At 74.4% G+C, this 57671-nt stretch carries 46 protein-coding genes and 2 riboswitches (1 of these 48 running past the window's edge); of the genes, 20 read left to right on the top strand and 26 right to left on the bottom strand.

Annotated features, from left to right (window positions below; translation table 11 throughout):
* Window positions 1-699 carry the 3' portion of an elongation factor G gene (locus CGE01nite_RS07055; RefSeq protein WP_141369873.1) on the top strand. The gene continues 1359 nt to the left of window position 1, outside the view, so the window shows 699 of its 2058 coding nt (coding positions 1360-2058); the start codon falls outside the window, past its left edge; the stop codon is at window positions 697-699.
* Window positions 700-790: 91 nt separating this feature from the next.
* Here the strand turns inward: CGE01nite_RS07055 and CGE01nite_RS07050 are convergent, their stop codons facing one another.
* Together CGE01nite_RS07050 and CGE01nite_RS07045 are read right to left on the bottom strand one after the other, a co-directional pair.
* Window positions 791-3361, bottom strand: a complete 2571-nt coding sequence (locus CGE01nite_RS07050) for an ABC transporter permease (RefSeq protein ID WP_141369871.1) — start codon at window positions 3359-3361, stop codon at window positions 791-793.
* The gene (locus CGE01nite_RS07045) at window positions 3361-4182 is read right to left on the bottom strand and encodes an ABC transporter ATP-binding protein (RefSeq protein WP_048343325.1); all 822 of its coding nucleotides are present in this window, start codon (window positions 4180-4182) and stop codon (window positions 3361-3363) included. Before CGE01nite_RS07045 ends, CGE01nite_RS07050 begins: the two co-directional genes overlap by 1 nt.
* A gap of 244 nt (window positions 4183-4426) precedes the next feature.
* Here CGE01nite_RS07045 and CGE01nite_RS07040 point away from each other — a divergent pair, with 244 nt between their 5' ends.
* The 3 genes from CGE01nite_RS07040 to CGE01nite_RS07030 all read left to right on the top strand — a co-directional run bounded on the left by CGE01nite_RS07040 (window position 4427) and on the right by CGE01nite_RS07030 (window position 6413).
* Window positions 4427-5047 carry an L-threonylcarbamoyladenylate synthase gene (locus CGE01nite_RS07040; RefSeq protein WP_048343326.1) on the top strand — a complete coding sequence of 207 codons (621 nt, stop codon included), beginning with the start codon at window positions 4427-4429 and terminating at the stop codon, window positions 5045-5047.
* Complete coding sequence (locus tag CGE01nite_RS07035; protein ID WP_371857575.1) at window positions 5044-5853, top strand: uracil-DNA glycosylase; 810 nt, start codon at window positions 5044-5046, stop codon at window positions 5851-5853. Before CGE01nite_RS07040 ends, CGE01nite_RS07035 begins: the two co-directional genes overlap by 4 nt.
* Window positions 5854-5951: 98 nt before the next feature.
* Complete coding sequence (locus CGE01nite_RS07030) at window positions 5952-6413, top strand: VOC family protein (protein ID WP_141369869.1); 462 nt, start codon at window positions 5952-5954, stop codon at window positions 6411-6413.
* A 120-nt stretch (window positions 6414-6533) separates the two neighbouring features.
* Here CGE01nite_RS07030 and CGE01nite_RS07025 read toward each other — a convergent pair whose 3' ends face one another.
* Entirely contained in the window at window positions 6534-7040 is a 507-nt protein-coding gene (locus tag CGE01nite_RS07025) for an FBP domain-containing protein (RefSeq protein ID WP_048343328.1), read from the bottom strand.
* A gap of 639 nt (window positions 7041-7679) precedes the next feature.
* Between CGE01nite_RS07025 and CGE01nite_RS07020 the strand changes: the two genes are divergently transcribed.
* Window positions 7680-8117, top strand: coding sequence for a nitroreductase family deazaflavin-dependent oxidoreductase (locus CGE01nite_RS07020; RefSeq protein WP_141369867.1), 438 nt, complete (start codon window positions 7680-7682; stop codon window positions 8115-8117).
* Between the two features lie 183 nt (window positions 8118-8300).
* Here CGE01nite_RS07020 and CGE01nite_RS07015 read toward each other — a convergent pair whose 3' ends face one another.
* Window positions 8301-9038, bottom strand: coding sequence for an MIP/aquaporin family protein (locus tag CGE01nite_RS07015; RefSeq protein WP_048343330.1), 738 nt, complete (start codon window positions 9036-9038; stop codon window positions 8301-8303).
* Window positions 9039-9678: 640 nt separating this feature from the next.
* On the opposite strand from CGE01nite_RS07015, the gene CGE01nite_RS07010 reads away from it, so the two are divergent.
* Window positions 9679-10401: an HNH endonuclease family protein gene (locus CGE01nite_RS07010; RefSeq protein WP_141369865.1), complete on the top strand. Its 723-nt coding sequence runs from the start codon at window positions 9679-9681 to the stop codon at window positions 10399-10401.
* Window positions 10402-10518: 117 nt separating this feature from the next.
* Here CGE01nite_RS07010 and CGE01nite_RS07005 read toward each other — a convergent pair whose 3' ends face one another.
* Window positions 10519-11226 (bottom strand): LmeA family phospholipid-binding protein, encoded by a 708-nt coding sequence (locus CGE01nite_RS07005; protein ID WP_141369863.1) that lies wholly within the window; start codon window positions 11224-11226, stop codon window positions 10519-10521.
* Window positions 11227-11465: 239 nt separating this feature from the next.
* Between CGE01nite_RS07005 and CGE01nite_RS07000 the strand changes: the two genes are divergently transcribed.
* Window positions 11466-11885, top strand: coding sequence for a hypothetical protein (locus tag CGE01nite_RS07000; RefSeq protein ID WP_048343331.1), 420 nt, complete (start codon window positions 11466-11468; stop codon window positions 11883-11885).
* A 61-nt stretch (window positions 11886-11946) separates the two neighbouring features.
* On the opposite strand, the gene CGE01nite_RS06995 is transcribed toward CGE01nite_RS07000, so the two are convergent.
* Together CGE01nite_RS06995 and CGE01nite_RS06990 are read right to left on the bottom strand one after the other, a co-directional pair.
* Window positions 11947-15102: an AAA family ATPase gene (locus CGE01nite_RS06995; protein ID WP_141369861.1), complete on the bottom strand. Its 3156-nt coding sequence runs from the start codon at window positions 15100-15102 to the stop codon at window positions 11947-11949.
* Window positions 15102-16271, bottom strand: a complete 1170-nt coding sequence (locus CGE01nite_RS06990; protein ID WP_141369859.1) for an exonuclease SbcCD subunit D — start codon at window positions 16269-16271, stop codon at window positions 15102-15104. Before CGE01nite_RS06990 ends, CGE01nite_RS06995 begins: the two co-directional genes overlap by 1 nt.
* 209 nt (window positions 16272-16480) lie before the next feature.
* On the opposite strand from CGE01nite_RS06990, the gene CGE01nite_RS06985 reads away from it, so the two are divergent.
* Window positions 16481-18301, top strand: a complete 1821-nt coding sequence (locus tag CGE01nite_RS06985; protein ID WP_048344413.1) for an alpha/beta hydrolase — start codon at window positions 16481-16483, stop codon at window positions 18299-18301.
* Between the two features lie 171 nt (window positions 18302-18472).
* Here the strand turns inward: CGE01nite_RS06985 and CGE01nite_RS06980 are convergent, their stop codons facing one another.
* Entirely contained in the window at window positions 18473-18958 is a 486-nt protein-coding gene (locus CGE01nite_RS06980) for an aminoacyl-tRNA deacylase (RefSeq protein WP_141369857.1), read from the bottom strand.
* Window positions 18959-19048: 90 nt separating this feature from the next.
* Between CGE01nite_RS06980 and CGE01nite_RS06975 the strand changes: the two genes are divergently transcribed.
* From CGE01nite_RS06975 to metE, 5 genes are all read left to right on the top strand, one after another.
* The gene (locus CGE01nite_RS06975; RefSeq protein ID WP_141369855.1) at window positions 19049-23773 is read left to right on the top strand and encodes a DUF3418 domain-containing protein; all 4725 of its coding nucleotides are present in this window, start codon (window positions 19049-19051) and stop codon (window positions 23771-23773) included.
* A gap of 392 nt (window positions 23774-24165) precedes the next feature.
* Window positions 24166-24849 (top strand): DNA-3-methyladenine glycosylase I, encoded by a 684-nt coding sequence (locus CGE01nite_RS06970; RefSeq protein WP_141369853.1) that lies wholly within the window; start codon window positions 24166-24168, stop codon window positions 24847-24849.
* Between the two features lie 125 nt (window positions 24850-24974).
* Complete coding sequence (locus tag CGE01nite_RS06965) at window positions 24975-25160, top strand: hypothetical protein (RefSeq protein ID WP_048344409.1); 186 nt, start codon at window positions 24975-24977, stop codon at window positions 25158-25160.
* A 154-nt stretch (window positions 25161-25314) separates the two neighbouring features.
* Window positions 25315-25411, top strand: a riboswitch (SAM riboswitch).
* Window positions 25412-25450: 39 nt separating this feature from the next.
* The gene (locus CGE01nite_RS06960; protein ID WP_082156551.1) at window positions 25451-26500 is read left to right on the top strand and encodes a methylenetetrahydrofolate reductase; all 1050 of its coding nucleotides are present in this window, start codon (window positions 25451-25453) and stop codon (window positions 26498-26500) included.
* 114 nt (window positions 26501-26614) lie between these two features.
* The gene (gene metE, locus CGE01nite_RS06955) at window positions 26615-28945 is read left to right on the top strand and encodes a 5-methyltetrahydropteroyltriglutamate--homocysteine S-methyltransferase (protein WP_048344408.1); all 2331 of its coding nucleotides are present in this window, start codon (window positions 26615-26617) and stop codon (window positions 28943-28945) included.
* Window positions 28946-29051: 106 nt separating this feature from the next.
* Here metE and CGE01nite_RS06950 read toward each other — a convergent pair whose 3' ends face one another.
* Window positions 29052-29255 carry a hypothetical protein gene (locus CGE01nite_RS06950; protein WP_048344407.1) on the bottom strand — a complete coding sequence of 68 codons (204 nt, stop codon included), beginning with the start codon at window positions 29253-29255 and terminating at the stop codon, window positions 29052-29054.
* 235 nt (window positions 29256-29490) lie between these two features.
* Here CGE01nite_RS06950 and CGE01nite_RS06945 point away from each other — a divergent pair, with 235 nt between their 5' ends.
* On the top strand, window positions 29491-30639 hold the full coding sequence (locus CGE01nite_RS06945; RefSeq protein ID WP_218022606.1) for a MalY/PatB family protein: 1149 nt from the start codon (window positions 29491-29493) through the stop codon (window positions 30637-30639).
* Between the two features lie 27 nt (window positions 30640-30666).
* On the opposite strand, the gene CGE01nite_RS06940 is transcribed toward CGE01nite_RS06945, so the two are convergent.
* The 5 genes from CGE01nite_RS06940 to gcvP all read right to left on the bottom strand — a co-directional run bounded on the left by CGE01nite_RS06940 (window position 30667) and on the right by gcvP (window position 36326).
* Complete coding sequence (locus tag CGE01nite_RS06940; protein ID WP_048344405.1) at window positions 30667-31074, bottom strand: (deoxy)nucleoside triphosphate pyrophosphohydrolase; 408 nt, start codon at window positions 31072-31074, stop codon at window positions 30667-30669.
* A gap of 156 nt (window positions 31075-31230) precedes the next feature.
* Complete coding sequence (locus tag CGE01nite_RS06935) at window positions 31231-31461, bottom strand: helix-turn-helix domain-containing protein (protein ID WP_048344404.1); 231 nt, start codon at window positions 31459-31461, stop codon at window positions 31231-31233.
* 291 nt (window positions 31462-31752) lie between these two features.
* Complete coding sequence (gcvH, locus tag CGE01nite_RS06930) at window positions 31753-32124, bottom strand: glycine cleavage system protein GcvH (RefSeq protein ID WP_048344403.1); 372 nt, start codon at window positions 32122-32124, stop codon at window positions 31753-31755.
* 39 nt (window positions 32125-32163) lie between these two features.
* Window positions 32164-33333, bottom strand: a complete 1170-nt coding sequence (gene gcvT / locus CGE01nite_RS06925; RefSeq protein WP_141369851.1) for a glycine cleavage system aminomethyltransferase GcvT — start codon at window positions 33331-33333, stop codon at window positions 32164-32166.
* 35 nt (window positions 33334-33368) lie between these two features.
* Window positions 33369-36326 (bottom strand): aminomethyl-transferring glycine dehydrogenase, encoded by a 2958-nt coding sequence (gene gcvP, locus CGE01nite_RS06920; RefSeq protein ID WP_371857578.1) that lies wholly within the window; start codon window positions 36324-36326, stop codon window positions 33369-33371.
* A gap of 193 nt (window positions 36327-36519) precedes the next feature.
* Window positions 36520-36609: riboswitch (glycine riboswitch) on the bottom strand.
* Between the two features lie 157 nt (window positions 36610-36766).
* Here gcvP and CGE01nite_RS06915 point away from each other — a divergent pair.
* Genes CGE01nite_RS06915 through moaA form a run of 3 tightly spaced genes read left to right on the top strand, consistent with a single transcriptional unit; the run spans window position 36767 to window position 38711 of the window.
* On the top strand, window positions 36767-37246 hold the full coding sequence (locus CGE01nite_RS06915) for a MogA/MoaB family molybdenum cofactor biosynthesis protein (RefSeq protein WP_170210915.1): 480 nt from the start codon (window positions 36767-36769) through the stop codon (window positions 37244-37246).
* A 50-nt stretch (window positions 37247-37296) separates the two neighbouring features.
* Complete coding sequence (locus CGE01nite_RS06910) at window positions 37297-37656, top strand: molybdenum cofactor biosynthesis protein MoaE (protein WP_371857574.1); 360 nt, start codon at window positions 37297-37299, stop codon at window positions 37654-37656.
* Window positions 37653-38711 carry a GTP 3',8-cyclase MoaA gene (gene moaA, locus CGE01nite_RS06905; protein ID WP_229747317.1) on the top strand — a complete coding sequence of 353 codons (1059 nt, stop codon included), beginning with the start codon at window positions 37653-37655 and terminating at the stop codon, window positions 38709-38711. The genes CGE01nite_RS06910 and moaA overlap by 4 nt, the downstream gene beginning before the upstream one ends.
* A gap of 48 nt (window positions 38712-38759) precedes the next feature.
* On the opposite strand, the gene CGE01nite_RS06900 is transcribed toward moaA, so the two are convergent.
* From CGE01nite_RS06900 to CGE01nite_RS06860, 9 genes are all read right to left on the bottom strand, one after another.
* On the bottom strand, window positions 38760-38993 hold the full coding sequence (locus CGE01nite_RS06900; protein ID WP_048344398.1) for a MoaD/ThiS family protein: 234 nt from the start codon (window positions 38991-38993) through the stop codon (window positions 38760-38762).
* Window positions 38990-39259 carry a DUF6457 domain-containing protein gene (locus CGE01nite_RS06895; protein ID WP_141369845.1) on the bottom strand — a complete coding sequence of 90 codons (270 nt, stop codon included), beginning with the start codon at window positions 39257-39259 and terminating at the stop codon, window positions 38990-38992. The genes CGE01nite_RS06900 and CGE01nite_RS06895 overlap by 4 nt, the downstream gene beginning before the upstream one ends.
* Window positions 39252-40025: a molybdenum cofactor guanylyltransferase gene (gene mobA / locus CGE01nite_RS06890; RefSeq protein ID WP_141369843.1), complete on the bottom strand. Its 774-nt coding sequence runs from the start codon at window positions 40023-40025 to the stop codon at window positions 39252-39254. The genes CGE01nite_RS06895 and mobA overlap by 8 nt, the downstream gene beginning before the upstream one ends.
* 1 nt (window position 40026) lies before the next feature.
* Complete coding sequence (moaC, locus tag CGE01nite_RS06885; RefSeq protein WP_048344396.1) at window positions 40027-40500, bottom strand: cyclic pyranopterin monophosphate synthase MoaC; 474 nt, start codon at window positions 40498-40500, stop codon at window positions 40027-40029.
* Window positions 40497-41837, bottom strand: coding sequence for a molybdopterin molybdotransferase MoeA (locus CGE01nite_RS06880; protein WP_141369841.1), 1341 nt, complete (start codon window positions 41835-41837; stop codon window positions 40497-40499). The genes moaC and CGE01nite_RS06880 overlap by 4 nt, the downstream gene beginning before the upstream one ends.
* A gap of 178 nt (window positions 41838-42015) precedes the next feature.
* Window positions 42016-43185: a ThiF family adenylyltransferase gene (locus CGE01nite_RS06875; RefSeq protein ID WP_141369934.1), complete on the bottom strand. Its 1170-nt coding sequence runs from the start codon at window positions 43183-43185 to the stop codon at window positions 42016-42018.
* 231 nt (window positions 43186-43416) lie between these two features.
* Window positions 43417-43845, bottom strand: coding sequence for a TFIIB-type zinc ribbon-containing protein (locus tag CGE01nite_RS06870; protein ID WP_141369839.1), 429 nt, complete (start codon window positions 43843-43845; stop codon window positions 43417-43419).
* Window positions 43846-43924: 79 nt separating this feature from the next.
* Window positions 43925-45100, bottom strand: a complete 1176-nt coding sequence (locus tag CGE01nite_RS06865; protein WP_141369837.1) for a pyridoxal phosphate-dependent aminotransferase — start codon at window positions 45098-45100, stop codon at window positions 43925-43927.
* A gap of 267 nt (window positions 45101-45367) precedes the next feature.
* A complete protein-coding gene (locus CGE01nite_RS06860; protein WP_229747319.1) occupies window positions 45368-45886 on the bottom strand; it encodes a low molecular weight protein-tyrosine-phosphatase in 519 nt (172 codons plus the stop codon).
* Between the two features lie 346 nt (window positions 45887-46232).
* On the opposite strand from CGE01nite_RS06860, the gene CGE01nite_RS06855 reads away from it, so the two are divergent.
* Window positions 46233-49145 (top strand): glycosyl hydrolase, encoded by a 2913-nt coding sequence (locus CGE01nite_RS06855; protein ID WP_141369835.1) that lies wholly within the window; start codon window positions 46233-46235, stop codon window positions 49143-49145.
* 110 nt (window positions 49146-49255) lie between these two features.
* Here CGE01nite_RS06855 and CGE01nite_RS06850 read toward each other — a convergent pair whose 3' ends face one another.
* Together CGE01nite_RS06850 and CGE01nite_RS06845 are read right to left on the bottom strand one after the other, a co-directional pair.
* Window positions 49256-50239, bottom strand: a complete 984-nt coding sequence (locus CGE01nite_RS06850; RefSeq protein WP_141369833.1) for a LacI family DNA-binding transcriptional regulator — start codon at window positions 50237-50239, stop codon at window positions 49256-49258.
* A gap of 153 nt (window positions 50240-50392) precedes the next feature.
* Window positions 50393-53659 (bottom strand): esterase-like activity of phytase family protein, encoded by a 3267-nt coding sequence (locus tag CGE01nite_RS06845; protein ID WP_141369831.1) that lies wholly within the window; start codon window positions 53657-53659, stop codon window positions 50393-50395.
* A 704-nt stretch (window positions 53660-54363) separates the two neighbouring features.
* Between CGE01nite_RS06845 and CGE01nite_RS06840 the strand changes: the two genes are divergently transcribed.
* Window positions 54364-54567 carry a cold-shock protein gene (locus CGE01nite_RS06840; RefSeq protein WP_048343508.1) on the top strand — a complete coding sequence of 68 codons (204 nt, stop codon included), beginning with the start codon at window positions 54364-54366 and terminating at the stop codon, window positions 54565-54567.
* Between the two features lie 186 nt (window positions 54568-54753).
* Here CGE01nite_RS06840 and CGE01nite_RS06835 read toward each other — a convergent pair whose 3' ends face one another.
* Complete coding sequence (locus tag CGE01nite_RS06835; RefSeq protein ID WP_229747320.1) at window positions 54754-55851, bottom strand: fatty acid desaturase family protein; 1098 nt, start codon at window positions 55849-55851, stop codon at window positions 54754-54756.
* 172 nt (window positions 55852-56023) lie between these two features.
* On the opposite strand from CGE01nite_RS06835, the gene CGE01nite_RS06830 reads away from it, so the two are divergent.
* The gene (locus CGE01nite_RS06830) at window positions 56024-57124 is read left to right on the top strand and encodes a winged helix DNA-binding domain-containing protein (RefSeq protein ID WP_141369827.1); all 1101 of its coding nucleotides are present in this window, start codon (window positions 56024-56026) and stop codon (window positions 57122-57124) included.
* Window positions 57125-57671: the final 547 nt, after the last annotated feature.

The raw sequence follows: 57671 nt of genomic DNA, 5'->3' as shown, positions 1-57671 counted from the left end.
GACACCCACCTGGCCGTCGCGCTCGAGCGCCTCTCGCGCGTGTTCGGCGTCAACGTCACCACCTCGCCCGTGCCCGTCGCCTACCGGGAGACGATCCGGCGCAAGGTCGAGGCCGAAGGGAAGATCAAGAAGCAGTCGGGCGGGCACGGGCAGTTCGCGGTCGCGAACCTGCGGGTCGGGCCCGCACCGCACGGCGCCGGGCTCGAGTTCGTGGACTCCGTGGTGGGCGGCGCGATCCCGCGCAACTACCTGTCCGCGGTCGAGAAGGGCGTCGTCGAGGCGATGGCGCACGGCGGTCCGCACGGGCACCCGGTGGTGGATCTGCGCGTGGAGGTCTACGACGGCAAGTCGCACTCGGTGGACTCGTCCGACATGGCGTTCCGCACCGCGGCCGCCAACGGAGTGCGTGAGGCGCTGGCCGCGGCGGGGACCGTGGTGCTCGAGCCCATCGACCACGTCGCGGTGACCGTGCCGTCGTCGGTGCAGGGCGACGTGATGGGCGACCTGTCCGGGCGTCGGGGGCGGATCACCGCCTCGACCGCGCTCGACGACGGGACGGTCGTGATCGAGGCGGACGTGCCGCAGTCCGAGCTCACGCGGTACGTGCTCGACCTGCGCTCACTCACGGGCGGCCGCGCCGAGCTCGTGGTCTCGCCGAGCACCTACGAGATCTGCCCCGACCACCTCGTGACGAGCTGACGCCCCCGCAGGCACCCGCGGGGGCGTCGGTGGGACGGTTCGCGGGCCGGGCGTGCGGGTCCCCTCCGACCCGCGCGCCCGGCCCGACGCCTTACTCGCTCGCGATCGCGTCGAGCGCACGCATCCGCGCCGCCCGGATCGCGGGCCACAGGGCCGCGACGACGCCCACGACGACGGCCAGCGCCACCATCGTCCCGAGCCCGCCCCACGGCACGACGAGCTGGTCGAGCCCCTCGTCGGCGTAGACGGTCGGCAGTGCGGACGCGAGCCCCACGCCGACGACGAGCCCCAGGACCGTCCCGAACAGCGCCGTCAGCACCGACTCGACGGTGACGGTCCCCGCGAGCTGCGTCCGCCCGAGCCCGACGGCTCGCAGCAGCCCGATCTCACGGGTCCGCTCGATCACCGACAGCGCGAGCGTGTTGACGATGCCCAGCACCGCGATCACGAGCGACAGCCCGAGCAGCGCGTACAGGATCACCAGGAGCTGGTCGACCTGGCCGGCCATCTCGTCGACGAACTCGTCGCGGTCCTGGACCGAGACGACCACGTACGGCGCGACGGCCGACGTGACCGCGGCGCGCAGGTCCGCCTGCGAGACGCCCGATGCCGCGTCCAGGGTCACCGTGTCGATGACCTGGGCCTCGCCCGGCGCGAGCTCGTCGAGCACCGCGGGCGTGACGACCACCGACGAGCCGATGATCTGGCTCTCGAACAAGGCCCCGACCCGCAGGTCGCGCGTGCCCGTCGCGGTGGTCACGGTGACCGTGTCGCCCACCGCCCAGTCGTCACCGGCGAAGTCGGTGTTGAGCAGCGCGGTGTCGTCGGCGAGGTCGTCGGTCGAGCCTGCCGTGACGTCGACCAGGAGCGTCGAACCCAGCACCCCGGGCTCGAGCGACACGACGCCGCCGGAGTCCTGCGGCGTGGGCGCGACACCCGGCGAGGGCGAGACGCCCGCGTAGCTGAACGCGAGCTCGGCGACCTTGCCCACCTCGGGCAGGTCCCGGACGTCGTCGACCGCGCCCTGCGGGATCGCGAACGTCGCGGACTGCAGGATCAGGTCGGCGTTGGTCGAGCTCTCCACGACGCTCGACAGTGACGCGGTCGCCGACGCCGCGATCACCGAGACCGCCCCGACCAGCGCCATGCCGATCGTCAGCGCACCCGCGGTGTTGGCGGTGCGGCGCGGGTTGCGGACCACGTTGCCGCGCGCGAGCCGGCCGACCGGCTTGAGCAGCGCCACGAACGGCGCGGCCAGGAAGCGCATCGCGGACCGCGCGAGCATCGGCGAGGCGACCAGCACCCCGACGAGCACGAGCGTCGCCCCGAGGCCGAGCAGCGCGTCGGCGAAGTCCGCCTCCGCCTTGATCGCCGCGGCGACCACGCTCGCAGCGCCGGCCGCCGCGACCGCGACACCGAGCACGCCGCGCAGCCGCAGCGAGCGCTCGTGCACCGTGATGTCGCCGCGCATCGCCTCGACGGGTGCGACGAGCGCCGCGGTGCGCGCCGGGAACGCGGCCGCCACGGCCGAGACCAGGGTGCCGAGCACGAGGCAGCCGACGACCGTCGTCGTGCTGAGCGGGATGTCCTTCGCGAGGTCCATGCCCATGCCCGAGAGCGCGACGCGCACGAGCTGCACGAGCCCCAGCCCGCCGAGCACACCGAGCGCGGAGCCGACGAGCCCGACGACCGCCGCCTGCCCGACGACGACCGAGAACACCTGCGTCGGCGACGCCCCCACGGCGCGCAGCAGGGCGAACTCGCGCACCCGCTGGCGGACCGACATCGCGAACGTGTTCGCGATGATGAACGCGCCGACGAACAGCGCGATCACCGCGAAGATCAGCAGGAACGTCGTGACGAAGCCGAGCATCTCGCCGATGTCCGACTGCAGCGCCTCGCGCATCTGCGAGCCCTCGACCGCCGACGCGTCGCTGCCCCCGTCAAGCCCGGGCAGCGCCGCGGCCAGCGTCTGGGTGAGCGCGGACTCGGTCACGCCCTCGTCGCCGAAGACGGCGATCTGCGCGACGTTCCCGTCCGGCGCGAACGCGGCCTGCGCGGTGGCGGGGTCGAGGAGCACGATCGTCGCGCCGGCCATGGGGCCACCCGCGTCGACCTCGCCGACGACCGTCACCTGTCGGACCTCGCCACCGATCACGAGGTTCGTCTCGTCGCCCAGGGCGAGCCCGGACGACTCGAGCGTCGCGATCTCGAGCGCGACCTCGTCGGGCCCGGACGGCATCGCGCCGTCGACGAGCGTCAGGCCGGGGTCGCGCTCGTCGTAGCTCAGACCGAACGACGGCGCCTGCGTGGACTGGACGGCGGTGCCGTCGGCACCGACGAGGACGACCATGCCCGACACGTCCGGCAGCGCGATCTGCACGCCGTCCAGGTCGTCGAGCTCGTCGGCCAGCGCGATCGGGACCGGGTTGCGGGTCTCGCCGACGCTGAAGCCGGCGTCGCCGCCCGCGACCTGCGTCGCGCCGCGCACGTACGCGTCGGCGGGAGCGGACGCGTCGACGATCCCGTCGAACGTGCTGGACATCATGGTGCGCAGGCTGAACGTGCCCGCGACGAACGCGACCCCCAGCGCCACGGCGAGGATCGACAGCAGGAACCGGACCGCGTGCGCCCGGACCCCGCGGAGCGTGACGCGCAGCATCAGCGCACCTGCGCGGGCGTGGCGTCCAGCAGGGCGGACGGGGCCGAGTCGGCGCCGGCCTCGACGCGACGCGTCAGGGCACCGAGGCGCTCGAGGACCGTGTCGGGCGTCGGGTCGCGCAGCTCGTCGACGATCCGGCCGTCGGCCAAGAACAGGACGCGGTCGGCGTAGGACGCCGCGGTCGGGTCGTGCGTGACCATGACGACCGACTGCCCGAGCTCGTCGACGCTGCGACGCAGGAAGCCGAGCACGTCGCGCGCGGACGTCGAGTCGAGGTTGCCGGTCGGCTCGTCGGCGAAGACCACCGCGGGCCGCGTGACGAGCGCACGGGCGCACGCGACGCGCTGCTGCTGCCCGCCGGACAGCTCCGCGGGCTTGTGCGACAGGCGGTCCTGCAGGCCCACCGCGCGCACCACGGCGTCGAGGTGGTCCTTGTCGACCGAGCGCCGCGCGATGTCGAGCGGCAGCAGGATGTTCTCGAGCGCGGTGAGCGTGGGGACCAGGTTGAAGGCCTGGAAGACGAAGCCGAGACGGTCGCGGCGCAGCTTGGTCAGGCCGCGCTCGGACATGGCGGAGACGGTCTCGCCGTCGACGGTCACGGTGCCGGCGGTCGGGCGGTCGAGGCCCGCCATGCAGTGCATGAGGGTCGACTTGCCGGAGCCCGAGGGGCCCATCGTCGCGGTCAGGCGACCGCGCTCGAAGTCGACGTCGATGCCCGCGAGGGCGTGGACTGCGGTGTCTCCGCGGCCGTAGGTCTTGACGAGGCCGCGCGCGGAGGCGATCACGGCAGCAGGGTCCGGGGTAGTGGTCGGCGTGTTCACGTGACTGATCCTTGCCCTCCCCGCCCACAGAAGCGATCGGGTTTCCCCCCGGATCCGACCCTGAGAGTCGTGGGGGTGGCCTCAGGGTGCCCCTCATGGACGAACGTCCTGGTCAGCGCGTTCCGGGCACGTCCGAGCGCTCGCGGCGGCGCTCGCCGGCGGCATCCCGCGGCGGCGCTTCGGGACGACCCGGGCACCCCCGTGCGGCCAGGCAGCCGCCGGTGCCGCGCACTACGGTGGCGGCATGGCCCGCTACCTCGACGTGCACCCGCACGACCCGCAGCCGCGTCTCGTCGCCCAGGCGGTCGCGGTGCTGCGGGACGGCGGCGTCATCGCGTACCCCACGGACTCGTGCTACGCGCTGGGTACGACGATGGGCTCGCACGACGGCGCGGACCGCATCCGCCGCCTGCGCCACCTGGACGACAAGCACCACTTCACGCTCGTGTGCGCCGACTTCGCCCAGCTCGGTCAGCTCGTGCACCTCGACAACGCGGCGTTCCGCGCGATCAAGGCCGCGACCCCGGGCCCGTACACGTTCATCCTGCAGGCGACCCCCGAGGTGCCGCGCCGCCTCGCGCACGCCAAGAAGCGCTCGGTCGGGGTGCGCATCCCCGACCACCCCGTCGCGGCCGCGATCGTGCGCGAGCTCGGCGAACCCCTCCTGTCGTCGTCCCTGCTCATGCCGGGCCACGACTGGCCGCTGACCGAGGGTTGGCAGATCCGCGAGGAGCTCGACCACGAGCTCGACGCGGTCGTCGACGCGGGCGACTGCGGGACGACGCCGACCACGGTGGTCGACTGGACCTCGGGCGCGCCCGAGGTGGTCCGCGTGGGTGCGGGAGACCCCGACCGGTTCCAGTGAGCGGCCCGCGTCACCGGTCCGACGAGCCCGCCCCGCCCCCGGGTGCGCGGGGCCCGGCTGCGCGCGGTCCTGGTGCGCCGACGACGATCCCGCCCGGCGACCCCGACGCCGCGCACTCACCGGCACTGGCCTCGCTCGACGCCGACGTCGTGGAGTGCCGGCGCTGCCCGCGGCTCGTCGCGTGGCGCGAGCAGGTGGGGCGGGAGCGCCGCGCCGCGTTCCGCGACGAGACCTACTGGGCGCGTCCGGTCCCGGGCTTCGGTGACGCGGCCGCGCGCATCCTCGTCGTCGGGCTCGCGCCCGCCGCGCACGGCGCCAACCGGACCGGCCGCATGTTCACCGGCGACCGCTCGGGCGACTTCCTGTTCGCCGCGATGCACCGCGTCGGGCTCGCGAACCAGCCCACGTCCGTCTCCGCCGACGACGGGCTGCGCCTGACCGGCATCCGCGCGACCGCGCCCGTGCGGTGCGCGCCGCCCGCGAACAAGCCCACGCCCGACGAGCGCCGCGCGTGCGCGCCGTTCCTCGCACGCGAGCTCGAGATCGTCGACCCGCGCGTCGCCGTGGTGCTCGGCGCGTTCGGCTGGGCCGCGCTGCTCGACACCTTGCGCGACCTGGGATGGGCCGTGCCGCGGCCCGCACCCCGGTTCGGGCACGGCGCCGAGGTCGTGGTGCACCGCGGGCCACGCACGCTCACCCTGCTCGGGTGCTTCCACGTGAGCCAGCAGAACACCTTCACCGGCCGCCTCACGCCGGACATGCTCGACGACGTGCTGCGCCGCGCGCAGGACCTCGCGCGCGACTGACACCGGGGGCCGCGGGCGTCGGCGGGTGTCGGCGGGCGCGGATGCCGGGGGCGGGTGCGGGCGGTGCGGGTGTCGGTGGCCTGGTGCAGGGTGGCCGCATGGAGATCTCCTTCGTCGCAGGCTTCGGCCCGATCACGCGCGACGCCGACGCCGCCCGCACGTTCTGGTCCGAGGGCGGGCTGGGCATCCCGCTCGAGGAGCCCGCGCCCGGGTACCTGACCAACGACACGCTCCAGGGCGTCAAGGCCTTCGCGCTGTGGCCGCTCGCGCAGGCGGCCGAGTCGACGTTCGGCACGCCGCAGTGGCCCGAGTCGCACCCCGTCCCGCAGGCGTGGCTCGAGCTCGACGTGGCCACGCACGAGGCAGTGGCCGAGGCCGCCGCCGAGCTCGTCGGGCTCGGGCACCGGCTCCTGCGCGAGGCCCACCTCGAGCCGTGGGGCCAGACCACCGCGCGCCTGCAGAGCCCCGAGGGCCTGCTCGTCGGGATCTCCCACACCCCGTGGATGCACGTCGACGGCGCCGAGGACGCCGCGGCGGAGGAGTACACGGGCCACGCCTGACGCCGGGCCGCCGGTGCCGGGGCGGATGCCGGCCCGTCGGAGACGGGCGCTCGACCACGGCTCCGTGCGGGTCCGGCGGGTGCGGTGCCCGCCCTCGTCGGACGGGCACCGCACCGCTCGTCAGTGCTCGCGCAGGACCTCGGCGACGAACGCGGCCGAGCGCGTGCGCAGACCCTCGATGCGGTTCGCGACCATCTGCGCCCGCACCTCCTCGATCGCCGAGCCTGCCTCGGTCCGCGTCGGAGGACGGCGCACGTTGGCCGAGCACAGGAAGTGCGTGCAGATGAGCGTGCCGATGGTGTTGCCGCGGCGGCCGGACGCGCCCGCTCGTCGTGCGACGTAGAGGCTCACGTCGTCGGTCACGACGACGTCCTCGCACCACGCGCACACCGCGCGGCGTCGGATGCGCTCCTTGGCGTCGGTCGAGCGGAGCAGCACGCCCGTGGGCGTGCCGTCCACGGGGACGACCGCGTACGCCACGAGCGGCGCCTTGCGGTCACGCCACCCGAGGTAGTCGAGGCGCTCCCAGTCGAGCGTGTCGAGCACGGGGAGCACCGCCTGCGCGGCCTCGCGTCGGCTCGCGTTCACGAAGGACGCGCGGATCTGCTTGTCGGTCAGGGGTTCCATGAGTCGTGGTTCTCCGGGGTTCGAGGTCTCCGCCGGGCGCGCGTGGACGGCGACGGTCGTCCGTCGTCGATCGTGCGGCGCGCGTGGGCTGGTCGCGACGGCGCGGCCCGCGGGCCTGGCCGGTGCGTCCCGCCCGTCGGCGGAGGAGGGCGGTGAAGTGGTCGATCGCGTCGTCGGACCGGTCCTCGCGCTCGTGGCGCACCGGATCAGGTGCGGCCCCGCCCGGCGGGCGGTGCGCGGGACGTCGCTCACCCGTCCGGGACGTGCCCGGTCATGCCTCGCGCAGCGGCGGGGCGGTGTGTCCGGGGGGCGGTGTGTGCGGTGGACTCAGACGCGGCGCGCGGCGCGGCCTGAGCAGGCCGCAACGGCCACCCCACAACCTGCGATGCGATGCATCCGCGCTCTCCTCGTCCGTCTCTGATCCGTGCACCCCGGTGCCCGGTCGCGCTCTGCCGCGCCCGGCTGCCTCGAGCAGCCACCGTCCATTGTGCCTCAGCCTCCCGCCTTCGCCCTCGGGACCGTCCGCGAGGTCGACGATCCCGCGCTCACGCCGCGCGCGCCGCGGCTGCGTGGACGGCACCTGTGGGCTCCCCTGCCGAGGGCGGGAATCGACGACGCGGCGCGGTCGTTCCCCTGTGCATGACGTTGACTGGCGAGTACGTCCCGAGCACGTCGGCCCAGACCCGCAACCAGGTCGAGCTGTACGAGGCCAGCGGGGGAACCCAGGGCACCACCATGCGGGGCCGGCCCGTCGTGATCCTCACGACCGTCGGGGCCTCGTCGGGCAAGCTGCGCAAGACCGCGCTGATGCGGGTCGAGCACGAGGGCCGGTACGCGATCGTCGCCTCGCTGGGCGGTGCTCCGCAGCACCCGTCCTGGTACCACAACGTCGTCGCGCACCCGCTCGTCGACCTCCAGGACGGCCCGACGGTGCGCAGCTACGTAGCCCACGAGGCCACCGGAGCGGAGCGCGACGAGTGGTGGGCGCGCGCGGTCGCGACCTGGCCGGACTACGACGAGTACGTCACGCGCACCACCCGCACGATCCCGCTCTTCGTCCTCACCCCCACCCCCTGACCCCCGACCCAGCGCCTGCTCAGGCATCTCGACCTCATACCCGGAGCAGCCACTGGCTCACCGCCACGAGACGACGCGACGCAGCGGTTGCTCAGGCATTCAGCCGGGGAGGCCGGAGCGAAGGCTGGGTGGTGGTCTCGGGCGCCGCGTGCGGTCTGCCCAGGAGCGGTCAGCCGAGGAGGGTCAGCCCAGGAGGAGGTGCCAGCCGCCGACGCCGATGACGCCCGCGACGAGCGGTGCGGCGACCGGCACCCAGCCGTACCGCCAGTCCGAGCTCCCCTTGTGCTTGAGCGGCAGCAGGGCGTGCACGATGCGCGGCCCGAGGTCACGCGCGGGGTTGAGCGCCGGACCGGTCGGCCCGCCGAGGCCCGCGACCAGGCCCCAGACCAAGAACCCGAGCGCCAGGTGCGCGGTGCCGGGCTCGTTCGCGGTCAGCGGCGAGTGCGTGATGGCCAGCGCGCACGAGAACAGGACCACCGAGCCCAGCAGCTCGTTCGCGAACCCGTTGAGGCGTGACTTGGCTGCGTTGACCGTCGAGAACGTGGCCAAGATGTCGTCAGGGTCCTCGGTGCGGTCGTAGTAGGGCTTGTGGGTCGCGACGATCGCGAGCTGGCCGGCCATCGCGCCCAGCAGTTGCGCGACGATGTACGGCGCCACCTCCGCCCACGGGAACAGCCCCCAGGTCGCGAGCCCGAGCGTGAATGCCGGGTTGATGTGGTTGCCGCTGATCCCGCCGAACATCAGCGCGGGGATCATCACACCGAAGCCGTAGCCCATCGCGATGAGCGACCACCCGCCGCGGTAGCCCTTCGACCCCTTGAGGTGCACGTTCGCCACGGTGCCGTTGCCCAGGATGATCAGGATCGCGGTCCCGATGAACTCGCAGGCCAGGCGCGTGGTGAGGTCGAACGACGGATCCATGCGCCAACTCTGACAGCGGTGGTTGCCCCTCCGGCGTAGCCACGCCCGCGACACCCCGGCTCACCGCCCGCCCGCCCTGCCCGTCTCATCGGCCGGACACTGACCCGACCCCAGCCCTCGTCCCCGCCCCCCTCGTCCCCACCCACCGACCCCCACACCCCCACACCCCACCGACCCGACGACCCTGATACCGACCACCCACCCCGACCACGCCCCCCGGCACTCGCTGCTCCGGCCCGCCGCCCGCCAACCGCGAGCAACCACTGGCTCACGCACAAGCCCCGAGACGAACCAGCGGTCGCTCCGGGCTCAAGGAGCCAAGACCTGAGCAACCACTGGGTCGCGCAGGGCATCGAACGCGACCCAGCACCTGCTCCGGGCTCGCGGACTCAGAGCCTGAGCAACCGCTGGGTCGAGCACGAGACCCGCACGAACCAGCACCTGCTCAGGCCTCAAGGACTCAGAGCCTGAGCAGTCGCTGGGTCGAGGTCGGGGTGGGCACGGGGTGGAGGGGCGCCATGAGGGGCGGGAGGTGGGGACTGGTCGTGACGTGGGGCGGGGGGTGGGGACTGGTCGTGACGTGGGGCGGAGGGTGGGGACTGGTCGTGGGGCGGGTGGTGCGGGTCGGTGGGGGCGTGGGGTGAGCCGGTGGTGGGTGGGGTGGGTCGTGGTGGTCGTCGTCGGGGTGGCGGTGGGGCTCGGCGGGCCCGTGGTGCTGCGCGAGCGGGCCAGCGCGCGGTACCCCGTCACGGCCGCGGACCTCGCGGCGGGGCGGTCGGCGCTGGCTGCGCTCGCGGGGCCAGATCAGCGCCCGGCCGCGGCGGACGGATCGGCGGTGCCGGACGGGTCGAGGGTGGCGGACGGTTCGTCGTACGAGCGCGAGCAGTTCGGGACGGCGTGGGCGGACGTCGATCGCAACGGGTGCGACACGCGCAACGACGTGCTGCGCCGCGACCTGACGGCCACCACGATCGACGCCGACGGCTGCACGGTGCTGACCGGCGTCCTCGCCGACCCGTACACGGGGCGCCGCATCGTGTTCGCGCGGGGCAAGGGCTCGGCGCTGGTGCAGATCGACCACGTGGTCGCGCTCGCCGCGGCGTGGTCGTCGGGAGCGGCGTCGTGGGACCGGCGCACACGCGAGGCGTTCGCGAACGACCCCGCCAACCTGCTCGCCGTCGACGGGCCAGCGAACCAGGACAAGGGCGCGTACGACGCCGCCGCCTGGCTCCCGCCCGATCCCGGCTTCGCGTGCGTCTACGCGCTCCGCCAGATCCGCGTGAAGGCGGCGTACGGCCTGTCGGTCGCCGACGACGAGCGCGCGGCCCTCGACGACGCGCTGGACACCTGCGTCACCGCCTGACCGTGGGCGCGCCAGCGTCGGCTCCGATGCCGGTCCTGACGCCTCGGGCGTGTGCTGTCGGCGCAGGCCCCGGTTCCGGGCGTCAGGTGCCGGGCAGGCTGGTGCCGGTTCGGACGCTCAGGGAGCGGCTCCCGGGACCGCGACGTCCGTGCCCGACGCAGTGACGCGCACGCCGTCGCTCTGCACGACGGCGTCGGTGAGCACCAGCCCGTCCGGGAGGTCCTCGACGGGGATCTCGAGGTCGTGCAGTCGCGACGCGAGGTCGCTCGGCAGCGCCGCGGCCTCGACCCGCACGCCACCGACGCTCACCGTCGCGACGTCGACGAGCAGTCGACCATCCTCGACACGCGGCGTCAGCTCGCCCGCCAGGTCGAGCCCGAGCACCTGCCCGCTCAGACGCAGCGCGTCCCCGGCGACCTCGACGGTGAGCTCGAGCGACGTGCGCTCGACCACCGCGCCCTGCAGCGACGCCGTCGGGATCGTGGCGTGCACGACGACCTCGTCCGCCCGGTACGGCGTGCTCGTCGAGACCCCGTCCGCGCCGATCACCAGGTCCGTCATCGCGATGCCACCGAGCGTCGCGCCGTCGACCGTCGCGTCGAGCCGGTCGAGCTCGCCGCGCGCGAGCTGCGGCAGGAACGGGAACCCGCCGACGTCGACCGCGGGCACCCCGACGACCTCGTCGACGTTCTCGACGATCGCGTCGGACACCGTCTCGCGGGTGCGCTGCGCCGCGACCACGTCGGCGACGACGAACCCGAGCGTCACGAGGACGAGCAGCGTGAGGCCCACCACGAGCCCGGTCCGTCGTCGATGCGTCGTCATCCGGACACGGTAGGAGAGCCGCGGCGCTGCCGCGCGTCCGGACGACGACACGCGGTTCGTGGCCCACCCCCTCGCGGGCCGGGCGACGGCGTGGCGTTCGCCCAGGTCATCGCCGCGCCGAGCGGCGCCGAGTGGCCACCGAGCGGTGCTCGACGCCGCGCCAGATCCGGGCACAAACATGTGGCGCGCGTCACGCCCCGCGCCTAGCCTGGTGTCGAGGTCGCGACGAGGGACGCCCGATGACGTGGGTTCTGCTGCTGGTACTCAGCTCTCTGCTCCCGGCGCTCCTCTTCGGGGCGGTGTGGTCGCTGTTCCCCGGCGAGGAGGAGACGCCGCGGTGGCGTGCGGCCCTCGCACGGCGGTTCGAGCGCTGGGCGCACGCGCTGCGCCACGAGCCACCCGTCACGACGAACCCGTTCGACGCCCTGTGGGTCCAGGACCGGCTGACGAAGGTCGCCGACCACGTCCGGCAGCTCGAGAGCGACACCCGCGGGTATGCGCGCGCCGAGCGGATCATCGCCTCGCAGCTCGCCTACGACCAGCTCCTCGCGAAGGCCTGCGGGCTCGCCGGCGTGCAGGTGGTGCCGAGCCCGCTGGGCGACCCCGCCGAGAGGTTCCGCGAGGAGGTCGAGCTCGCCTCCCGCGGCTGGTCGTGGTGAGCGCGCGGCCAGACCCGGGCAGGGACGCCGGTCCTGAGCAGGGCTGAGCTCCGGCCCGGCGTCAGCCCGCGCGGACCGTGAGCGTGCTCGGTCCGGCCGGTGTGCGCCGGACCTCGATGCGGTCCGCGATGGTCTGCTTCAGCGCGTCGACGTGCGACACGACCCCGACCACGCGGCCACCGGCGCGCAACCGGTCCAGCTCGGCGAGCACCTGGTCGAGCGTGTGCGGGTCGAGCGACCCGAACCCCTCGTCGACGAACAGCGTGCCCAGGTCGATCCCGCCGGCCTCGGCGGTCACGACGTCGGCCAGCCCGAGCGCCAGGCACAGCGAGACGTAGAACGTCTCCCCGCCCGAGAGCGTGCGCGGGTCCCGCGGCTGCTCGGTGTGGTGGTCCAGCACCCGCATCGCCAGGCCGGTGCGTCGCGAGCTCACGTCCTCCTTGCGGTCGCTGCGCACGAGCTCGTACCGGCCGTCGGACATCCCGACGAGCCGTGCGTTGGCCGCCGCGACGACGTCCTCGAAGCGCCGGACCAGCACGTACGTCGAGAGCGACAGCCCGTGGTCGTTGTCCGTCCCCGTGCCGCTCGCCAGGCCGGCCATGCGCAGGACCGGCGCCGCGTCCCCGAGCCCGCGCAGATGGAGCTCGACCGACTGCCGCACGGCCCGTGCCGCCTCCTGCGCGGCCTGCGCACGTGACGCGCAGACGCCCGCCCGCGCGGCCGCTGTGCGCGCGTGCTCGGCCGCCTCACGCTCGACCTCGAGCGCGCGGGGCAGGTCCGGGCCGGCCTGCCCGTCCTGCGCGTCGCGTCCGACGAGCAGCGGGTCGTCCTCGAGCTCGCGCAGGCCGGTCCGGACGCGGTCGAGCGCCGCGTCGTGCTCGCGCAGGGCGCGCTCGAGCGCGGCGGCCTCGCCGTCGGGCAGGTCAGCCGCGCGTGCGGCGGCCGCATCGGCGAAGTCGTGCTCGGCGAGCGCGGCGGCGAGCTCGGACGCGGCCCGGCTCAGCTCGCGGTGCGCGGCCAGGAGGTCGTCGAGCGCGGCGCGCAGACCCGCGGCGACCGCGGCGCGCTCGACGAGCTCCGCGTGCCGGGCGGCGACGGTCGGGTGTCCCGCTCGCGCGAGTGCGACCTCCGCCTCGGCCTCGCTGACCTTGGCGGTGCACGCGTCGACGACCATGACGGCCTTCTCGCGCGCGGCCTGGGCGAGCGCCCGATCCCGGCGGCGTTCTTCGGTCGCGGTGGCGTGCGCGTCGATCTCGGCCGTCAGGCGCGTCACGTCCGCGAGCGCCGAGCGGGCGGCCGCGAGGCGCGCCTCGGCCTCGGTCAGCTGGCGTGCCGCGTCCTGCGCGGAGACGCCGCCCGTCGCGTCGCGCGCCGTCGCGACCTGCGACTCGACCCCCGCGAGCGCCTCACGGGCGCCGGTCAGCGCCGCCTCGGCCCGCTGCCGCGCCGCTTCCGCGCGGGCCACCTCGTCGGCGGTCACGTGGTCCGCGCCGAGCGCGGCCGGGGCGGGGTGCTCGACGCTGCCGCAGACCGGGCAGCCGTCGCCCGCGCGCAGCCCGGCGGCGAGCTCACCGGCGAGACCGGCGATCCGGGCGGTGCGCGCGGCGGCCTCGCGCTCGACGGCGACCAGGGCGTCGCGCGTGGCCCGCTCGGCCTTCGTCGCGGCCTCGTCGCGACGCTCCAGCAGCCCCGCGAGACGCAGGTGCGCCTCGACGCGGTGCCGCGCGGACTGCAACGCCACCGCGAGGTCCGCCTCGCCCGCCGACGCGGTCCGCGCCAGCTCGAGCGACGACCCCAGCACTGCGGCTTCGGCAGGCCGCGCCGCGAGCCACTCGTCGTGAGCGGCGAGCTCGGTGTCGTGGTTCTCGACCGCGCCACGAGCGGTCGTCAGCGCGAGCCGAAGGCCCTGCAGCGACTCCTCGACCTGCACCGCGTGCTCGAGCGCCGCTGCCTCCCGCACGGCGTCCTCGTACGCCGAGACGAGCCCCGCCCGCGCGCCCGGCTCGGCGCCGACCCGCCCGGCGGCGTCAGGACCGGTTGCCGTGAGTCCGGCGCTCGGAGGCACGCCGTCGCCCGGCACCACGTCCCCGACGAGCTCGGCCAGGTCGGGCGGTGCCACGTCACGCGCCGCGGCGAGGCCCTTCGCCGCCGCGTCGACGGCCACGGTCGCCTCCTCGGCAGCGCGCAGCAGCGGTCGCACGGTCCGGGCGGCGCGGGCGCGGACCAGCCGGAGCCCGCGCTCGGCCTGCACCCCGGCGGCCGCCTCGAGAGCGGTGTGCTCGCGACCGAGCCGATCCCGCGTCTCGAGCAGCCGCACGGTGCGCCGCGCGAGCTCGGCCGCGGAGCCGGCCGCGGTGTGCTCGGCGGTGGCCGCGTCAGCCTCGGCGCGGGCCCGCGCCGCCTCGTCGGCGAGCAGTCCCAGCGGCCCCGCCAGCGCGGCGTCGAGCGCGCGAGTGTCGGAGCGTCCGACGAGCGCTGCGGACACGGCCTCGTGCACGGGGGCGAGCGCGGTCTCGTCGAGCCCGGCCGCACCCGCGAGGTGCGCGACCTTCTCCTCGACGACCCGACGGGTCCCCTCGGTCGCGCGGTCCGCCTCGCGGCGCATCTCGACGAGCCGCACCTGCATCCGCTGGTAGACCTGCGTGCCGAAGATCTTCTGCAGCAGCGCGGGCCGCTCCTTCTCGGGGTCCGCGCGCAGGAAGCGCGCGAACTCGCCCTGCGGCAGCACGATCGTCTGGACGAACTGCTCACGGTCCAGCCCGACGACGCGCTGGATCTCCGCGCCCGCCTCGTCGAGCCGCGTCGAGAGCATCTCGCCCGTCGGCTCGTCGTCCGTCGAGGCCGGTGCGTCCGCGGCGAGCCGCCACAGCCGCACCGACGCCTGCTGCCGCACCGTCCCGGTGCCGCGCTTCTTCGCGCGGTCGAACGCGGGCGTCCGGCGCACGCGGAACCGCCCGGCGCCGACCTCGAAGGTCAGGTCGACGAACGACTCCGTCTCGTCGTCGGCGTAGGCCGAGCGCACGCGGTCACCGCTGGACTCGGCCGAGGCGACCTTGCCGTAGAGCGCGAACACCACGGCGTCGATCACGGTGGACTTGCCCGCGCCGGTCGGGCCCTCGAGCAGGAACAGGCCCGAGGCGCCGAGCTCGGCGAAGTCGATCGTGTGACGCCCCGCGAACGGCCCGACGGCCTGGAGCGTCATCGAGACGAGCTGCATCAGGCGCTCCGCTCGGCGGCCGCGGCGTGCTCGTGCGCGGCGCGGAGCACCGCGAGCTCGTCGTCGTCCGGGCGTGCGCCCGTGACGTGGGAGACGAAGTCGCACGCGACCTCGACCGGGTCGGCGGCGGCGGTCACCGCGCGCAGCGCGGGTGCGCCGACCGCTGCGGGAGGCCGGTGCTGCACGACGAGCGCGTGCGGCAGGCGCGCCCGCACGCGCGCGTACAGGTCCTGCGGCCGGCGCTCGTCGGTCACCACGACGCGCACCCAGTCGTCCACGTGCGGCGCGCCCGCCGCGCCCAGGACGTCCTCGAGCGTGCCCGTGACGTCGGCCAGCCGGCGCGGCACGGGAGCGGCGACGAGCTCGGTGCGCACCTGCTCGCCCGACAGGTCGACGAGCACGCTGGACTTGGTGTGGTGCCGCTCGGAGAACGAGTACGCCAACGGCGAGCCGCTGTACCGCATCGTCGTGCCGGCCGGTCCGCTGACCACCTGCGGCCCGTGCAGGTGCCCCAGCGCCGCGTAGTCGACGCCGCCGAGCACGTGCGACGGCACGTGGTCCACGCCGCCCACCCGGATGTCCCGCTCCGACTCGCTCGCCACTCCCCCGACGACGAAGGCGTGCGCGACGACCACCGAGCGCGTCCGCGGCCCGCCCGCGCGCGCGGCGAGGTCGGCGCGCACGCGCGCCATCGCGGCGGCGGTCACCGCCTCGTGCGAGCGGGCCAGCACGGGCGCGCCGGGCTCGGCGAGCTGCGAGCGCACGGTGTCCGGGTCGAGGTACGGCAGGCCGTACACGAGGAGCGTGCCGCCCTCGTCGTCGGTGACCTCGACCGGCCGGTCCAGGCCCGCGACGCGCGTGCGCAGCTGCACGCGCTCGCGCATGAGCGCGGCACCGAAGCCCAGCCGCGTCGCCGAGTCGTGGTTGCCCGACGTCAGGACGACCGTCGTCAGCTCGGCGAGCCGCGCGAGCGTCTCCGAGAGCAGCGTGACCGCCTCGACCGGCGGGATCGCACGGTCGTAGACGTCCCCCGCGACGACGACCGCGTCGACCTGCTCGGTGCGCACGACGTCGACCACGTGGTCCAGGTACGCCGCCTGGTGGTCGAGCAGGTCGACCCCGTGCAGCGACCGGCCCAGGTGCCAGTCCGACGTGTGCAGCATCCGCATGAGCCGGACGGTATCCGCCACGTCCGACACCGCTGCGGTGGACAGGCCGCGAGCGTCCGATCGGCACCGCCTGCACCGATTCTTCACACGACATCATCCCCTGGGGGGACCCCACGCGGCCTGCCGAGACGCCAGGGTTGCTCTCAGTACGACGGGAGACCAGGCCGACCCGGCCCGGCGTCGTACCTGATGACAGGGGGTTTCTCATCATGCAAGCCCGAACTCGCGCGTCCGCCCTCGCGGCGCTCGTCGTCACGGTGGCCCTGACGGCCTCGTCGATGACCGCCGCCACCGCGGCCGGCCCCGCTGCCGCGCCCGCCGCGACGCCCGCCCTGACGCCCGCCGACCGCACGAGCGCCGCGGAGGCGGCCCGCGTCGACTCCGTCACCGCTGACATCGACTGGTTCGACTGCACCAACGTGGTCGGCCCCGGCGTCGACTGCGGGACGGTCGACCTCCCGCTGGACTACGACGACCCGACCGGTGAGCAGACCAGCGTCGCCGTGCTGCGCTCGCGCGCCACGCAGCCGACCAAGAAGCTCGGCACGCTCTTCGTGAACCCCGGCGGCCCGGGCGGCTCGGCCGTCTCGCTCGCCGCCAACGCGGCGTACTTCCTCCCGGCGGACATCGTCAAGCGGTTCGACGTCGTCGGCATCGACCCGCGCGGCACGAACTTCAGCTCGAACGTCTCCTGCTGGCGCAACCTCGGCGCGCAGACCGACGCGCTCCTGCCGATCCTCGAGAACGCCTACCCGGCGACCGTCGCGACGCGGATCGACTACATCAACGCCGCCAAGAAGTTCGGCACGGCCTGCTCGACCACGGGCCAGCCGCTGTCCGCGTCGATGTCGACCGCGAACGTCGCGCGCGACATGGACGTGCTGCGCCGCACCCTCGGCGACTCGAAGCTGTCGTTCCTGGGCTTCTCCTACGGCACCTACCTCGGCAACGTGTACGCGAACCTCTACCCGGACCGCGTCCGCGCGATCGTCATCGACGGCGTCGTGGACCCGGCCGGCTGGCAGGGTCGCGCCGCGACCGCCAACATCCCGCAGACGCAGCGCATCGCCTCCGGTGACGGCGCATGGAAGGCGTTCCGCGAGATCCTGCGGCGCTGCGGCGTGAAGGGCCCCAAGTACTGCATGCTCGCGCAGCGCAGCTCGAACCCGACCGCGCTGTTCGACTCCTTCGCGAAGAAGGTCAAGGCCAAGCCGATCGACCTGGGCGACGGCTTCATCATCGACTACCCGTTCGTCATGTCGCTGCTCCTGAGCGACCTGTACTCGTCCGACGGCTGGGCGTGGGTCGACATGGACCTCGACATGCTGATCACGCTGCAGCAGCAGCCCCAGACGAGCGCCGAGCGCAAGGCGTGGAACGCCGCGAAGAAGCAGCTCACCAAGCGCATGAAGGACTTCACGGACCTCAAGGACGCCGACGAGCGCGAGATCGCCAGGCTCGCGAAGGCACCCGGCTTCGGGTACCCGTACGACAACTCGCCCGAGGCCTTCCAGTCCGTCCTGTGCACCGACGGCCTCAACCCGGCGAACGCGTCGGCATGGACCAAGGCGGGCCAGGAGGCGGAGAAGACCGGCGGTGGCTTCGGTCAGCTGTGGACCTGGGCCTCGGCGCCGTGCGCGTCGTCCACGTGGACGGCCAAGGACGAGGACTCCTACCGCGGCAGCTTCTCGGCCGCCACGTCCGCCCCGATCCTCGTGATCGGCAACAAGTGGGACCCCGCGACCAACTACCGCGGTGCGTACAAGGCCGCCAAGCTCCTGAAGAACTCCTCGTTCATCTCGAGCAACAGCTGGGGCCACACCGCGTTCGGCTCGTCGAAGTGCGTCGACACGACGCTGACGAACTACCTGCTCACGGGCAAGGCCGCGCTCGGCACCAAGACCTGCACGGGTGCTCAGCCGTTCGCGTGGAAGCTCGACTCCGGTGAGTCGGCCTCGCTCGCGCTGACGCACGCCAAGGGTCGCGCGCCCGTCACGCCGCCGGTCCCGGGCACCGCCCCGCACCTCTGAGCGACCTGGGCCTCGTGAGGTCCTGATCGATCCCGACGGGGGTCGCGACGTCCGCGTCGCGGCCCCCGTCCTCGTCCCCCCGGGACACGATCCGCGGGACACGATCCGCAGGACGCGATCCGCAGGACGCGATCCGCAGGACGAGCGGCCGGGCGCGCAGGCGGGCGTCGCTCAGGCAGGCGCCGCGTCCTGCGTGACGTCCGCGAAGGTCGCCCCCAGCGCGCGCGCCAGGTCGTCGCCGTCCACGGTCGCGGCCACGCCGTGCGCACCCGCGCCGATCGACACCCGCCGCCCCCGCACGCGCTCGTCGGCGACCACCGGCCAGGCCGTGAGCGACCCGAACGGCGTGATCGTGCCGCGCTCGTACCCGGTGACCTCCAGCGCGGTCCCGGCGTCGGGCAGCGACAGCCGCGAGACGCCGAGCAGCGCGCGCAGCTTGGGCCACGAGATCGCGCGGTCACCCGTGACGAGGACGAACAGGTAGTCGTCGTCGCCGCGCCGCACGACGAGCGACTTCACGACGTCCCCCGGCTCGACGCCCCGCACCGCCGCGGCCTCCGCGAGCGAGCGCACCGGCCCGTGCCGCGTGATCTCGAACCCGATCCCTGACGCCTCGAGCGCCGCGAGCGCTCGGCGCTCTCCGTCCTGCCCAGTCATGCCCCCACCTCATCACACGGGGACCGCTCGCACCCGGCTCAGCGGAATCCAGGGGCGGACCTCCGGGCAGACCTGGGAGGATGGGAGGTCGTGACCACCGACCAGCCCCAGCACCCGGACCGCGCGGACCGTCCCCGCCGCGCCTCCGGTCGCTCGGGTGAGCAGTCGGGAGACCGGCCCGCAGGGCAGCGCCGGGGCCGCCCCGGCAAGCGACGCCAGGGCCAGCAGGGCCGGACGACGACCGAACAGACGCAGGGTGGACAGACGACGAACCCGCGGGGCGGGGGCGCGGCACGACGAGCGCGGGCCGCGCAGGCACGTGCGGCGGCGGTCCTGCCCCCGCTCACCTACCCGCCCGAGCTCCCGGTCAGCGCGCGCCGCGAGGACATCGCCGCGGCGATCCGCGACCACCAGGTCGTCGTCGTCGCGGGCGAGACCGGCTCGGGCAAGACGACGCAGATCCCCAAGATCGTGCTGGGCCTGGGCCGCGGCCGCGAGGGCCAGATCGGCCACACCCAGCCTCGGCGCATCGCGGCCCGCAGCGTCGCGGAGCGCATCGCGCAGGAGATCGGCACGCCGCTCGGCGAGCTCGTCGGGTACCAGGTGCGGTTCACGGACACGTCCAGCGAGCACACGCTCGTCAAGGTCATGACGGACGGCATCCTGCTCGCGGCGATCCAGCGCGACCCGCTGCTGCTGGCGTACGACACGCTGATCATCGACGAGGCGCACGAGCGCTCGCTCAACATCGACTTCCTGCTCGGCTACCTCACGCGCCTGCTGCCGCGCCGCCCGGACCTCAAGGTCGTCATCACCTCGGCGACGATCGACTCGGCCCGGTTCGCGCGGCACTTCGCGGGACCGGCGACGCCCGAGCACCCCGACGGCGTCCCCGCCCCGGTGGTCGAGGTCACGGGGCGCACGTACCCGGTCGAGCTGCGGTACCGGCCGTTGTCGCCGGACGCGCTCGGCGTCGACGACGAGGACGAGCTCACGGATTCCGACGAGCGTCCGGGTCGCGGGGGGCGCTCGTCGTCCCGTCCGACGAAGGGCGGTGCGCGATCGTCGGCCGCGAGCTCGTCGTCCCGTGCGCCGGCACGTCAGGCGGTCCGGGAGCGCGACCTCATGACGGGCATCACCGAGGCCGTCGACGAGCTCAGCGCGGAGGGCCCCGGCGACATCCTGGTGTTCCTGTCCGGCGAGCGTGAGATCCGCGACGCGGCCGACGCGCTGCGCGCCTCTCTCGGCACGCGCGTCACCGACCCGCGGCACCCGCAGGCGGTCGAGCTGCTGCCGCTGTACTCGCGGCTGTCGGCGGCCGAGCAGCACCGCGTGTTCTCGTCGCACCAGGGCCGCCGCGTGGTGCTCGCGACGAACGTCGCGGAGACGTCGCTGACCGTGCCGGGCATCCGGTACGTGGTGGACCCGGGCACGGCGCGCATCAGCCGCTGGTCGAAGGCGACCAAGGTGCAGCGGCTGCCGATCGAGCCGATCAGCCAGGCGTCGGCGAACCAGCGGTCGGGCCGGTGCGGTCGTGTGGCCGACGGCATCGCGATCCGGCTGTACTCGCAGGAGGACTTCGAGCGCCGCGACCGGTTCACCGAGCCGGAGATCCTGCGCACGTCGCTCGCGTCCGTGATCCTGCAGATGATCGCGGTGGGCGTCGCGGCGACCCCCGAGGACGTCGTGGACTTCCCGTTCGTCGACCCGCCGGACGTGCGCGCGGTGCGCGACGGCGTGCAGCTGCTGACCGAGCTCGGCGCGATCGAGACGGGCGCGGGCGGGACGCGGCTCACCGAGACGGGTCGCGCGCTCGCGCAGCTGCCCGTGGACCCGCGGCTCGCGCGCATGGTCGTCGAGGCGGCGCGGCGCGGGGTGCTGCGCGAGGTCGTCGTCGTCGCGGCCGCGCTGTCCATCCAGGACCCGCGCGAACGCCCGTCCGAGGAGCGCGAGAAGGCCGACGCGCTGCACGCACGGTTCGCCGACCCGACCTCCGACCTGCTGTCCTACCTCAACCTGTGGACGTACCTGCGCGAGCAGCAGTGCGAGCTGTCCGGCAACGCGTTCCGCCGCCTGTGCCGCAGCGAGCACCTCAACTACCTGCGCGTCCGCGAGTGGCAGGACGTGGTGACCCAGCTCAAGGACCTGGCCAAGCACCTGCCCGGGGCGGACCGCGCGCGCGGCCGCGGCGAGCTCGGCACAGCGACGCCGGTTCGGCAGTCCGGACTGCCGAGCTCGGACCGGACTGCCGATCTCGTCGGGTCGTCGGCCACAGCGGGCTCACCTGGCGGGACCGGGGACGCGGCCGACGAGCAGGCGGGTGGCGGGCCGCGGCGCGGCGAGCTGCGCCAGGAGTGGGACGCCGACGCGATCCACCGCTCGGTGCTCGCAGGGCTGCTGTCGCACGTGGGCATGCAGGAGGCCACCGAGGTCGCCGCGCCCGCTCGTCGTGGCGACCGACGCACCCCGGGCAAGCCCGACCGCCGGGGCCGCAACGAGTACCTCGGGGCGCGCGGCGCGCGGTTCGCGATCTTCCCCGGCTCGGGGCTCGCGAAGAAGCCACCCGCCTGGGTGATGTCCGCCGAGCTCGTCGAGACGTCCCGGCTGTGGGCGCGCGACGTCGCGCGCATCGACCCGGCGTGGGCCGAGGAGCTCGGCGCTCACCTCGTCAAGCGCTCGTACTCAGACCCGGCGTGGTCCACCAAGCAGGGCGCCGCGATGTGCACCGAGCGCGTCCTGCTGTACGGCCTGCCCGTCGTCGCGGGGCGGCGCGTGCTGTACGCGAAGGTCGACCCGGAGGCGGCGCGCGAGCTGTTCGTGCGGCACGCGCTCGTGCAGGGTGAGTGGACCACGCACCACGAGTTCTTCCACGAGAACCGGCGCCTGCTCGCCGAGGCCACCGAGCTCGCGGCGCGCGCCCGCCGCGCGGACCTGCTGGCCGACGAGGACGCGCTGTTCGACTTCTACGACGAGCGCGTGCCGGCCGACGTCGTCTCGGCGCGGCATTTCGACCAGTGGTGGAAGACCGCGCGGCGCCGCGACCCCGACCTGCTCACGTACTCGCGCGAGCTGCTCGTCTCGTCCGACGCGGACGCGATCGACGAGTCGTCGTTCCCGTCGCGCTGGCCGCAGGGCGACCTGTCGCTTCCGCTGACCTACCAGTTCGAGCCCGGCACCGAGGCCGACGGGGTCACCGTCCACATCCCGCTCGCGCAGCTGCCGCGGCTCACGCCCGACGGGTTCGGCTGGATGGTGCCCGGGCTGCTCGACGAGCTCGTCGTCGCGACGATCCGCGCGCTGCCCAAGCCCGTGCGCGTGCAGCTGGTCCCGGCACCCGACGTGGGCCGCGCGGTGAGCGCGTGGCTGCGCGAGCACACCGCGTCGTGGGCCGACACGGTCCGCGCCGGCGACGCCGCTCCGTCGTTCCACCAGGCGTTCGCCTCGGCCGTGCGCGCCGTGCGGGACGTGGACGTCCCCGCCGACGCCTTCGACGACGAGCGGCTGCCCGCGCACCTGCGCGTGACGTTCCGGGTGGTCGGCGACCGCGGCGGGGTGGTCGACGAGGGCAAGGACCTCGCCGCGCTGCAGCACCGGCTCGCGGGGCGTGCGCAGGACGCGGTCGACACGGCGGTGCGGTCCGCGCTGCGGCAGGCGATGCGCGAGGCGGGTCTGGTGGCCGACGACGCGGGCCGTCCTGCGCCGCGCGGGCGTGGGCGGGACGACGAACGGCGTCGGCCGGGCGGCGGGGGCGGCGCGGTGCCGGGCAGCTCGTCGGACCGCGCGGGTGCGTCCGCGGGCGCCGGGGGATCGTCGGGAGCCTCGTCGGCTGCGGGCTTGTCGTCTGCGGGTCCGTCTGCTGCCGGCTCGTCGGCGGGGGGCCCGTCGGGGACGGGCTCGTCGGCCGCGGGGTCGCTCGTGGAGGGTGTCACGCGGAGCGGGCTCACGACGTGGCCCGACGACCTCACGCTCCCCGAGGTGGTCGAGGTGCGCTCGGGCGCGACGCTCGTGCGCGCGTTCCCCTCGCTGGTCGAGGAGCGCGCGGGCGGACCGGCGACGGTCTCGGTGCGCACGCTCGCCGACGAGTCCGCGCGCCCGGCCGCCGCACGCGCCGGGCTGCGACGCCTGCTGCTGCTCGACATCGGGCTCGCCCCGGCGCGCGTCACGTCGCGCTGGAGCGGCGCGCAGGCGCTCGCGCTGGCCGCCAACCCCTACCCCAGCCGCGAGGCGCTGGTCGAGGACGTGCAGCTCGCGGCGATCGACGCGCTCGTCGCCGAGCACCTCGGCGCCGGGACGCCGCGCCGCGCCCCGCAGGATGTCCGCGACGCCGCGCAGTACGCCGAGCTGCGCACGTGGCTGCGCGACCGGCTCGAGGACCGGGTGCACGCGCTCGTCGGCACGCTCGTCGACGTGCTCACGGCCTGGCGCGAGCTCGAGGTCGACCTCAAGGGCACGACGAGCCTGGCGCTGCTGGCCACCGCCTCGGACGTCCGGGCGCAGGCCGGCGGCCTGGTGCACGCGGGCTTCGTCGTCGAGACGGGTGCCGACCGCCTGGTGCACCTGCCGCGCTACCTGCGCGCGGCCCGGTACCGACTGACGAAGGCCGCGGAGAACCCCGCGCGCGACGCGGACCTGGCGTGGCAGGTGCGTGACCTCGAGGACGCGCTGGCCGCGGCGCCCGGTGCTGACCCGGCACGCCGGGCCGAGGTCCGGTGGCAGATCGAGGAGCTCCGCGTGAGCCTGTTCGCGCAGCAGCTCGGCACGCCGACGCCGGTCTCTCCGCAGCGCGTCCGCAAGCTGCTCACCGCGCTGTCCTGACGCTCCGCCGAGCCACCGCAGCCCCGCCTCGATCACTAGAAGCCCCACGACCCAGCGCCTACTCGCGCATCCCACCGCCAAAGCCGGAGCACACGCTGGGTCGCGGATTGGGAAGACGACGACCCAGCGGTTACTCGCGCATTCCACCGCCGGAGCCGGAGCACACGCTGGGTCGCGGACCGGAAGACGACGACCCAGCGGCCACTCGCGCATTCCACCGTCAAAGCCGGAGCAGACACTGGGTCGAGCCGGGTCGGGTCGAGCCGAGGCGGGTCGCGTCGGGGCCGGTCGAGTCGGGGCGGGGGCGGGGGTGCGGCGGGGGTGACCGCTCGTCGTCCACAGGTTGTGTCGAAGAGGCCACGCGTGTCGGTGCCACGGGCCAGACTCGCCCCATGGCTGCATCCCCACCTGACGCGCTCACACCTGACGCGCTCACACCTGATGCCCGCACGCCCGATGCCCGCACGCCCGATGTCCTGAGCGCACTGCCGGCGCCCGCGAGCGCACCCGAGCCACCTCGGGTCAGCGGGCGGTGCTTCGGGGACGGGGACCCGCTCTACGAGCGCTACCACGACGAGGAGTGGGGCGTCCCCGTGCACGGCGAGGCGGCGCTGTTCGAGCGGATCGCCCTCGAGGGGTTCCAGTCCGGGCTCGCGTGGATCACGGTGCTGCGCAAGCGTGAGTCGTTCCGGGCGGCGTTCGCGGGGTTCGATCCGGAGGTCGTCGCGGGGTACGACGAGCACGACGTCGAACGGCTGCTGGGGGACGCGGGCATCGTGCGGAACCGGCAGAAGATCGAGGCCACGATCGCCAACGCCCGCGCGCTGCTGGACCTGCACGCGTCCGGTCGAACCCTCGACGCGATCTTCTGGTCGTTCGCGCCGGACCGTTCGCAGCACGTGCGGCCCGCGTCGTGGGCGGACGTCCCGGCGGCCACGCCCGAGTCGCGCGCGCTCGCCCGCGAGCTCAAGTCGGCAGGGTTCCGGTTCATCGGGCCGACAACCGCCTACGCGGCGATGCAGGCGTGCGGACTCGTCGACGACCACCTCGTGACCTGCCCTTCCGCACCCCACTGACCCGGTTGCCCCGGGCGCGGCCGCCGGTCCCGGGACACGTGTCCGTCGCGGCGGCGTGTGCTCCGCTCGGGTGATCGCTGCGCCGGGACTTCGCCTGATCGAGGACCGCGGCTACAGTTCCGCGCATGACCGAGATGCCCGACCCCGAGATGCGGCTCGAAGCCGTTCTCGGTGCGCGGGAGGCCATGGCCGGTGCCCAGGCACCGGACGCCGACGTGCTCGAGGCCGTCGAGGCGGGCCTGCTGTCGGTGGCCGGCGGCGCCCTGAACTGGGGCGAGATCCCCCACCAGCGCCCGCGCCCGCTCGGCTGACCTCCGCGCCCCGGGCCGCACCAGCAAGGGACGCGATCGCCCCCTCGCGTTCCACGACGGCCGACGCAGTCGTGGACTGTCCGCCCTGCGACCCGCCGGTCTCACAAAGTGAGAACTCGTGGTCAGCATGTGGGCTCCCGGCCTACGATCACGACAACCATCCAGAGCGGCCGAGAGACCTGGCTCGTTGACGCCGCAGCAACCCCCCTCCGCGACGAGGGTGTGGGTGCTTCCGCCAGGACCGATGGAGTCGACATGTCGCAGACCTCGTGTCTGAACGGTCCGTCCGCGTGAGCGCCGCGACCGCAGTCCCGCCCGTGGCCGCCCCGCGGCCCTCCGACGCGCTCGCCGCGCCCGGCGCCACCACGACGACCGAGACGCGCGCCGTGACCGGCACGCACGTCGCGCCGTCACCGCGTCCGCTGGGCAGCGTCGACCGCCCGACGATCTCGTTCGAGCTCTTCCCGCCGCGCAACCCGCAGGCCGCCCCGCGCCTGTGGGAGACCGTGCGGGCGCTCGAGTCGGTGCACCCGGACTTCGTCTCGGTGACCTACGGCGCCTCGGGCAAGACGCGCGAGACGTCGCGCGCGCTGGTGTCCCGGCTGCTCCAGGAGACGTCGCTGTCGCCGATCGCGCACCTGACGTGCGTCGGGACGAGCCGCGAGGAGATCACGACGATCGTCGAGGAGTTCCTCGACGAGGGCGTCCGCTCGTTCCTCGCGCTGCGCGGCGACCCGCCTGTGGGCCAGGACGACTGGCAGGCGCACCCCGACGGCCTGGCGACCGCGAGCGAGCTCGTCGGGCTGCTGCGCGAGATCGAGAGCCGCCGGTGCACGGCGAGCCCCGCCCAGGCGGTGCGGGCGCGGGTGCGGCCGCTGTCGGTCGCGGTCGCCGCGTTCCCGCGCGGCAACGCGGCGACGGGCGGCACGCGAGCGCAGGACGTGGCCTCCCTGCTGGCCAAGCAGGAGGCGGGCGCGGACTTCGCGATCACTCAGGTGTTCTACGACGCCGAGGCGTACCTCGGGCTCGTCGCCGAGGCGCGCGAGGCCGGCGTGGTCATCCCGATCATCCCGGGCATCATCCCGGCGACCGACCCGGCGCGCCTCGAGCGCGTGCAGGCGCTCACGGGCGTCCCCGTGCCCCGCGCGCTGCTCGAGACGCTCGCCTCGGCGGACGACGAGCGCGAGCGGCACCGCCGCGGGATCCGCGCGGGCGTGGACCTCATCAACGGGATCCTCGACGGCGGCGCACCGGGCGTGCACCTCTACACGTTCAACACCCACGGCGCCGCGCTCGACCTGCTCGAGGGCGCCGACCTGGACGGCCGCGGTCGCGACTGACGCCCGTCGTCGGCCCGCCCGCACCCACGCACGACCCGAGAACCACGCACCACCCGAGCACCACCCCAGAACGTCAGTCCCCTGCACGACCACGACACCGAAGGCTGGACCCTGATGAGCGAGACCCCGCAGTTCCCGACCGGCTCCGTGCTCGGCTACCCGCGCATCGGGCCGCGCCGCGAGCTCAAGAAGGCCATCGAGGCGTTCTGGGCCGGGCGGTCGACGGCCGACGAGGTCGAGGCGACCGCCGCGCAGCTGCGTCGTCGGACGCGTGACCGCCTGGTCGAGCTCGGCCTGCCGAAGGACGTCCCCGCGATCCCGAGCGCGTTCTCGTTCTACGACCACGTGCTCGACGCGAGCGCGGTCGTCGGCGCGATCCCCGCGCGGTTCGCCGACCTGGTCGACGAGGACGGCGCACTCGACCTCGCGGGCTACTCGACCGTGGCGCGCGGCCGCGGCGACGACCTGCCGCTCGAGATGACCAAGTGGTTCGACACGAACTACCACTACCTGGTTCCGGAGATCGGCCCCGAGACGACGTTCCGCTACGCGGGCACGCGTCCGGTCGCGGAGTTCGTCGAGGCGCTCTCCGAGGGCGTGCTCACGCGCCCTGTGATCGTCGGTCCGGTGACCTACCTCGCGCTCGCGAAGGCCACCGAGGGCGCACCCGCGGACTTCTCCCCGATCGACCGCCTGCACGACCTGCTGCCGGTCTACGCCGACCTGCTGCAGGATCTCGCCGCCGCGGGCGCCACGTGGGTGCAGCTCGAGGAGCCGGCGCTCGTCTCGGAGAGCATCGACGTGCCGGTCGAGCGCCTGCTCGCCGCGACCGTCGAGGCGTACCGCGCGCTGAGCACCGACCTGACCCGTCCGCAGCGGCCCGCGATCTTCGTCGCCGCCCCGTACGGCGACCTGGGCGCGGCGCTCCCGGTGCTGGCCGCCACCGATGTCGAGGCGATCGGCCTGGACCTGGTCAAGGGCGCTGCGCCCGCCGAGGCCGTCCCGGGCCTGGAGACCAAGACGCTGGTCGCGGGGGTCATCGACGGGCACAACATCTGGCGCGCGGACCTCGACGCCAAGCTCCAGGTGCTCGAGCAGCTCGAGGTGCTGGGCGCCGCCGCCGTCACGGTCGGCACGTCGACGTCGCTGTTCCACGTGCCGCACGACACGGCCGACGAGCCGGACCTGGACCCCGCGCTGAAGAGCTGGCTCGCGTTCGCCGACCAGAAGGTCGCCGAGGTCGTCACGCTCGCCGAGGGCCTGTCGGAGGGCCGCGAGGCGATCCACGAGCAGCTGCTCGAGGCCTCCGACGCCGTCGCCTCGCGCCGCGGTGCGCCGGGCGTCGTGCGGCCCGAGGTCCGCGAGCGCACCGGCTCGTTGACCGAGGACGCGTTCCACCGCGGGGACTTCGACGACCGCAAGATCGCCCAGGCCGCGCGCCTGAACCTGCCGCCGCTGCCGACGACGACGATCGGCTCGTTCCCGCAGACGCCTGAGATCCGCAAGGCCCGCGCCGCGCACGGCAAGGGCGAGCTGACCGACGAGCAGTACGTCGAGGAGATGAAGGCGGAGATCCGCCGCGTCGTCGAGCTGCAGGAGCGGATCGGCCTGGACGTGCTGGTGCACGGCGAGCCCGAGCGCAACGACATGGTCCAGTACTTCGCGGAGAACCTCGACGGGTTCGCGGTCACGCGCAACGGCTGGGTGCAGTCGTACGGCTCGCGCTGCACGCGTCCGTCGATCCTGTGGGGCGACGTCTCGCGGCCGAAGCCGATCACCGTCGACTGGACCACGTACACCCAGTCGCTCACGGACAAGCCCGTCAAGGGCATGCTCACCGGTCCGGTCACGATCCTCGCGTGGAGCTTCGTGCGCGACGACCAGCCGCTGCGCGAGACCGCCAACCAGGTGGGCCTGGCACTGCGCGACGAGATCGCCGACCTCGAGGCCGCGGGCATCGCCGTGATCCAGGTCGACGAGCCCGCGCTGCGCGAGCTGCTCCCGCTGCGCGAGGCGGACCACGCGGACTACCTCGACTGGTCGGTGAGCTCGTTCCGGCTCTCGACGTCGGGCGTGCGCCCGGACACCCAGATCCACACGCACCTGTGCTACTCGGAGTTCGGCCAGATCATGGGCGCGATCGACGGCCTCGACGCCGACGTGACGTCCATCGAGGCCGCGCGCTCGAAGATGGAGATCCTCGGCGACATCGCGGCGGCGGGCTACCCGCGCGCGGTCGGCCCGGGCGTCTACGACATCCACTCGCCGCGCGTCCCGTCCGAGGAGGAGGTCACCGAGCTCCTCACCGACGCGGTGAAGGCGATCGCGGTCGACCAGCTCTGGGTCAACCCGGACTGCGGCCTGAAGACCCGCCGCTACGAGGAGGTCACCCCCTCGCTCGAGCGCATCCTGGCGGCGACCCGCACGGTCCGCGCCACGCTCTGACGCAGTCCGTCGACGGGCCGGTCCTCCCTGCGGGGGCCGGCCCGTTGGTCGTGACCGACCCCGGCTCACCCGCCCGGGGCTCTCCCCGCCCTGCGCCACCTGCCGCTCAGGCACCCTTGGTGATCAGGCGCATGATCGCGGCATCGCGAGCTTCTCGATCCTTCTCACGCTGCGCGGCCTTCACGGCGTACTCACCGCCAGGGGCGAGCTTGGCGTCCAGGACCTCGAATGCCGCACGGTCGCTCGCGCTCAGGCGGCGGGCGGGCCCACGCCGGACCGTGTGGCCGGACGTCGCATCGCTCTGCTTCACGGTCGCCGCCTCCTCGTCACCCTGCGTGGCGTGCTGATGCTCTTGCGGTACTTGCTGGACGCGACCGCGACGAGGGCCACCGCGACCCGGTCCGGCGCCGACTGGGCCACTCTGAGGTCCCGAGCTCGGGAGGCAGGGTGCTCGCGTCCATGGGAGACGACCGTAGCGGCGAACCGGACATCTGGGGCGCAGGCTGTGGAGGGTGGGGGGCGCCCGGGTGGGTAGTGTCCGAGCCGTGAGTGTCTTCGACGTTCCCCTCGACGAGCTGCGCAGCCGCACGAGCCAGAAGTGGCGACGCTACCCCGCCGAGGTGCTGCCGCTGTTCGTCGCCGAGATGGACGTGCGCGTGTGCGAGCCGGTCGAGCGGGCGCTGGCCGACGTCGTGCGGCGCAGCGACACGGGGTACCCGGCGGGCCGGCCGTACCAGGAGGCGTTCGCGGGGTTCGCCGAGGGTCGCTGGGGCTGGACCGTGGACCCGGCGACGATCGCGCTGGTCCCCGACGTGATGCAGGGCTCGGTCGAGGTGCTGTCGCTGCTCACCGACCCCGGGGACGCGGTCGTCATCAACCCGCCCGTGTACCCGCCGTTCCGCGGCTTCGTCGAGCGCATCGGCCGCCGGGTGGTCACGGCGGACCTGGGCGCGGACGGCCGCCTCGACCTCGCGGCACTCGACGCGGCGTTCGCGCGGGCCCGGTCCGACGGGCGCCGGGCGGCCTACCTGCTGTGCCACCCGCACAACCCGACGGGCACGATGCACCGGCCCGACGAGCTGCGCGCGGTCGGCGCGCTGGCGGCGGAGCACGGCGTGCGCGTCGTGTCCGACGAGGTGCACGCTCCGCTCGCGCTCGACGAGCCGTTCACCTCGGCGACGACCGTGATCCCCGACGCGGTCGCGCTGCACTCCGCGTCGAAGGCGTTCAACCTCGCGGGCCTCAAGGCGGCGCTCGCGGTGCCCGGCCCGGACGCGGTGGCCGACCTGGCCCGGCTCTCCGAGCTGGTCGGCATGGGCGTCGGCCACGTCCCGGTGCTCGTGCACGCGGCGGCGCTGACCGGTGGCGGGGACTGGCTGGACGCGCTGCTCGACTCGTTGCGTGAGAGCCGCGCGCACCTGCGCGGCCTGCTCGACGAGCACCTGCCGCTGGTCGCCTGGACGCCCGGCGACGCCACCTACTTCGCGTGGCTGGACCTGCGCGCGCAGCTCCCGGGCGACGCCAACCCGGCTGCGCGCGTGCTCACCGAGGGGCGCGTCGCGGTCAATCCGGGCCACACGTTCGGCGCTCCAGGCGACGGGTTCGTGCGGCTCAACTTCGCGACGTCGCCGGCGATCCTCACCGACGCGGTGAGCCGCATCGCGGCGGCACTCGCCAGACCGGCCCCCGCCTGACCGGCGCGGGGCTCCTGACCGCTGCGGTCAGGGCACGCGCAGGGACTCGACGATGCGCACGTCCGCGTCGAGCCACGGCACGTCCATCCAGTGCGCGCGGGGCAGCCACCGCAGCTCGTCGTGCTCGACCAGGGGCTCGGGCGTACCGCTCGCGAGCTCGGCCCACCACAGCCGCATCACGTACTTCTCGGAGAGCCGCCACAGCCCGTCGTCGGGCCCGACGACCTCGGCACCGAGCGTGATCCGCACGCCCAGCTCCTCGCGGATCTCCCGGTGCAGCGCGTCGACCGGGGACTCGCCGTCGTCGACCTTGCCGCCCGGGAACTCCCACCGCCCTGCGAGGCTCGCGGGCGTCGTGCGTCGGGCGGCGAGCAGCTCGTACGGCGCGTCGAGGTCGTCGACGATCGCGGCGGCCACGACGAGCACGGGATCCATGCGGTGAGTCTGCCAGTCGAACTGCGCCCGACCGGGACCGCCAAGGGGCCCGGGGACGACGACGGCCCGCCCTGGAGGGAGCGGGCCGGTCGGGTGTGTCCGCCGGAGCGGAGACCACCGTTCGTCGTGGAGCGGCGTGGGTCGACGAGGCGGGAGTCAGCGGATGCCGTGCTCGACCGCCCACGCGACGGCCTCGGCGCGCGTCGAGACGCCGATCTTGCGGTAGACGCTGCGGACCTGCGACTTGACGGTGTTGCGCGTGACGAAGAGCTGGGTGGCGATCTCCTCGAGCGTGACGTCCTCGGCAAGCTCCGCGAGCACCACGCGCTCACGACGGGTGAGAGTCTCCGCGACCGTCACGGTCCCGGTGGTCTCCAACATGCTCATCTTGTCCTCCGATCGGCTGCACGGGCCCGGCAGTGCCGGGCATCCGTGGGTCATTCGGTGGATGAGAGGGGCCGGGCACGCGTCCATGACGCCGTTTCGCCCGACTTCTTTTTCTCACCGTGATCCGCACCCACGGGTCGTCCCGCTTGTGCCCACAATGAACGCGAGGTCGTCGGCCTGATACACCCGACCCCGGTGCGGCCCCGGGCTTTCACCCGTTCGGCCCATGTGCGCGTCACCCGCGACGCGGCGTCGTCGGCGGTGCCGGACGGTTCCCCCGACCGGCGTCGCCTAGCCCGCCGCGTGGGCGGCGTACTCCTCGGCGGTGAGCAGCGGACCGGCGGTGGTGACCTCGACCTTGAGGAGCCAGCCCGCGCCGAACGGGTCGGCGTTGACGACCGACGGGTCGTCGACGGCCGCGGTGTTGACCTCGACCACGGTGCCGGAGACCGGCGAGAACAGCTCGGAGACGGACTTGGTGGACTCGATCTCACCGATCACGGTGCCGGCGTCGATCGACTCACCGACCGCGGGGAGCTCGAGGTAGACGATGTCGCCGAGCGCCTCGGCGGCCACGGACGTGATGCCGACCGTCGCGGGGCTCCCGTCGGTCAGCCACTCGTGCTCGAGCGTGTACTTCAGGTCGGCGGGGAGGTCAGTCATGGAGGTGCTCCGCTCTCGTACGTCGTCTACTAAGGAGGTCTACCGGTCGCGGCGGTAGAAGGGAAGTGGAACCACTCGCACGGGCTCGTGCCGGCCGCGCACGTCCACGGCCAGCTCGGTGCCCTCGGCGCTGACCTCGGGGGTCACGTAGGCCATCGCGACGGGGTGGCCGAGGGTCGGCGACGGCGCCCCGGACGTCACGGTCCCGACGACCGCGCCGTAGCCGGTGACCACCGGGTAGCCGTGGCGTGCGGCGCGGCGGGACAGACCCTGCAGCCCGACGAGCGTGCGCGCGGGCGCCGACGCGGCGCGCGCGGCGAGCGGCTCGCGGCCGACGAACGGCAGGGGCGCACCCTCGTCGTCGACCTTGTCGAGCTTGACCACGCGGCCCAGGCCGGCGTCGTGCGGGGTCGTCGTGGTGTCGAGCTCGTTGCCGTACAGCGGCATGCCGGCCTCGAGGCGCAGCGAGTCGCGCGCGGACAGGCCCGCGGGGACCAGGCCCAGCGGCGTGCCGGCGTCCAGCACCGCGCGCCACAGCGTGGGGGCGTCCGGCGCGGGCACGAACAGCTCGTAGCCGTCCTCGCCCGTGTAGCCGGTGCGCGCGACGAGCGCGTCGAGCCCGGCGACGCGCGCCGGCACGGACGCGTAGTACGTGAGCGTGCGCACCGCCTCGGCCTCGGCCGGGTCGTCGACCAGGCCGACGACGACCTGCTCGGCACGCGGGCCCTGCACCGCGATGAGCGCGGTCTCGAGCGAACGGTCGGTGAGCGTCACGTCGTCGCGGCCCGCGAGCCGCTCCGTGAGCGCGTCGCGCACCACGTCCACGTTGGAGGCGTTGGCGACGACGAGGTAGCGGCGCGAGGCCTGCGCCGCGCCGTCCTCGTCGGCGAGGCGGTACACGACGAGGTCGTCGAGCACGCCGCCGTCGGGGGCGCAGAGCATCGTGTAGCGCGCGCGGCCCACCGCGAGCGCCGTGAGGTTCCCGACGAGCGCGCGGTCGAGCGCGTCGCCCGCCCCCGGTCCCGTGACCCACAGCTCGCCCATGTGCGACAGGTCGAACAGCCCGGCCGCGGTGCGCACCGCGGTGTGCTCCGCGACGTCCGAGCCGTACCGCAGGGGCATCTGCCACCCCGCGAAGTCGGTGAGCGCGGCGCCCAGCGCGACGTGCTCGTCGTGCAGCGGCGACCGGCGTGCCTCGTGCTCGCTCATGCGGTGCTCCTCGGTGTGCTCTCGTCCTGCGGGGTTCACTCGGCGAAGGACTCGACCGGCGGGCACGAGCAGACCAGGTTGCGGTCTCCCCGGGCCCCGTCGATCCGGCGGACCGGCGGCCAGTACTTGTTCCGGCGCAGGCTCGCCAGCGGGTAGGCGGCGAGCTCGCGGCCGTACGGGTGCGACCACTCGTCGGCCGTGACCGACGCCGCGGTGTGCGGCGCGTTGCGCAGCGGCGAGTCCTCGAGCGGCCACGTGCCCGCCGCGACCTCGTCGATCTCCGCGCGGATCGCGACCATCGCGTCGACGAACCGGTCGAGCTCGGCCAGGTCCTCGCTCTCGGTCGGCTCGACCATGAGCGTGCCCGGCACGGGGAAGGACAGCGTCGGGGCGTGGAAGCCGTAGTCCTGCAGGCGCTTGGCCACGTCCTCGGCCGTCACGCCGGTGTCCTTGGTGAGCTCGCGCAGGTCGAGGATGCACTCGTGCGCGACGAGCCCGTTCGGGCCTGTGTAGAGCACCGGGAAGTGCTCGCGCAGGCGGGTCGCGAGGTAGTTCGCGGCGAGCACAGCCACCTCGGTCGCGCGGCGCAGGCCGTCGGGGCCCATGAGCGCGACGTACGCCCACGAGATCGGCAGGATGCCGGCCGATCCCCACGGCGCGGCGGACACGGGCGGCACGTGCACCGCGGGGTCGGCCTCCGTGGACGGGCGCGTCGGGCTCGTCGTCGGGTTGCCCGGCAGGTACGGCACGAGGTGCGCCGCGACCGCGACCGGACCCACGCCCGGACCGCCGCCGCCGTGCGGGATGCAGAACGTCTTGTGCAGGTTGAGGTGGGAGACGTCGCCGCCCATCTCGCCGGGGCGCGCCAGGCCGACGAGCGCGTTGAGGTTGGCGCCGTCGATGTAGACCTGGCCGCCCGCCTCGTGCACCAGGTCGCAGACCTCGCGCACGTGCTCCTCGTACACGCCGTGCGTGGACGGGTACGTGATCATGATCGCCGCGACCTGCGGGCCGTGCTGCTCGAGCTTCGCGCGCAGGTCGTCGAGCTCGATCTCGCCGTCCGGGGCGGTCGCGACGACGACCACGCGCAGTCCCGCGAGCGCCGCGCTCGCCGCGTTCGTGCCGTGCGCCGAGGCCGGGATGAGGCACACGTCGCGCTGCGCCTGGCCGCGCGCGTGGTGGTACGCCTTGATCGCGAGCAGCCCCGCGAACTCGCCCTGCGAGCCGCCGTTCGGCTGCACCGAGACCGCCGCGTACCCCGTGATCTCCGCGAGCCAGTCCTGCAGCTGCGTGACGAGCTCGGCGTAGCCGGCCGTCTGGTCGGCGGGCGCGTACGGGTGGACGTCCGCGAACTGCGGCCAGGAGATGGGCTCCATCTCCGCGGTCGCGTTGAGCTTCATGGTGCACGATCCCAGCGGGATCATCGTGCGGTCCAGCGCGAGGTCCTGGTCCGAGAGCCGGCGCAGGTAGCGCAGCATCGCGGTCTCGGAGCGGTACAGGTGGAACACCGGGTGCGTGAGGAACTCGTCGGTGCGCGTCGCCCAGTCCGGCAGCGGTGCGCTCGGACGGTCCTGCGCGACGAAGCCGAAGTCGACCTGACCCTGCTCGTCGACCTCGAGCGTCGTGGCGCCGGCGAGCGCGAAGGCGCCGATCACCGGCGACAGGTCCGCCGGGGTCGTCGTCTCGTCGAAGGCGATCTGCACGTGGTCGTCGTCGGGCGCGAAGAGGTTCACGCCCAGGCGCGCGGCATGCGCGACGATCTCGCGCGCCCGCCCCGGGACGACCGTCCGGACGGTGTCGAAGAACGCGTCGTGCTCGACCTCGACGCCGTGCTCGACGAGCAGCTCCGCGAGCCGGTGGGCGCGTGCGTGCACCCGGTCCGCGATCGCGCGCAGGCCGTCGGGGCCGTGGTGCACCGCGTACATCGAGGCGACGATCGCGAGCAGGGCCTGCGCGGTGCAGATGTTGCTCGTCGCCTTCTCGCGACGGATGTGCTGCTCGCGGGTCTGCAGCGCGAGGCGGTAGGCGGGCGCGCCGTCCGCGTCGACGCTCACGCCGACCAGGCGGCCGGGCAGCATGCGCTCGAGGCCCGTGCGCACCGCCATGAACGCCGCGTGCGGGCCGCCGCCGAACAACGGGACGCCGAACCGCTGCGCCGAGCCGACCGCGACGTCCGCGCCGAGCGTCCCCGGCGAGGTGAGCAGCGTGAGCGCCAGGAGGTCGGTCGCGGCCGTGACCAGCCCGCCGCGCTCCTTCGTCGTCGCGATCACGTCCCGCAGGTCCCGGACCTGGCCGGACGCAGCCACCTGCTGCACGACGAGACCGATCAGGTCACCCTCGACGTCGGGCAGGCCCTGAGACAGGTCGGCCACCACCACGGGCAGGCCGATCGCCTGCGCGCGGCCCACGGTCACCGCGAGGGACTGCGCGAAGAGCTGGTCGTCGAGCACGACCGTGCCCGCCTTGCCGCGCTGCACGCGCCACATGAGCGCCACGGCCTCGGCCACCGCGGTCGCCTCGTCGAGCAGGCTCGCGTTCGCGATCGCCAGGCCCGTGAGGTCCTCGACCATGGTCTGGAAGTTGAGCAGCGCCTCGAGACGACCCTGGCTGATCTCCGGCTGGTAGGGGGTGTACGCGGTGTACCAGGCGGGCGACTCGAGCACGTTGCGGCGGATCACGGGCGGCGTGATCGTGCCGGAGTAGCCCTGGCCGATCATCGGGCGCAGCACCTGGTTCTTGTCCGCGATCGCGCGCAGCGCGCCCTGCACGTCGTGCTCGTCGCGCGCCTCCGGCAGGTCCAGCGGGCGGCCGCTGCGGATGCTCTGCGGCACGGCCGCGTCGATCAGGGCATCGAGGGAGTCGTAGCCGACCGTCGCGAGCATGCGCGCGGTCTCGTCGCCGCGGGGCCCGACGTGCCGGTCGACGAACTGCTGCGCGGCGGGCGAGACGCGCCCGGCGCCCGTGGGGGCGGTGGCTGCGGGGGGCGTGGTGATCGACACGAGCTGCTCCGGGGGTCGTCCGGCGACGCCGGGACGGGTGGTGGGCTCCCCGCTCTGTCATCCGTCGCGTGGCGCGACGACCTGAGAGTTTTGCCGGTCCGCCATGGCTGTCGATCCAGCCCGGGGCGCGCCGGCTTGCACCGTCGGTGGGCCGTCCCGTGGTGGGCCGGCCGCTTTCCAGAGTTGCCTCGCCGTGGCGGTACAGGGGCCTGAGAGATTCCCGGGGAGGGTTGCTCCTTCGGCGCCCGCTCCTGCGGGACTCTCCCGCCTCGGTTCGAGCAGCGTGTTCAGTTGTCCGCCGCTGAGACCGGACCGGCCGACGACGCTGGGGCAAGGCTACCCGCTCACCGCTGCCGGGTGACGGCGGGTGCCGGTCCGGGTTTCCACGGCGAGACGCCGGGCAGATCGGGCGCAGGCGTGGTTAGCCTGGCCGGGTGAGCGAACCCCGTGCGGTCGTGGTGGTCGTCTCCGACCGCTGCGCGGCCGGCACGCGCGAGGACCGGTCCGGTCCTGCCGCGGTCGAGCTGCTGCGCTCGGCCGGGTACGCCGTGGGCGATCCGGTCGTCGTGCCGGACGGCGCCGAGTCGGTCCGCACCGCGGTGCTCGCGGCGGTGAGCGGCGGGGCGCGGCTCGTCGTGACGTCCGGTGGGACGGGCGTCGGTCCCCGCGACGAGACGCCCGAGGGCACCCGCCCGCTGCTCGCCAAGGAGCTGCCCGGCGTGCCCGAGCTGCTGCGCCGGTCGTCGGACGTGCCCACCGCCACGCTCAGCCGCGGGCTGGCCGGGGTGACCGCCGAGGGCGTCGTCGTGGTGAACCTGCCCGGCTCGACGGGCGGCGTGCGGGAGGGGCTCGTCGTGCTCGTGCCGCTGCTCCCCCACCTGCTGAGCCAGGTCGAGGGCGGAGACCACGGGTGATCGCGGCCGTCACGGACCAGCCGCTTGACCTGCTGTTTCACGTGGAACATGTGTCCGGGCCCCGCGCGGGCGCGGTGGCGACGTTCGTCGGGCTGGTCCGGGACCACGACCCGTCGGTGGTCGGCGAGGTCGTCGGGCTCGAGTACAGCGCGCACCCGGACGCGGGCCGCACGCTCGAGCGGCTGGCCGCGCAGGTCGCGTCCGACGAGGACGTGCTCGGCGTCGCCGTGAGCCACCGGGTCGGGCACGTGCGCGTGGGCGAGGCGGCGATCGTGGCGGCCGTGGCGGCCGCGCACCGGGCCGAGGCGTTCGACGCGTGCCGTCGGCTCGTCGAGACCGTCAAGGCCGAGCTGCCGGTCTGGAAGCGCGAGCTGCTCGCCGACGGCACCCACCACTGGGTGGGGCTGTGACCACTCCGCCGCCGACCTCGCCGCCCGGGCCCGCTGTGCCTCCTCGGGGCACGCTCGTCGACCGGTTCGGCCGCGCGCACCACGACCTGCGCATCTCGCTCACCGACCGCTGCTCGCTGCGCTGCACCTACTGCATGCCCGCCGAGGGCGTCCCGTGGCTCGCGCGCTCGACCATGCTCAGCACCGACGAGATCGTCCACGTCGCCCGGGTGGGCGTCGCGCTCGGCATCCGGGAGATCCGGCTCACGGGCGGCGAGCCGCTGCTGCGCGTGGACGTCGTCGACGTCGTGCGCCGCCTGACCGCGCTCACCACCCCCGACGGGGCGCCTGTCGAGGTCTCGCTCACCACCAACGCGCTGCGCCTGCCCGCCCTCGCCGCCCCGCTGCGCGACGCCGGCCTCACCCGCGTCAACGTCTCCCTCGACACGCTCGACCGGGCGCGCTTCGCCGAGCTCACGCGCCGCGACAAGCTGGTCGAGACGCTCGCCGGCATCGCGGCGGCCGACGCCGCCGGGCTGCACCCGGTGAAGATCAACGCGGTCGCGATGCGCGGCGTGAACGACGACGAGGTCGTCGCACTCACTCGGTTCGCCGTCGAACGCGGCTACCAGATGCGGTTCATCGAGCAGATGCCGCTCGACGGCGGACACACCTGGGACCGGACCGAGATGGTCACGCAGGCGGAGATCCTCGAGCGGCTGCGGGCGGCGTTCACGCTGACCGAGGTCCCCGGCCGGGGTGCGGCGCCCGCCGAGCTCTGGCACGTCGACGGCGGGCCCGCGACCGTGGGCGTCATCGCGTCGGTGTCCGCGCCGTTCTGCGGCGCGTGCGACCGGTTGCGCCTCACCGCCGACGGGCAGCTGCGTGCGTGCCTGTTCTCGCAGACCGAGGTCGACACGCGCGACGTCCTCCGGTCCGACGAGCCCGCGCCCCTGATCGACGAGGGCCTCGCGGCCGCGTACCGGCAGTGCCTGGCCGGCAAGAAGGCCGGCCACGACATCGACGACCCCACGTTCCTGCAGCCGCGCCGTCCCATGAGCGCGATCGGCGGCTGACCACCCGCCCCGTCCCCTCCCGCCCGCTCGGCGGCTCGCCGGCAGGGCTCAGCCGCCCGCGAAGGGGGGCAGGACGTCGAGCGTCGCGCCGGGCGCGACCTGGTCCGACGGCTCGACGCGGCGCCCGTCGGCCAGCAGCGCGCACCGGCCGAGGATCGGCTCGAGGGCCGGGTGTCGCGTGACCAGCGCGGCGCGCAGCGCCTCACCCGTGCCCGCCGGGACCTGCTCGGCGTCACGACCGGCGGCCTCCGCCGCGGCGGCGAAGTAGCGGACGGTGATCATGCGGACTCGTCGTCCCACGCGCTCGCGGCCGCCTCGACGTCCGCGAGGATCGCCGCGATCTCGTCGGGCGTGCGTCCCGCGGCCGCGAGCCCGGCGACGAACATCGACACCGGCACCGCGGGCCGCGCGACCGAGTGCGCGACCTCGCTGGACAGGTCGAGCAGGCGGTCGACGTCGACGAGCCCACGCTCGACGCCGAGCCGGTCGGTCAGGTGGTCGACCCACAGCGGCAGGTCGGCCCCGGGTGCTCGACGCGGATCACTCATGACGCTCCCTCGGCTCGCTGTGCGCTTCCCTGATGGTGCCACCCTCCGGGTGCGCGTCCGCCCGTTCGGTCGTACGAGTCTCCCCCCGGCGGTCGGGTGCGGCCGACGCGAGCTCGGCGTCCAGCCGGTGGATGGCCGGCCAGGTGTCGGCGTCCGCGGCTGCGCCGCCCGGGTCCGGGACGTCCGCGAGCCTCAGCGTCGCGACGAGCCGGCGGACGGAGGCGCCGCGCACACCACGGTCGTGAGCGGGTGCGCGGTGGTCGGCGGCGACGTCGTCGGCGTCGTCGGCACCGGCGCGGAGCGCTGCGAGCGCGCGGACGAGCGCGGTGCGGCGGTAGGCGGCGACGAGGTGCTGGGGGTGACCCTCGTCGTCGACGAGCCGGGCGCCGTCCACACCGGGGTCCTGCGCCGCCGCGACGAGCGCCCCCACGACGAGGCCCGCGCGCGGCACGTCGCACGCGAGCACGACGACCACGTCGGCCGCCCCGTGCTCGCGTTCCTCCTCGAGCCCCTCCAGCAGCGCGAGGCCCGCGGCGATCCCCGCGACCGGGCCGCCGAGCGGTGGGTCCTCGAGGGTCGTCGGGACGTCCGGGCGGGCCAGGGCGTCCGGGGCGACGAGCACGCGCGTACGCGCCTGCGCGACCGCCGCGAGCGCGTGGTCGACGAGCGCCCGCCCGGCGACGACGACCTCGGGCTTCACCACGCCCGCCTCGGGACCTCCCAGCCGACGACCGGCGCCGCCCGCGAGCACGATCGCGTCCCACACCTCAGGACGCCCGGTGCCAGTCGCCCGACTTGCCGCCCGTCTTCGCCTCGAGCCGGACGTCCGCGATGCGCACGGACTTGTCGAGGCCCTTGACCATGTCGACCACCGCGAGCGCCGCGACGCTCACCGCCGTGAGCGCCTCCATCTCGACCCCCGTGCGGTCGGCGGTGCGCACGGTCGCGGTGATCCGGACGCCGTCGTCGTCGATCGACAGGTCCACGGACGCGCCGTGCACCCCGATGACGTGCGCGAGCGGCAACAGCTCGGGCGTGCGCTTGGCCGCGGCGATGCCCGCGATGCGTGCGACCGCGAGCACGTCACCCTTGGGCACGGACCCGTCGCGCAGCGCGGCGACCACCGCAGGACCGCACGCCACGAGCCCGGACGCCGTCGCGGACCGGACGGTCGGCTTCTTCTCGGTGACGTCGACCATGCGCGCGTGACCGCGCGCGTCGAGGTGCGTGAACTCGCTCATGTCCAGAAGACCTCCAGGGTGTCGCCGGCGCGGACCTCGTCCACGTCGGCGGGCACGATCGCCAGTCCGTGCGCCTGCGGGAGCCGCGCGACGAGATGCGAGCCGGAGCCCCGCGCCGTCGCGCGCCGGACGCGCGGGAGGCCTCCCTCGTCGGACGACACGTCGTCGGACCGCACGTCGTCGGACCGCACGTCGTCGGCCGGCACCTCGTCGGACGGCACGCGGCGGACCGGCATGAGCTGGGCGCGCGCGGGCGGGGTGCGCCAGCCCTCGCCGACGACGACGCGCGTGCGCGGCCGCTCGACGTCGGCGAGGCCGAGCATGCGGCGGATCGCGGGCCGCACGAACACCTCGAACGACGCGTGCGTGCTCACGGGGTTGCCCGGCAGCGTCCAGATCGGGGTGCCGCCCGGGAGCCGGCCGAGACCCTGCGGCTTGCCCGGCTGCACCGCGACGCGCACGAACTCGACGCCCCGCTCGTCGGCGAGCGCGGCCTTGACCACGTCGAACGCCCCGACGCTCACACCGCCCGAGGTCACGATGCCGTCGACCGTCCCGTGCTCACCGGCGTCGAGGCCGACGAGCAGTCGGTGCAGGGCGGCGGGGTCGTCGGCGACAGGGCCGAGGCGCAGCGGCTCGGCGCCCGCGTCCAGCACCGCGGCAGCGAGCAGCCAGGAGTTGGAGTCGGGGATCTGACCGCGCCGCAGCTCGGCGCCGGGCTCGACGAGCTCGTCGCCGGTCGAGATCACCGCGATGCGCGGCCGACGGTGCACGACGAGCGTCGCGCGCCCGACCGACGCCGCGGCTGCGAGGTGCGTCGGGCCGACGAGCGCGCCCGCCGGCAGCACGGCCTCGCCCGCGTCGGCGTCCTCGCCGGCACGTCGCACGTGCGCGCCGGGCGCGACCGCCGCACGCACCTCGACGAGCCCCGCGCCGCCGCCGTCGGCCCACTGCGGCTCGGCCGGGTCTCCGGCGGGCGCGTCGGGCACGGCGGTCTGCTCGACCGGGACCACGGCGTCCGCGCCCGGGGGCAGCGGTGCGCCGGTCATGATCCGGACCGCGGTGCCCGGGGCGACCTCGGGCTCGTCGGCGGAGCCGGCCGCGACGTCACCCACCACGCGCAGGACGACACCCGCGTCCACGGCCGCCGCCGCGACGTCCGCCGCGCGGACCGCGTACCCGTCCATCGCGGAGTTGTCCCATCGCGGCAGCGCGGCCTGCGTGGTCACGTCGGCGGCGAGGACGAGCCCCAGCGCGTCGAGCAGCGGGACCTCGATGGCCGGCAGCGGCGCCGCCAGCGCGAGCGTCGCTGCCCGGTGCTCGTCGAGCGACCGCACGTGTACCCCTCTCGTCGTCGCCCGATGCTCCCACGCCCGCCCCACCCCGTGCGCCGCACCACGCGCCCCGCCGTCCCGTCGGTGCAGCGATGGATGCAGGGTGCGCGCAGCGCAGAGGCATCCGTCCTGCATTCATTCGTGCATCGAGCGCCCGACGACGGGGGCGCCGGCTGGTGGGTCAGCGGTGGGAAGTCGCCGTCGGCGCGTGGGAGAGCCAGGCGACGATGCCGCCCGTGAGGTTCGACGCGTCGATCCCTGCCGCGCGCAGCACCTGCGCGGCGGCGTGCGAGCGGGCACCCGCATGGCACACCACGACGACCGCCGGACCGTGCGACCAGTCGTGCAGCGCGGAGCCGTCGAGCACCGTCGCGAGCGGCACGGGCACCGCGCCCGGGAACGGTGCAGCGGCGATCTCGTACGGCTCACGGACGTCCACGACGACGACACCGTCGGCCGCGTCGGCGATCCGCGCCGCGAGCTCGTCGGCGCTGACCTGGGGCACGCGGTCCGCGGGCGAGACCGGCGACGGCACGGGCGCCTGCGCCGGGACCTGCACCGACGAGCCCGCCGGCGACGGCTCCCCCGTCGGCGCCTCGTCCCGCGCGTCGGCCCGCCCCGCGTCGGCCCCCGGACGCGACGACCGCGCGAGTGGAACCTCGGTCCAGCGCGAGCGCAGTGCGTCGAGCACCAGCACGCGACCCAGCAGCGGCTCGCCGAGCCCGCACACGAGCTTGACCACCTCGGTCGCCATGAGCGAGCCGACCTGCCCGCACAGCGCCCCGAGCACGCCGGCCTCGGCGCACGAGGGCACCTCGTCGGGCCCGGGCTCGACCGGGAACAGGTCGCGCAGCGTCACGCCGCCGCCCGGCGCCGCGGACCAGAACACCGACACCTGCGCGTCGAACCGCAGCACCGACCCCCACACGACGGGGATGCCGAGCGCCGCGGCGGCGTCGGAGACGAGGTAGCGCGTGGGGAAGTTGTCCGTCCCGTCGACGACGACGTCGTACCCGCCGAGGATCTCGCGCGCGTTGTCGCTGGTCAGGCGGACGGCGTGCGGCACGACGACGATGCTCGGGTCGAGGTGGTGCACCGCGTCGCGGGCCGAGTCCACCTTGGGCCGGCCCACGTCCGACGAGCCGTGGATGACCTGCCGCTGCAGGTTGGACACGTCGACCTCGTCGTCGTCGACGATCCCGAGCGTCCCGACACCCGCCGCGGCGAGGTACTGCAGCACGGGCGCCCCGAGCCCGCCCGCACCGAGCACGCACACGCGCGCGGCGCGCAGCCGCCGCTGCCCGACGAGCCCGATCCCCGGCAGGAGCAGGTGCCGCGAGCTGCGCGCCATCTGCTCAGCGGTCAGCTCTCCGCCCGGCTGCACCAGCGCTGAGTTCCCCACCCCCCCAACCTACGACCGTCCCGCCCCCGACCCCCGACGACCCAGCGACTACTCCGGGTCTCGGCGCCGTCAGCCGGAGCAAGCGCTGGGTCACCCCAGGAACCCGGACGACCCAGCGACTGCTCCGGGGAAGGGCGGCGGTGGCCGGAGCAAGCGCTGGGTGGCCGGTCGTGGCTGGGGTCAGTCGAAGTCGAGGAGGTCGCCCAGCCAGGACTCGCGCTTCTTCTTGCGCCGGTAGCGCGGGTCGTCGTACCGCGGGTCGCCCGACGAGCCGTAGCGCGAGCGGTCGTCGTCGCGCCGCCGCTCGTCGTAGCGCGGCTCGTCGTACCGGGGGCCGTCGTGGCGGGGGGCGTCGTAGCGAGGAGCGTCGTAGCGGGGTGCGTCATGGCGAGGCTCGGCGCCTGCGGGCGGCGTGCCGTAGGGGGGCGGCGTCGCAGCGGCACCGGGCGCCGGCGGTGCCCCGGGTGTCGAGACCGCCGCGGCGCGGTCGAGGATCTTGTCCAGCTCGCCGCGGTCGAGCCACACGCCGCGACAGGTCGGGCAGTAGTCGATCTCGACCCCCTGCCGCTCGGACATGACCAGCTCGGCCTGGTCGACGGGGCACTTCATGGCGCGCTCCTGACGGGATGAGGGCTGCTGACGCCACACCAACGACCGAGCGGCCGCGGACGTGCCCGGTTCGTCGGGCTCACGCGGTCGCCAGCGTGCGCTGCCACGCGACGATCCGGTCGACCGCCGCGCGCACCACCTCGACCGACGACGCGAACGACAGCCGCACGTACCGCGACCCGTCGACGGGGTCGAAGTCGGTGCCGGGCGTCAGGGCGACGCCCGCCTCGTCGAGCAGGCGCGCGCACCACGTGACCGAGTCGAGCCCGGACGCGGACACGTCGCCGTACAGGTAGAACGCGCCGTCGGCGGGGGCGACGTGGGTCCAGCCGAGCTCGGGCAGTCGCGACAGCAGCAGTGCGCGGGCGGCCGCGTACCGCTCGACGTTCTCGCGTGCGGCGGCCATGCCCTCGGGCGAGAACGCCGCGATGCCCGCGTGCTGCGCGAGGGCGGGCGGGCACAGCGCCACGTTGCCCGCGAGCGCGTCGACGGGCGCGACGAGGTCGTCGGGCAGGACGAGCCAGCCCAGGCGCCACCCGGTCATCGCCCAGTACTTGGAGAACGAGTTCACCACGACGGCGCCCGAGCCGAGGTAGCGCGCGGCGGTCGCGACCCTCGCGTCGGTGTAGGTGATGCCGTGGTAGATCTCGTCGCTGATCAGGCGCACGCCGTGCTCGCCGCACCAGTCGGCGAGGGCCTCGAGCTCGGCGGCGTCGATCATGGTCCCGGTCGGGTTCGCGGGTGAGGCGACGACGAGCCCGTCGAGCGGCTTCGTCGCGTGCGCCGCCTCGAGCATCGCGACGGTCGGCTGGAACCGGGTCTGCGGCCCGGCGGCGAGCTCGACGACCTCGCAGCCGAGCGCCGCGAGGATGTTCGTGTAGGCCGGGTAGCCGGGGCGGGCGAGCGCCACGCGGTCGCCCACGTCGAACGCCGCGAGGAACGCGAGCATGAACCCGCCCGACGAGCCCGTCGTCACCGCGATGCGCGCGGGGTCGAGCGCGACGCCGTACCAGTCGCCGTAGTGCGCGGCGATCGCGGCGCGCAGCCCGGGCGCCCCGAGCGCCTCGGTGTAGCCGAGGTCCCCGCTGGTCAGCAGCTCGATCGCGCGCTGCCGCACCACGTCGGACGCCCCGGTGGCGGGTTCGCCCGCGCACAGGTTGAGCACGTCCTCCCCCGCCGCCCGCCGGGCGTTGGCGGCGGCGATGATCTCCATGACGGCGAACGGCGGCACATGCGCGCGAGCAGCAACCTTCACGCCCCCCATCCTGCCCGCCCCCACCACCCCCCACCCGACGATCCCGCCACGGGCACGCCACCCACCGCGCAGCACTCCCCTCACCGCGCAGCACGCCACTCACCGCGCGGTGAGTGCAGGGATGAATGCAGATCACACCACCTGGAACGGCACCTCCCCTGCATTCATCCCTGCACCCACCGGGCTCGCGGCGGGGGGCGGGGGTGGGCAGGGCAGGTGGGGCCGCGGCGCGGCGGAGCAGGAGGGGGTGGGTGGGGGTGGGTGGGGTCAGGGGTGGAGGGTGGCGCGGAGGTGGGCGACGACGCCCGCGGTGGCGGCCTCGATCTGGGTGAGGCAGTCCTCGAAGTCCTGCATGCCGCCGTACCAGGGGTCGTCGATGTCGAGCACGTGCTCGGGCTCGCCGGGGCCGACGACCGGCGCGGCCGGGTCGAAGCGGCGCAGCATGACGATCCGGTCGGCCACCTCGGCGGGGGCCATGCGGCGCAGCGTGCGGGCGTGCTGCGCGGTCGCGGGCAGGATCAGGTCGCGCGTGCTCAGCTCGGTCGCGGTGATCCGGTGCGCGTGGTGCCCGTCGCCGGTCGGATAGCCGTGCGCAGCGAGCACCGCCCGCGCGCGGCGGTCGACGGGGTTGCCGTGCTCCTCGTCGGACACGCCCGAGGAGTCGACGACGACCTCGTCGGCCAACCCGGCCTCCTCGAGGCGCGCACGCAGCACGATCTCCGCCATGGGCGAGCGGCAGATGTTCCCGGTGCACACGGTCATCACGCGGTAGGTCACGCCCGTCATCTTGGCCCACGGAGCCCCACGGGTCCGGACAAGGCCCCAACGACCGCCCGCACGTGCGCGTCCGAGCAGGTGCCAGACCGTTCCGCTTGACATCAGGCGCCCCCGGCAGCAATCTGGCCATAGCGCTGGTGACACGAGTCAACGGACATTGCGCCTCGACGTGGAGGCGTGCGTCGCGGGCGCTGCGAACCGGTGCCCGTCACCACTGCTCTGACCGACCCGCTTCCCGCAACGTCGCGCGAAGTCGGTCGGATCGCGTCCGGCGGATGTCCCCCTGACTCCGCCGGTGACCTACGCTGCCCGACCCGTCCCCGGCGTCCGGCAGCCGAGAAACGGAGATGCCCGGATGCCTGCCCACGCCGATCCGTCGCGCGCCCGCCCCCTCCCGATCCCCGACCGCCGCGTCGTCGTCGCCCTCGTGGCGGCCGCGGCGCTCGTCGTGTCGCTGCTCCAAGCCGTGGCGATGTCGCCACGTGCCGACGCCGCGAACGTCGGCTCCGGGAGCTACGCCGACGCGATCCCGGCCGGTGGCGCGGTCCCCACCGAGTGCAACAACACCCCGATCACCAACCCGCGCGCGCACGTCACGAGCAACTTCCCGGCGGGCGCGATCCCGACCAACGACTGGTGGACCTCGCTGCTGTGGCGCAAGTTCGACTGCGCCTCGATCTCCGAGAACCTCATGGCGCACCCGGCGGCGTTCCACGCGTTCACCAACGGGCTCGGCATGAGCTACCCGACGAACGCGAGCATCTCCGGCACGGCGACGGGCGTCTCCGAGTACCACTACTCGTACGCGGAGGACGTGCGCATCGGCATCGCGGGCCTGACCGCCGACGGCAAGGTCGACGGCTACTCCGACTGGACCGTGAGCGAGCTGTGGGCCAGCGGCGGCAACAGCCTGCGCACCACGTTCGGCCACGGCCTGCCGTTCGTCTACGCGACCAAGACCGGCGGCAACGCGACGCTCACGACGACGGGCACGCCGACGGTCTGGAGCACCGCGAACGGCGCGGTCGGCTTCAGCGTCAACGGCCACGACTACGCGGCATTCGGCCCGACGGGCTCCACGTGGTCGGTGTCCGGCACGACGATCAGCTCGTCGCTCAACGGCGGCGCGTACTTCTCCGTCGCGGTGCTCCCGTCGACGGGCAGCGCGTCCGGCCGCGCCGCGGCGCTCGCGGCGTACGCCCCGTACGCGCACAACCACGTCACGGGCACCAAGGTCTCGTGGACGTACGACGAGTCCGCGGCCAAGCTCACCGCGACGTACCAGTTCACGACGACCGCCAAGCAGGCCGGCAGCGCGGGAACGGTCTTCGCGCTCTACCCGCACCAGCGCGACAACCTCGCCGGGACCACGCTGAGCACGTACTCCTACGTCTCCCCGCGCGGCCCGATGCGCGTCGCGATCGGTGCGTCGCAGTTCCAGACCGTCACGCCCTTCAACGGCGTGCTGCCGCAGCTCGCGAACACCGGCTTCACGTCCGGCGCCGACGTCAACCAGCTCAACGGCTACGTCAACGAGGTCGCGGGCACGGACCCGTTCGCGGGCTTCGGTGAGGACACGTACTGGACGGGCAAGGCGATCGGGCGGGCCACGCAGGTCGCGCAGATCGCCAACCTCACCGGCAACACGGGCGCGCGCGACGCGCTGCTCGGCAAGGTCAAGACGCGGCTCACCGACTGGATGACCGCCTCGCCCGGCGAGACGCAGCGGCTGTTCGCGTACGACTCGAGGTGGGGCACGCTCATCGGCTACCCCGCGTCGTACGGCTCGGACACCGACCTCAACGACCACCACTTCCACTACGGCTACTACGTGGTGGGCGCCGCGACCGTCGCGCAGTTCGACCCGGCCTGGGCGGCGGACTCGGCGTACGGCGGCATGGTCAACACCGTCATCAAGGACGCCGCCAACTGGGACCGCAACGACACGCGCTTCCCGTTCCTGCGCGACTTCGACATCTACGCGGGCCACGACTGGGCGGCCGGGCACGGCGCGTTCGGGGCGGGCAACAACCAGGAGTCGTCGTCGGAGGGCATGAACTTCGCGAGCGGGCTCATCCAGTGGGGTCAGGTCACGAACAACAAGACCGTTCGTGACCTGGGCATCTACCTCTACACGACGCAGGCCTCGGCCATCGAGAACTACTGGTTCGACACCGACGACGAGGCGTTCCCGGCAGCGTTCGGGCACTCCACGGTCGGCATGGTGTGGGGCGACGGCGGCGCCTACGCCACCTGGTTCAGCGCCGAGCCGGAGATGATCCAGGGCATCAACCTGCTGCCGTCCACGGCCGGCCACCTGTACCTGGGCTACGACCCCGCGTACATCGGCCGGAACATCGCCGAGCTCGAACGCAACAACGGCGGCCCGGCCACGGTGTGGAAGGACATCATCTGGGAGTTCCAGGCCCTGGCCGACGCCCCGACCGCGCTGTCCCAGTTCCGCTCGCAGGCGGGCTCGTACACGATCGAAGAGGGCGAGTCGCGGGCCCACACCTTCTACTGGCTGAAGAACCTGGCCGGTGTGGGGACGGTCGACCGGTCGGTCACGGCGAACACCCCGTTGCACGCGGTGTTCGTCAAGAACGGGGTGCGGACGTACCAGGCCGCGAACATGGGCTCGTCGGCCGTGACGGTGCGGTTCTCGAACGGCGTGACGCTCAACGTCCCGGCGCGCTCGGTCGCGAGCTCGACGGGCGGCACGACGAACCCCACGCCGACTCCCACGCCCACACCCAGCCCGACGCCCACGCCGTCGCCGACCCCCAGCCCCACGCCGTCGCCGACACCGAGCCCGACCCCCAGCCCGACCCCCAGCCCCACGCCGACGCCCGGCACGGGCATCCCCGCCACGTCCCGCATCCAGGCGGAGGCGTACGCGGCGGCGTCGGCGGTCGCCGTCGAGGCGACCGAGGACCTCGACGGTGGCTCGAACGTCGGCTGGATCTCGAACGGCGACTGGCTGCGCTTCGACCGGGTGGACTTCGGCAGCACGCCGCGCACCCAGTTCGTGGCGCGGGTGGCCTCGGGTGCGATCAACGGCGCGAGCGGCCTGGTCCAGGTCCGGCTCGACAGCCCGACCGCGGCACCGGTCGGGAGCTTCGCGATCGCGAGCACCGGCGGCTGGCAGGCGTGGCGCACGGTCCCGGCGAACATCGCGGGCACCACCGGCCGGCACACCGTCTACCTCACGTTCGAGTCCGGCCAGCCGGCGGACTTCGTGAACGTCAACTGGTTCACGTTCCAGTGACCGTGAGGTAGTCCCGAGCAGCAGGGCCCCCGCCGTTCGCACCCGGCGGGGGCCCTGCTCGCGTCCGGGCGCGTCGCTCTCAGGCCGCGTTCTCTCAGGCAGTGCCGCTCTCAGGTCGAGGCGCGCTCGAGCACGTGGAACACGTCGTCGGGCCGGACGGGCGGCTCGAGCGACGGGTCCAGCGCGGCCAGCACGGACGCCGCGAGGTACTCGGCCTGCGCGTCGATGGCCTGCCACACGGTCGTCAGCGGCGGCGACGCGAGGCGCGCGACGGGGATGTCGTCGACCCCGATCACCGCGAGGTCGTCCGGCACCACGAGCCCGGCGGCGGTGGCGCCGGCCAGCACCGCGAGCGCGACCTCGTCGTTGTACGCCGCCACGGCGGTCACGGGTACGGCGTCGTCCCGCCACCCGCGCACGGCCGCCGCCGCCGACTCCACGGTGAGGTCCACGGTCGTCACGCGCGGCTCGGGCAGACCCAGGCGCGCGCACTCGGCGCGCACGCCGGCGAGGCGACGGTCGGCGAAAGCGACCAGGCGGTCGTCGGCCGGTGCGGCGTACGCCAGCGCGCGGTGGCCGCGGGCCACGAGGTGCTCGACCTGCAGGCGGCCGATGCTCGTCTGCGGCACGACGAACGTCTCGGGGTGCGGGTCCTCGTCGAGCGCCGAGCCGACGACGACGATGCCCGAGCGGGTCATCGCCCGCGCGTCGGCTGCCGCGAACGGCACCAGCCCGAGCACCGCGCACGGCGTCACCGCGCGCCACAGCTCCGCGAGCGGGCGCGAGCCGCGGCTGATGTGCACGAGCACCGACAGCCCGTGCTCGGCGAGCGAGGTGGTGACGTGGTCGATGAGCGTGTCGAGCACCGGCCCGACCGTCCAGTCGGGCAGGACGCACAGCACGAGGTCGCTGCGCCCGGAGCGCAGCGCGCGAGCAGCGGCGGACGGCGTGTAGCCGAGCCGGCTGGCCGCCTCGAGCACGCGCCGCCGTGTGGCCTCGGTGATGACGACGCCGGGCTTCGCGTTGAGCACGTAGCTCACGGTGGTGCGGGAGACGCCGCTCTCGCGTGCGACATCAGCACTGGTGACCCGCACGGCTCCCCTCCTCGCGACCCCGGCACGGCTGCGCTGATCGTAGACCTGATCAGCGACGACGCAGCCGGCCGGACAGCGCCGTGCCGCGCGCACACGGGTGATGTGCGCGCGGCACGGACTGCTGCTCCGGGTCGCGGGTGCCGACGTCCCGGGTCAGCGCACGGTGAGCGTGCGGGACGCGGTGACCGGCAGGTACGAGGTCGAGCCCGCGTAGCGGATCGTGACCGCCGAGGTCCGGGTCGCGGGGGGCAGCGTCACGACGAGCCGGCCGTCGACGAGCGTGCGGGTCGCCACCGTCGTGCGGCCCACCTTCACGGTCACGGTGCCGCCGGGGGTCGCGCCCGCGCCGGTCACCTGGACGACGATCGTCGGCCGCGTGCCCTTCGCCACGGTCCACGACGACGCCGCGAGGCTCACCTTCGGCGTCGCGCGCCGGACGGTGACCGTGGCCGCCGACGACGACCCCGCGACGTCGGACGTGCCCGCGAACACCGCGGTGAGCCGGTGGCGACCCACCGCGAGCGACGCGGGGAGCGTGACCGTCGCGCGGCCCGACGTCCCGGACGTGAGCAGCGTCCCGGTGCCCAGCACCTTCGACCCCTCGCGGACCTGCACGCGGCCGGTGGGCGCGGCGGTCGCACCCGTCACGGTCACCGTGACCTTGACCGGCGTGCCGTAGGTCGGGGTGCTCGCAGCGACGCGTGTCGTCGTGCTCGTCGTCGCCTTGCGGACCGTCACGCGGACGGCCTGCGACGACGAGGGCGCGGCGGTGTCGTCGGACGGCGTGAACCGCGCGACGAGCGCGTGGGTGCCCGCCGCGAGCGCCACGGACGCGGTCGCGGTCCCGGACACCGCCGGGGCGCTCGCGACCGTGCGCGAGCCGTCGAGGAACGTGACCGTCCCGGTGACCGCAGGCGTCACGGTGGCCGTGAGCGTCTGGCGCTGGCCGTAGGCGAGGCCGCCGGTGACCCGGAGCGTCGAGCTGGTCGCGGTCGCGCCGAACACAGCGGCGCGCGTCCCCAGGGAGAGCAGCACCGTCTCGCCGGTCGCGTCGGCGAGCGCGTCGTTGTCGGTGATCGCCCACACCGTGCCGTCGCCGGCGATCGTCAGGCCCTCGAGCTTCTCCTGCGTCCAGCCCGCGGTCGCGCGCAGGTCGGGCAGGACGTCGTGCGCGAGCGACTTCGTCATGACCGCGACCTCGCCGGGTGCGGGGTCGGCCGGGACGTCCACGGTGTAGACGCGCTTCACCGCGGCGTTCGGGCCGTTGAGCTTGTCGCGCTCGATCACCGCGAGCGTGTCGTCGTCGACCGCGACGACCTCCGAGAGCCCCAGCCAGTCGCCGGCCACGCTCGTCGTGCCCAGCGGGTAGGCGAACCACGTCCACGTGCCGTCGGCGGTGTCGTACCGCCCGAGCCGCGCGGTGCCCCCGAGGCCGCCGGGGTCGCTCGTCAGGCCACGCTGCAGCGCGACCCACACGTGCTCACCGTCGGCGTCGTCGGTCGTCGTGACGCCCTCGACGCCCCACTTCGACAGCCCCGCCGCGACGTCGGCCGGCAGGGCGACCCGCTCGACGACCGCGCCGTACGCGTTGGTCCGCACGAGCTCGTTGCCCGCCCCGGCCGCGCCCTCGACGCCGAGCCAGAACCCGCCCGCGCGCCGCGTGGCGACACCCTCGACGTCGAGCGTGAGCCCGACGCCGCGCTCGGTCACCCGCAGCTGGCGGTCGATCACCGCGGGCGTGCCGCTGACGTCGATCGACAGCAGCCGCGTGTCGGCGTACGCCGCGTCGGTGGCGGACCAGAGGCGCTCGTCGTCGCGACGGTCCGCCGCGAGCGCACCCAGCGCGCCCCAGCCGATCGGCGCACCCGCGGCGTCCGCGGAGACCACGGACGGGAACGTCGGCGCCCCGGCCGCGGAGGTGTACCCCTCGCCGCGGCCGTAGACCGTGACCGCCGAGCGGACGTTCACCGCCGCGGAGTCCGTCTCGGAGGAGACGATCAGCAGGTCGCGCGCCGGCACCGGCAGGATGCCCTCGGGGCCGTTCGTCGTGGCCAGGACCTGTTCGAACACCGGGCTGGTCGGGTCGCTCACGTCGTACGCCGCGACGAAGTTCGAGCGCTCGGAGCCGACGAGCACGTACGGCGTACCGCCGAACGTCGCGACTGCGAGGCCCTCGATCTCCACGCCCTTCTTGGCCGCCCGGTCCTCGGTGTGCAGCCCCACGCGCACCGCCAGGCGCTCGAGCGAGGCACCCGCGTCCCACACGACGTCACCGGTGGTCGTGTCGAACACCGACCAGCCGCGCGTGCCGCCCTTCCAGTCGCCCTCGTTGGCCGTCGCCACGTGCCGCGCATCGAGCCAGCCGATCGCGTCGGGCTCGCGCGGCACCGCGGCGATCGCGCCGGTCTGGTCGATCACGCCGTCCTTCTTCGTGTCGATGCCCGTCACCGCGTGCGTGCCGGCCGAGAAGACCTTCGTGATCGCGCCCGTCGCGACGTCGACCAGCACGACGCCGTTGTTCTCCTGCAGCGTCACCGCCACCGTCGTGCCCGTCGGGTCGATCGCCACGTACTCCGGCTCGGGGTCCTGCGGCGTGTCGAGCCCCGCGGCTGTGAACGCCGGCAGCGCGGCCCCGCCGTCCGTGAACGGGACCTCGCGCAGGCTCCAGCCCTCGGGGCTCGCCGGGTCCGGCAGGTCGACGAGCTGCAGGAAGCCGCCCGGGAGCTGCGGCAGGTCCCCCTTCGCGCCGCCCGCCGGCTTGGCGTCCTCGTCGCGCTGGTTCTCGATCGCGATCGCGGCGTGGGCCTGGTCGGGCGTCAGCGCGATCGAGTCGGGCTGACCGCCGAGGTCGAGCGTCCGCACCACCTCGTGCGTCGCCAGGTCCACGACGACGAGCGCACCCGACGGGCTCGTGAACGACGTCGAGGTGTCGACGACGACGAGCACGTACCCGCCGACCACGGCGACGCTCGTCGGCTCCGCGTGCGCGCCGACGCCGAGGTCGGCCGCGAGATCGAGCGTGCCGCGCCCCACCGGGTGCGCGGGGTCGGTGATGTCGACGAAGCCGATGCGGCGCGCCAGCGCGTCCGTGTGGACGAAGGTCGTGCCGTCCTGGGAGACCGCGGAGATCTCCGCGACCGTAGCGGCGGCGGCGTCGACGCCCGCCGGGCGGTTGAGGTAGACGGGGTAGGTCGCGAGCCGGTGGAACGCGGAGCCGGGGGTCGGCGCGGTCCAGCCGTCGTCGGACCAGCCGTTCGCCGGGGTGCCGGCCGCGAGTGACGCGGCGGACATGACGGATGCGGCGGGTCGGACGGGGGCGGCCGACGCGGGGGCGACGGTCAGGCCCGTGACGGCCAGGGCGCCGGTCACGGCGAGCGCCGTGGGTCCGGCGAGCGCGCGGCGGGGGCGTGCGGGCAGCATCAGCTCTCCTCAGGACGGGGTCGCGCCGAACTGTGCCGACCGTGCGTGTCCGGGCACGGAACCGCAGGTGAACGCGTTGCGGCGGGCGCTCGACGAGTCGGTCGGCGAGGCGGTCTCGTCGGACTGCCGCGCCGCCCGGACGCGTGCGCCGAGCCGACCGCAGAGCACGTGACCGAGGCGACCCTGTGCGGTTGGCGGCGTGTCGTGTACTCTCGGACACGCGTTCACGTGACGGGTCACCCCGTCGCAGCTCTTCGGTTCATCGCATCGAAGCAGGACCGCGAGCCCGGACGGCGACCGCCGTCACCGATTCACCTTGAGATCCATCCACCCCGACGAACGCGCGGGGCGCGAGAGTAGTCAGCATCTTCACCAGTCTTGATCCCCTGTCCCAGACAGGTCCCCGGCCCGCAGCACCGCGCTGGCGCCAGGCCGACGAGGACCTTTGGGTCGCCACCGTCGCGGACGAGTACGCGGGCCTGGCCCAGCGCACCGCCGACGGTCTGCGCATCAGCGACCGCTTCACGCGGTCGCTCGGCGTCGTCGCCACCTGGGCGGCCGCCGACGCGCTCCTGGTCCCGCACCGTGCGACCCGTCCCCACCCGCGTGCTCGCCGAGCCCGCGCCCACAACCGTCCGCGACCCCCTGGGCGCGGCGAGCGAGGTCGCGCCCGCGACCACGCCCCTCGAACGAGAGAAGACATCATGGCCACCGGCACTGTGAAGTGGTTCAACGCTGAGAAGGGCTACGGCTTCATCGCCCCGTCCGACGGCTCCGCCGACGTGTTCGCGCACTACAGCGCGATCCAGTCCTCCGGGTTCCGCTCCCTCGAGGAGAACCAGCAGGTCGAGTTCGACGTTGCTCAGGGCCCCAAGGGCCCGCAGGCGGAGAACATCCGCCCGCTCTGAAGCCAGACTTCTGACGCCGGTCCGCCGGCATCAGCTCGAAGGGGCCGTGCCTCCCGGTACGGCCCCTTCGTCGTCCCCGCACACGCCTGCCCGCCCCCGCAGACGCCCGTGGACGCACGACACCCGCGCTCGCCGACTGCGCGGGCGCGGGTGTGAGGTCGTGCGGGACGGGCGCGACCCGTCGGGTCAGACGCGCCGGAAGCGGGACACCATGTGGCACTCGAACGGGTCACGGGCCGCGAGGCCGACCTCGTTGAGGTACCGCACGACGATCGCGTACGAGCGCAGCAGCGTCGTCTCCGCGTACGGGACGTCGAGCGTGCGGCAGTGCTCGCGCACCAGCAGGCGGGCCTGGGCCAGGTGCGGGCGCGGCATGCTCGGGAACAGGTGGTGCTCGATCTGGTAGTTGAGGCCGCCCATGAGCGACGTCGCCCACCAGCCGCCCCGGACGTTGCGCGAGGTCCGCACCTGCTTGGAGAAGAAGTCGAGCTTGGAGTCGCGGCCGATCACCGGCATGCCCTTGTGGTTGGGGGCGAACGAGGCCCCCATGTACACGCCGAACACCGCGAGCTGCACGCCGACGAACGCGAACGCCATCCCGATCGGCAGCAGCCAGAACACCGGGACCCAGAAGGCGACGAACCGCACGCCGATGAGCACGAGCTCCTGCCAGCGCCGGTCGACCTTCTCGCGGCCGAGCAGGTGCTGCAGGCCCAGGCGGTGCAGGTTCAGGCCCTCAAGCGTGAGCAGCGGGAAGAACAGCCAGCCCTGGCGCCGCGTGATGAGCGCCCGCAGGCCGGTCGCGGTGGCCGCGTCCTCCTCGACGAACGAGATCGTGTCGATCTCGATGTCCGGGTCCTTGCCGACCTTGTTCGGGTTGGCGTGGTGCCGGTTGTGCTTGGTCTCCCACCAGGACAGGCTCACGCCGACGACGCCGCACGCGAGGATGCGCGCGAGCCGGTCGTTGGCCTTGCCGCCCGCGAGCACCTGCTTGTGCGCGGCCTCGTGCGTGAGGAACGCGGTCTGCGTGAGCAGGACACCGAGCCCCGCGGCGATCAGCAGCTGGAACCAGCTGTGGCCGAGCAGCAGGAAGCCCGCGAGGGCGCCGACGAACCCGGCGAGCAGCACCGCGCCCACCCCGCCGTAGAACCCGTACGCCCGGCGCAGGAGCCCGCGTTCGCGCACCACGGCTGCGACCTGCGTGTACGCATGCGTGAGGTGCGGGAACGTGGTGTCGCGGGCGACCGTGGGACGGAAGCCCTCACGCAGCACGGTCGAGGTCACGGGGGGAGTGGTTGTGGCGATGAAGCACCTGCCGGGGTGGTGGGCCCGCCGTGGGCGGGCGTCGTTGCCATGGGCGGGTGCCGATCGCCTGGCCAGAGTACCCCGCGGGCCTGTTCGCGCCAGGGGTGTTCTGCGTGGGTCGTGTGTGGGACCTCGGTCCTAGCCTCGGTGCATGCGCGCAGCCGAGGTCGTCCGCCGCCGGCTCGAGACCCAGCGCCTGCGCGGCCCGCGGGCTCGAGGCGCAGGTCAGGTCGTCGCCGAGCAGCTCGCCGTGCAGGGGCAGGAGCTCCCGGTCGCCCGGTGGTCCCTCGGCCAGCGGTGCGCGGACTCGTCGGACGACGACGTGCGGCGCGCGCTCGACGACGGCGCGATCCTGCGCACGCACGCGCTGCGGCCCACGTGGCACCTGCTCACACCTGAGGACCTGCGCTGGGTGCTCGCGCTGACGTCTCCCCGGGTGCTCCGGCAGTGCGCGCCGCGGGGCCGCGAGCTCGGGCTCGACGACGAGACGCTCGTGCGCACGGACGTGGCGCTCGCGCGCGTCGTCGAGCGCCTGACGCCGGGCGGGCACCCCACGCGTGCGGAGCTCGGCGTCGCCCTCGCCACCGAGGGTGTCGAGACGACCCCCGACCGCCTGTCGTTCGTCGTGATGCACGCCGAGCTCGAGGGCATCGTCGTGAGCGGTCGCGCGCGCGGCACCCTGCACACCTACGCGCTGGCCGACGAGCGCGGCGCGTCCCGTCCCCGCGGCGACCTCACGGGCGACGAGGCCCTCAGCGAGCTCGTGCGCCGCTTCCTCGTCGGGCACGGTCCTGCCTCCGTGCGCGACCTCGCGTGGTGGGCCAGCCTCACGCTCACGCAGGTCCGACGAGGCCTCGCGGGTCTCGGCGACGCCGTCGAGCAGCTCACGGTCGAGGAGCACGAGCTGTGGTGGGTGCCGCGAGACCTGGGCGCACCTTCGTCGGGCCCGGGCCCGCGGGTCGACCTCCTGCAGGCGTACGACGAGGTGTACGGCTCGTTCCCCGCCACGCGCTCGCTCGTCGACCCGGCGGGCCTGGCCGCCGGACGCCCGCTCGACTACGCGTCACTGCACGTGCTGCTCGTCGACGAGCAGCTCGCGGGCTGGTGGCAGCGGCGCGTCGAGCGCGGCGTGATCGAGGTCCGCGTGCACCCGGCGCGCGACCTGTCCGTCGCCGAACGCGACGCGGTCCTCGCCGAGCTCCAGAGGTACGCGACCTTCGCAGACCAGGAGGTCCGCACCACCATCGCGTAGCCCGCCCGCCGCCTGGCGGCGGGGCCGCGGTGCGGAGGCCAGCCCTGGCGAGCCCGCACCGCCCGGCATGGGCTCGTGAGCTGCTGGGTACTGGAGGTGGGCATGGGACAGCCCGTGGGCCGGAACCCCTGACGGGGCCCTGCCGCGAAGGACGAGGTCGCGGCTCCCACGGGCTGCGGTGACTGCCTGAGACTCGCTCGCCGCCCTGGTCCGGATCCTGGGGGTCCGGCGGGCTCAGCGGGCGGATCATGCAATCCGTCCGAAGTGCTCGGGCGACTAGCGGACAGTCACCTCACGCGTCCTGGAGAACTTCATGTCTCGGACCACCTCCTTCCGTGTGTGCTTCGACGCTACGCCCCCCTCCGCCCCCTGCCACCCCTTTTTCCCGCCCCCTACCCCCCTACCCCCCCTCGCCGACCCAGCACCTACTCGCCCCCCAGCCCCCGTTGGCCGGAACAACCACTGCCTCGCCAATCCCCCCACCCCCGACCCAGCGGTCGCTCGCGGCTTCACGCCCGCAAGCCAGAGCAGACGCTGGGTCGGCGGG

The organism is Cellulomonas gelida, from assembly GCF_006538725.1.
Lineage (GTDB): Bacteria > Actinomycetota > Actinomycetes > Actinomycetales > Cellulomonadaceae > Cellulomonas > Cellulomonas gelida.
The sequence above is the reverse complement of the archived record's forward strand: the minus strand, read 5'-3'. Positions and strand labels throughout refer to the sequence as shown.

Coding starts and splice junctions, on each gene's coding strand:
- CGE01nite_RS07050 (WP_141369871.1), bottom strand. CDS start 3,361: ATGCTGCGCGTCACGCTCCGCGGGGTCCGGGCGCACGCGGTCCGGTTC.
- CGE01nite_RS07040 (WP_048343326.1), top strand. CDS start 4,427: ATGGCCCGCTACCTCGACGTGCACCCGCACGACCCGCAGCCGCGTCTC.
- CGE01nite_RS07030 (WP_141369869.1), top strand. CDS start 5,952: ATGGAGATCTCCTTCGTCGCAGGCTTCGGCCCGATCACGCGCGACGCC.
- CGE01nite_RS07025 (WP_048343328.1), bottom strand. CDS start 7,040: ATGGAACCCCTGACCGACAAGCAGATCCGCGCGTCCTTCGTGAACGCG.
- CGE01nite_RS07020 (WP_141369867.1), top strand. CDS start 7,680: ATGACGTTGACTGGCGAGTACGTCCCGAGCACGTCGGCCCAGACCCGC.
- CGE01nite_RS07015 (WP_048343330.1), bottom strand. CDS start 9,038: ATGGATCCGTCGTTCGACCTCACCACGCGCCTGGCCTGCGAGTTCATC.
- CGE01nite_RS07005 (WP_141369863.1), bottom strand. CDS start 11,226: ATGACGACGCATCGACGACGGACCGGGCTCGTGGTGGGCCTCACGCTG.
- CGE01nite_RS07000 (WP_048343331.1), top strand. CDS start 11,466: ATGACGTGGGTTCTGCTGCTGGTACTCAGCTCTCTGCTCCCGGCGCTC.
- CGE01nite_RS06995 (WP_141369861.1), bottom strand. CDS start 15,102: ATGCAGCTCGTCTCGATGACGCTCCAGGCCGTCGGGCCGTTCGCGGGG.
- CGE01nite_RS06990 (WP_141369859.1), bottom strand. CDS start 16,271: ATGCGGATGCTGCACACGTCGGACTGGCACCTGGGCCGGTCGCTGCAC.
- CGE01nite_RS06985 (WP_048344413.1), top strand. CDS start 16,481: ATGCAAGCCCGAACTCGCGCGTCCGCCCTCGCGGCGCTCGTCGTCACG.
- CGE01nite_RS06980 (WP_141369857.1), bottom strand. CDS start 18,958: ATGACTGGGCAGGACGGAGAGCGCCGAGCGCTCGCGGCGCTCGAGGCG.
- CGE01nite_RS06970 (WP_141369853.1), top strand. CDS start 24,166: ATGGCTGCATCCCCACCTGACGCGCTCACACCTGACGCGCTCACACCT.
- CGE01nite_RS06965 (WP_048344409.1), top strand. CDS start 24,975: ATGACCGAGATGCCCGACCCCGAGATGCGGCTCGAAGCCGTTCTCGGT.
- metE (WP_048344408.1), top strand. CDS start 26,615: ATGAGCGAGACCCCGCAGTTCCCGACCGGCTCCGTGCTCGGCTACCCG.
- CGE01nite_RS06940 (WP_048344405.1), bottom strand. CDS start 31,074: ATGGATCCCGTGCTCGTCGTGGCCGCCGCGATCGTCGACGACCTCGAC.
- CGE01nite_RS06935 (WP_048344404.1), bottom strand. CDS start 31,461: ATGAGCATGTTGGAGACCACCGGGACCGTGACGGTCGCGGAGACTCTC.
- gcvH (WP_048344403.1), bottom strand. CDS start 32,124: ATGACTGACCTCCCCGCCGACCTGAAGTACACGCTCGAGCACGAGTGG.
- gcvT (WP_141369851.1), bottom strand. CDS start 33,333: ATGAGCGAGCACGAGGCACGCCGGTCGCCGCTGCACGACGAGCACGTC.
- CGE01nite_RS06900 (WP_048344398.1), bottom strand. CDS start 38,993: ATGATCACCGTCCGCTACTTCGCCGCCGCGGCGGAGGCCGCCGGTCGT.
- CGE01nite_RS06895 (WP_141369845.1), bottom strand. CDS start 39,259: ATGAGTGATCCGCGTCGAGCACCCGGGGCCGACCTGCCGCTGTGGGTC.
- moaC (WP_048344396.1), bottom strand. CDS start 40,500: ATGAGCGAGTTCACGCACCTCGACGCGCGCGGTCACGCGCGCATGGTC.
- CGE01nite_RS06875 (WP_141369934.1), bottom strand. CDS start 43,185: ATGGCGCGCAGCTCGCGGCACCTGCTCCTGCCGGGGATCGGGCTCGTC.
- CGE01nite_RS06870 (WP_141369839.1), bottom strand. CDS start 43,845: ATGAAGTGCCCCGTCGACCAGGCCGAGCTGGTCATGTCCGAGCGGCAG.
- CGE01nite_RS06860 (WP_229747319.1), bottom strand. CDS start 45,886: ATGACGGGCGTGACCTACCGCGTGATGACCGTGTGCACCGGGAACATC.
- CGE01nite_RS06855 (WP_141369835.1), top strand. CDS start 46,233: ATGCCTGCCCACGCCGATCCGTCGCGCGCCCGCCCCCTCCCGATCCCC.
- CGE01nite_RS06845 (WP_141369831.1), bottom strand. CDS start 53,659: ATGCTGCCCGCACGCCCCCGCCGCGCGCTCGCCGGACCCACGGCGCTC.
- CGE01nite_RS06840 (WP_048343508.1), top strand. CDS start 54,364: ATGGCCACCGGCACTGTGAAGTGGTTCAACGCTGAGAAGGGCTACGGC.
- CGE01nite_RS06830 (WP_141369827.1), top strand. CDS start 56,024: ATGCGCGCAGCCGAGGTCGTCCGCCGCCGGCTCGAGACCCAGCGCCTG.